The sequence below is a fragment of the Streptomyces sp. NPDC000075 genome (assembly GCF_040301925.1).
GTDB classification, from domain to species: domain Bacteria; phylum Actinomycetota; class Actinomycetes; order Streptomycetales; family Streptomycetaceae; genus Streptomyces; species Streptomyces polychromogenes.
Map to the genome: position 1 here is coordinate 53,398 of NZ_JBEPFL010000027.1, position 55,652 is coordinate 109,049.

Genomic DNA, 55,652 nt, shown 5'->3' on the forward strand with positions numbered 1-55,652 from the left:
CGACGTCGACGGCCTGGAGAAGATCATCCGCAAGCTCTCCGGCACCAAGGGCGTCTCCCGCACCCGCACCACGATCGTGCTCTCCACCAAGTGGGAGAACCGGGTCGGCGAGCTGCCCGAGGACGCCTGAGAGTACGGTGGGTGGCGGTTGCACACAGGCTGGGACAGGGACAGGAAGACAGGGAGACACCGGCATGGACGCTGGGCTCAAGCGCGAGCTGGAGGAGAAGGTCCGCTCCGGCGAGCGGCTGACGCGTGAGGACGGCATCGCCCTCTACGAGTCGGACGACCTGGCGTGGCTGGGCGGTCTCGCCCACGAGGTGCGCACCCGCAAGAACGGTGACGTGGTCCACTTCAACGTCAACCGCCACCTCAACATGACGAACGTGTGCACCGCCTCCTGCGCGTACTGCTCGTTCCAGCGCAAGCCGGGCGAGAAGGACGCGTACACGATGCGCATCGAGGAGGCCGTCCGCCTGGCCAAGGCCATGGAGAACGAGAACCTCACCGAGCTGCACATCGTCAACGGCCTGCACCCCTCCCTCCCCTGGCGCTACTACCCGCGCTCGCTGTCGGCCCTCAAGGAGGCGCTGCCGAACGTCTCGCTGAAGGCGTTCACGGCGACGGAGATCCACCACTTCGAGACCATCTCCGGCCTGTCGGCCTCGGAGATCCTCGACGAGCTGATCGACGCGGGGCTGGAGTCCCTGACCGGCGGCGGCGCGGAGATCTTCGACTGGGAGGTCCGTCAGCACATCGTCGACCACAGGACCCACTGGGAGGACTGGTCGCGCATCCACCGCCTGGCGCACGAGAAGGGGCTCAAGACCCCGAGCACCATGCTCTACGGGCACATCGAGGAGCCGCGCCACCGCGTGGACCACGTGCTGCGGCTGCGCGAGCTCCAGGACGAGACCGGCGGCTTCCAGGTCTTCATCCCGCTGCGCTACCAGCACGACTTCGTGGACATGAAGGACGGCAAGGTCCGCAACAAGCTCCAGGCGCGCACGACGATGGCGACGGGCGCCGAGGCGCTGAAGACCTTCGCGGTCTCCCGTCTCCTCTTCGACAACGTGCCGCACGTCAAGGTCTTCTGGGTGATGCACGGCGTGCAGACCGCCCAGCTCGCGCTCCAGCACGGCGCGGACGACATGGACGGCTCGGTGGTCGAGTACAAGATCACGCACGACGCGGACAACTACGGCACCCCGAACAAGCTGACCCGCGACGACCTCCTCGAACTGATCCGCGAGGCGGGCTTCCGCCCCGTCGAGCGCAACACGCGCTACGAGATCATCCGCGAGTACCCCGGCCCGGACGCCTCGCTGCGCGAGACCCCGCAGGCGATGCGCGTCTGACGCCCCGCGCCCGGCCCCGCGAAGGCCCCGGTCCCCGGTGGACCGGGGCCTCTCGTATGCCGAAAACCCGTTGCCCGGCGGGTAGGTAATGGATAGCTTTCCCCTGTGGCCCTTACTTTTACCTTCGATCCCGTCGTCGACCCCGCCCTCCGCGACGGCATCGCGGAGATGTGGACCGAGGTCTCCAACGCCGGCGGAGCGGTCGGCTTCGTCCCGCCCGTCACCCTCGACGACATCCGGCCCGCCCTGGTCAAGCACCTCGTCGCGATGGCCGAGGGCCGTCACCGGCTGCTGGTCGGGCGCGACGGGGACGGGGCCGTGGCCGCCGCGGCCTTCCTCGCCTTCAACCCGCACCACCTCATGAAGCACTGGGTGTACGCGTACACGGTCATGGTCAGCCCCGCCCACCAGGGCCGGGGCGCCGGCCGCGCCCTGATGGCCGCCCTCGCCGACGCCGCCCGCACGCTGGAGGGCATCGAGGCCGTCGTCCTGGAATGCCGCGGCGGCCTCGGGCTGGAGCAGTTCTACGCGGCCTGCGGCTACAAGGAGGTCGGCCGCATCCCCGGCGCCATCCGCGTGGCCCCCGGCGACGACCGCGACGGCATCACGATGCTGCTGCCCCTGTACTGAGGCCCCGGCGGCCGGGTGCGCGGGCCCGGCGTGCTTCACTGGACGGGTACGTCCCGACGTGTCCGACGTTTCCGATGAGAAAGAAGGGGTCATCGTGTCCCTCAAGCCGAGTGCGGCGATCCGCTACACCGCGATGCGCCTGGTCATCTTCGTCGGGTGCCTGGTCCTCGTCGCCCTGCTGGTCCACTTCGGTCTGGTGCCCGCCGGGCTCGGCGCCGCCAATCCCGCCTGGGTCGTGCTCCTCGCGCTCGTGCTCTCCGCGCCGCTCTCCTTCGTCCTGCTGCGCAAGCAGCGCGACGCGATGTCCGTGCAGATCTCCGGGCGCGTCGCGGATGCGAAGCAGAAGCTCGCCGCGAACCGCAGCCAGGAGGACGAGGCGGACGACGCCGCCCGCGCCTGACCCCACACGCGCACGCCGCGCACGCCCTTTCCGCGAGCCCCAGCGACGGGAACACCCCCCGCCACGCTGGGGCTTCGGCGTTCCCGGGTCATTGCTCAAAGCATCTCTTTGGGTTTCTCAAAGCGGAAGTGTTAGCGTGTGGGACATGTTGACCTCCGCAGCGCACTCGACGACCCCGGGCCTCCCGCTCGTGGCGCGCCTGCACGTCGACCTCTGCCGCCGCGTCTCAGCGGCCTGTTGCCGTTGCCGCTGAAGCGCCCGCAGCAGCGGTCGCCGGCCGGCCCGGCCCCTTTCCGGCTGCCGCCGTACCGCACCCCCGCAGAAACCTTCCGCCGTACGTCCGCGCGTCCCCCCGGAGATTGCCGTGTCCGCGTCCCCCCAGGCCCAGGCTCCCGCCAAGGCCTCCTTCACGTTCCCCTTCTGGGCCCAGATAGTCGCCGGCCTCGCGCTCGGCGTCCTCTTCGGCTGGATCGCCCGCAGCCAGGACGTCAGCTGGCTGAAGACCACGCTGGAGCAGGTCGGTGACATCTTCATCCAGCTGCTGAAGCTGGCCGTCGCCCCGCTGGTGTTCTTCGCGATCCTGGTGTCCATCACCAACCTGCGGAAGGTGAACAACGCCGCCCGCCTCGCCACCCGCACCCTGCTCTGGTTCATGATCACCTCGCTGATCGCGGTGGGCATCGGCCTCGCGATCGGCCTGCTGACCGACCCCGGCGCCGGCACCGGCCTCACCCCGGCCGACGGCAAGGAGCCCAAGCGGCACGGCTCCTGGATCGACTTCCTGACCGGCATCGTGCCCAAGGACATCGTCACCCCGTTCACCGAGCTGAACGTCCTCCAGATCGTCTTCCTCGCCGCCGTCGCCGGTATCGCCGCCCTCCAGCTCGGCGCCAAGGCCCAGCCCGTCCTGAACCTCGCCGAGTCGGTCCTGGAACTCCTCCAGAAGGCCCTGTGGTGGGTCATCCGCCTGGCGCCGATCGGCACCGTCGGCCTCATCGGCACCGCCATCGCCAGCTACGGCTGGGACCTGATCGGCAAGTACGCCACCTTCACCGCCGACATCTACATCGGCTCGGCGCTCGTCATGTTCGGCGTCTACCCGCTGCTCCTCGCCACGGTCGCCAAGGTCAACCCGGTCCAGTTCTTCAAGGGCGCCTGGCCCGCCATCCAGCTGGCCTTCGTCTCCCGCTCCTCGGTCGGCACCATGCCGGTCACCCAGAAGGTCACCGAGCGCCTCGGCGTCCCGAAGGAGTACGCCTCCTTCGCGGTCCCGTTCGGCGCCACCACCAAGATGGACGGCTGCGCCGCGATCTACCCGGCCCTCGCCGCGATCTTCATCGCGAACATCTTCGACGTGCAGCTGGGCATCAAGGAGTACCTGCTCATCGCGTTCGTCTCGGTGGTCGGCTCCGCCGCCACGGCCGGCCTGACCGGCGCGACGGTCATGCTCACCCTGACCCTCTCCACCCTCGGCCTGCCGCTGGCCGGCGTCGGCCTGCTGATGGCGATCGACCCGATCCTGGACATGATGCGGACGGCCACGAACGTCGCGGGCCAGGCGGTCGTCCCCGTCCTCGTCTCCGCCCGTGAGGGGATCCTCGACAAGGAGGCCTACGCCGCCGCCTCGTCCTCCCCGCTGGACGAGGCCCCCGCCGCCGCCCAGCCGGCCCCGGTCGCCGTCGCCGCCTGACGCGACACCGCCCGCGCACCGCACCACTCCGCGGCCCCCGCCCCCGTCCGGGCGGGGGCCGCCGCGCGTTCCTCCGCGTGCCGGGGCGGGGGGGTTCGCGCATCATGAGGGCTGTGCGCGACACCCCCGGGGAGGGGCCCGTCCTGTCGGTCGTGGTCCCCGTCTTCAACGAGGAGGAGGTGCTGCCCGCCTTGGCGGCGCGGCTCCGGCCGGTCCTCGACGGGTGCGCGCAGGCGTACGAGGTCCTCGCCGTCGACGACGGCTCCACCGACCGGACCCCCCTCCTGCTGGAGGAGCTGCGCACCGCCTGGCCGCAGCTGCGCGTGATCACCCTCCGCCGCAACAGCGGCCACCAGGCCGCCCTCACCGCCGGCCTGCGCCGGGCCGGGGGCGCCTGGGTGGTCAGCATCGACGCGGACCTCCAGGACCCGCCCGAGGTCATCCCCGAGATGCTCGCCCTCGCCCGCGCGGAAGGCCTGGACATCGTCTACGGCGTACGCGGCGACCGCTCCACGGACAGCGTCTTCAAACGCCGCACGGCCGGCGCCTACTACCGGCTGATGCGCCGCCTGGCCGGCGCCCACGTCCCCGCCCAGGCGGGCGACTTCCGGCTGCTGTCCCGCGCCGTCGTCGACACCCTCAAGTCCCTCCCCGACCAGCAGCAGATCTACCGCCTGCTCATCCCCTGGCTGGGCTTCCCCAGCGGGCAGGTCGCCTACCGGCGCGCCGAGCGGGCCGCCGGCACCTCCAAGTACCCCCTGCACAAGATGGTGCTGCTCGCCTTCGAGAGCGTCACCGGCTTCTCGGCCCTCCCGCTGCGCCTCGCCACCGCGATCGGCGCCCTGAGCTCCGTGGTCTGCCTCGCCTTCCTCGTCTGGGCCATCACCGTCTACGCCACGGGCAGCCCGCTGCCCGGCTGGAGCTCGCTGATCATCACCATGCTGTTCTTCGGCGCCGTCCAGCTCTTCTGCCTGGGCATGCTCGGCGAGTACGTGGCCCGCATCCACACGGCGGTCCAGGCCCGGCCGACGTATGTCGTCGCCCGCGACACGGCGGAGGAGGAGCCGTAGGGCCGCCCCTCAGACCAGCACCCCGGCGAAGAACATCGCCCCCAGGAGGGCGTACTGGACCGCGCAGGCGGCCAGCAGCGGGACCTGCACCCACGGGGACGTGCGGGCGACGAGGACCAGCCCGGCGAACATCTGGGCGTGATTGCGGTACCAGGACATCTGCGCCCCGGCGACGAACGGCACCAGGAACACCGCCACCGTCAGCACCAGCGCCGCCCACTCCGCGGCGGACAGCCGCCGCTCCCGGACCAGCAGGACGGCGGCCGCCGCCACCACCAGCACCACGAACGCGGTGTTCAGCCACAGCTCCGGCCGGTGCGCGGCGAGGGAATGCTCGACCAGCCACGGCAGACGTCCCTTCGGCGTGTACCAGTCGCGGAAGGGGACCGCGTAGGCACGGGCCATCTCCGCGAAGGGCTGACGCAGGTCCCCCTGCCCGTAACTGGACCGCTGGATGGTCTCGTACGCGTCCCAGCGCCCGGTCGCCTGCCACATCAGCCACTTGGCCCACAGCACCCCGCACCCGGCGACCGCCGCCGACGCCCCGGCCTTCGCCCACCGGCGCGGCCGGGTGTCCCCGGGCCAGGCGAAGAGGGCGCCGGCCAGCAGGACGACGACGGCGACGGCGCCGACCGGGTGACAGGCGACCGCCGCGAAGCCGCCCGCCGTGGCCGTCCACCAGGACCCGCGCCCCAGGCCGGCGACGCAGACGAGCAGGGCGAGGGTGGCGAGGGCGATCGGGAACAGCGCGTGGAGGTAGACCCCGCCGGGGAAGACGCAGCCGATGGCGAGGGTGAGGCCGGTGGCCGGGGTGAGGACGGCCCCGAGCAGCCACCACAGCACCGCGAACATGCCGAGCAGTGCCGCCTCGGTGACGACGAGGGCGGACAGCTCGTAGGACAGCCCGGTGCCGGACACCGCCCGTACGGCCATGGGGTAGCCGGGGAACCAGGCCACGTTCCCGCACATGACGTCGGGGAAGTTCGCGTAGCGGTCCCGGCAGCGGAACATCTCGTAGCCGCCCCGGGCGATGGACAGGTAGTGCTCGGAGTCCCAGCGCCGGCGGGCGGTCGTGGTCCAGTAGGCCACCCGTGAGCCGTCACCGGCGACGGAGGCGTGGGCCACCGCCCAGGTGACCAGGTTGGAGACCAGCCAAGCGACGGCCGGCGGCAGCGCGGCGCGGAGCCGGCCGGGCCGGGGGGATCGGATCATCTTCCCGTCAGTCTGGCCAGGGCCCCACCGGCCCGCACCCGGAGGTCCGCCGTACGGCTCAGCCGCTCAGCCGCTCAGCCGCTCAGCCGCTCAGGAGAGCTTCCACAGGCGGACCGTGCCGTCGCCGCTCGCGCTGGCGAGCAGCTTGCCGTCGGGGCTGAACGCCACCGACCACACGGGGGCGGTGTGTCCCTTGGTGCGGGAGGTGCGCTCCGTGCCGACGTCCCACAGGTGCACGGCGTTGTCCCAGCCGCCGCACGCGACGGTCTTGCCGTCCGGGCGGAAGACGAGGGAGCTGACGGTGGCGCTCTTGTTGGCGTGGAGGGCGGACTGGGTCCCCTGCGCGGTGTCCCACACGCGCAGGGCGCCCCAGGAGCCGGCGGACGGTTCCGCGGAGGCAGGGTCCGGGCCCACGCCGGGGTAGGTGCCGTTGGACATGCCGACGCTGCCGTAGGCCCCGATGACGGCGCCGGCGACGGTCTTGCCGTCGGGGCTGAACGCCACCGCCGCCACCTCGTTCTGCTGGTCGGTGAAGGCGCGGCCCGGGGCGGGGGCCGGACCGGCGAGGTTCCACAGCCGCAGGCTGCGGTCGCTGCCGCCGGAGGCGAGCGCGGAGCCGTCGGGGCTGAACGCGAGTGAGGTGACGGCGCCGCCGTGCCCGGTCAGCGTGGCCGCGGGGCGTCCGGTGCCGAGGTCCCAGAGGCGGATCCCGCCGTCGTCGCCCGCGCTGGCGAGCTTCTTCCCGTCGGGGCTGAACGCCACCGACCGGACGGGGCCGGTGTGGTCCGCGAGGCCGGTGCGGGTTCCCTTGGCGATGTCCCACAGCTGGACGACGGGGTCCTCGCCCCCGGTGGCGATGGTCTTGTCGTCGGGGGAGAAGGCCAGGGAACGCAGGGGGCTGTCGTGCTTGAGGGTGCCGGTGAGGGCCTTGGTGGACACGTTCCACAGCCAGACCCCCTTGCCGCGTCCGGCGGCGGCCAGGCTGGCACCGTCGTGGCTGAACGCCACGGACTCCACGGAACTGCTGGGCTGGGGGAGGACGGCCAGCGGTTCCAGCCCGGGCGCGGACTCGTCCGCTTCGGTGAGCCGCTGGACGAGGGACACGCCTCCCCATGCCCCGGCCACGAGACCGACGCCTCCGAGGAGCAGCTTCCGGCGGCTGGTACCCGGGCGGGCGTCGGCCGCGGGGACGGTCGGCGGGGGTGGGGGCGGGGCCGCGCGGTAGGCGGCGGGGACGTGGGCGTCGGGGTCGGCCGGCGGCGTGGGCGCGGCGGCGGGAGCCGTGCCCGTCTCCCGCGCGGGGGCGGTCGCGGGGGTGAGGGCCGGTGCGGGTGCGGGTGCGGGTGCCGGTTCCGGTGTGGGTGCCGGCGGCCGTACCGGGTCGGGCCACGGCGCGGGGGTCAGCGTGGGCTCGGGCCCCGGGACGCTCGCCCCTGCGGGGCTCGGCCCGGGTGCGGCCGCCGGGGCCTGCGCGGGTGCGGCCGCCTGGGCCTGCGCGGGGACGGCTGCCTGGGCTGGGGCCTGGGCCTGGGCGGGGGCGGCCGCCCCGGCGGTCGTCGTGGCGAGCAGGGTGCGGAGCCGGGTCGTGGTGGTCGGGGTGTCGGGGCGTTCGGCGGGGTCCTTGGACAGCAGGGAGGCCACCAGCTCGACCAGTTCCCCCGGCAGGCCCGGCCGTACGGAGTCCAGCGCGGGCGGGGTCTCGTCCAGGTGCTGCCGCATCAGCACCCACACCTGCTCGGCGGCCGGGAACGGCGGCGCCCCGGTCAGCAGGGCGAACAGCACGCACCCCAGGGCGTACAGATCACAGCGCGCGTCGACGTGCTCGCCGCGCCACTGCTCGGGCGCCATGTAGGCGGGCGTGCCGAAGACCCGGCCGGTGACGGTGAGTCCGCCGGTGCTGTCGGCGGTGCGGGCGATGCCGAAGTCGCAGATCTTCAGGCGGCCGCCGGTGGTGAGGAGGAAGAGGTTCGCGGGCTTGAGGTCCCGGTGCACCACCTGCCGCGCGTGCGCGGCGGCCAGGGCCTCCGACGCCTGGAGCGCCAGATCGAGGGCCTCGGGAAGCGGTAGCCCGCCGCCCGGGGTGCGGGCGAGCAGGTGGGCGAGGTCCTCGCCCTCCAGCAGCTCCATCACGATGAACAGCCGGTTCTCGTGCTGCCCGATGTCGTGCACGACGGTGATCCCGGGGTGCTGGAGCCGCGCCCCGATGGACGCCTCCCGCCGGAACCGGCCCAGCAGTTCGTCGGACGCGTCGAACTCCAGCAGCACCTTGACGGCCACGGGCCGTCCGAGGTCGACGTCGAACCCCCGCCAGACCTCAGCGATCCCGCCCTGCCCGAGCCGCACGTCCAGCCGGTACCGCCCGGCCAGCCGATCCCCCGCCCTCATGGTTTCCCCCCGGTTGTGCAATGGCCGCTGTGGCAGGGGCCATTGTTCAACACGCGGCCGTGACGCGGAGGACCGGGATCCGGGGGCGGGCGACGTCTACCAACCAAGGTTGGTCGGTGGGTGAAACCCACCGACCCACCCCCCTGACCCCCCGTTTCGGCGCCGCTCACTCACATGGGTGAACTGTGCCAACTGGGCTGGATTTGAGGGCGGTTGGCTGGCATATGCTCGCCGCGACAACCCCAGACATGAGACGGCCCCCGTCGGGACTGGCATCCCGGGCGAGGGCCTGACCAAGCAGGAAGCAGCAACCTTCCCCATGGCTCCTAGGCAGCCTAACGCGCCCACGCGCGCCGCGTCCCGTGTTCTCGCCGGGACCGTCCCTTCAGGTGTCATCCACGTCAACGTGGCGGACGCCGGTCCCTCCGTCGAGGTGGGCGACCACCTTTCGCGGCACCCCGGACTCTCGCTGCTGGCGATCGGGCTCGCGGTGCACATCCGGTCCCTCCCCGACGGCAGCCCGGTCGGCATCAAACCGCTGGCCGAGCGGTTCCCCGAGGGGGAGGTGAGGATCGCCGGCGGGCTGCGGGAGCTGGAGGCGGCCGGGTACCTGGAGCGCGAGCGGGTGCGGACCGAGGGCGGCCGCGTGGTCACCCGGACGGTGTTCTACAGCAGCCCGAAGCCCGACGGGCCGCCCCCGGCCCCGCCCACGCCCCCGGCGGACCGGGCACCCCTCCCCGAGCCGGAGTCCGTCCCGGAGCTGGTGTCCGTCCCGGAGCGGGGCCCCGCGCCCGGGCCCGGGCCGGCACCCGAACCGTTGGCCGCCCCGGCGGCACGGGCCGCGGCCCCCGCGCCGGAGCGCGGACCCGCGCCCGCCCTGCCGCCGGAGGCCCCGGCCCCCGTGCGGGACGTCGCGGTGCTCCCCGAACCGCCCCAACCGCCCGGGCGCGTACGGCGGGAGGCCGTGGAGCTGCTCGCCCGGCTGCGCGGGGACGACCCCCGGCTGCTGCTCGGCGAGCGGGACGTGCTCCGGCTCGCGCCGGGGGTGAGCGCCTGGCTGGAGCGGGGTGCCGAGCCGGAGGCCGTCCGGCGGGTGCTCGTCACCGGGCTGCCCGACGACATGCGCAGCCCGGCCGGGGTCATCGGCTACCGCCTGCGGGCCGGCCTCCCGCCGGAACTCCCCCGCGAGGCCCCCAAGGCGAAGCCCGTGCGCCCCGACCCCCTCCAGAACTGCGACGGCTGCGACCGCGCCTTCCGCGCCCCCACCCCCGGCCGCTGCCCCACCTGCCCACCCGAGGAACTGGACGCGGCGGCTTAGGGCCGGGGGGTTCGGCCGGTGGGGTGAAAAGCGGGGGTGCGGGCGTGGTCCGGGGCCGGGGGCCGGTGGGGCGGGGCTATGCGTGTGGTCCGTGACGATTCTTGTGCGGTCTGCGCAGAGAGAAGCCGAAGAGCCCGAGGGAACGGCATCGGGCGCCGTCGCGAGGGCGGGCGCCGTCGCGTGGGTCTGGCCCGCGCTGACCGCCCTGCTCCTGTCCCTCTTCGGGGCCGGCGGCACGCTCCTGGGAACCGACGAGCTGGTCACCTGGGAGGTGAGCAGGCGCAGTCCACGGGAGATCTGGGCGCTGCTGCACCACGTCGACGCGGTGCACGGCACCTACTACTTCCTGATGCACAGCTGGACGGCCGTGTTCGGGGACTCGCACCTGTCGCTGCGCATGCCCACGGTCCTGGCGGTGACCGCGACGGCGGCCCTCGTCACGGTGACCGGGCGCCGGCTCTTCGGGCCGAGGGCCGGGCTCTGCGCCGGGACGCTCTTCGCGGTGCTTCCCGCGACGAGCCGGTTCGCCCAGGAGGCGCGCAGCTACGCCCTGGTGATGCTGTTCGCGACCCTGGCCACGTTCCTGCTGATCAGGGCCATGGACGGGGCCCGTCGGCCGCTGGGGCGGGCGGCGCGGTGGGCGGCGTACGGGGGGTGTCTGGCCGTCTTGGGGCTGCTGCACCTGATCGCGCTCACGATCGTGCTGTGCCACGCTCCCGCGGTGGTTCTGCGGGCCCGCCGTGAGGGCCGGGGGCTGTGGCCCTTCCTCGTCGCGGGCTCCGCCGCCGCCGTGTGCGCCCTGCCGGTGGTCCTGCTCGGCAGGTCGCAGGCGTCCCGCCAGCTCTTCTGGGTGCCGGAGCCGGATGCCTGGGGCCTGGCCGAGATCTGGCCCCAGCTGTTCGCCTCCGCCCTGTGCGCCGGCCTGGTGATCGCGCTGGCCGCCCTGGCCCGGCGGGAGGGCCGCGAGGGCGTCCTGCTCTGCGCCGCCGTCGCCGTAGTGCCCCCGCTCGTGCTGTGGGCGGCGTCGCACGGCGCCGTCTCCTACTTCCGTTACCAGTACGCGCTGTTCACCGTGCCCGCCTGGGCGCTGCTGGCGGGGGCGGGGCTGGCCGGGGCGACGCGGTCCCGGCGGGCCGCGGTCGCGGTCCTGGCCCTGGTCGCGGTGCTGGTGCTGCCCGATCAGCGCCGGGTCAGGAGCCCGTTCGAGCACGACGTGCCGCACGCCGCGGACTACGCCGGCGCGGCGCGGACCATCGAGAAGTACTACCGCCCCGGGGACGGGGTGGTCTACGTCCGGGGCGCCCCCTGGATGCTGGACCAGGGGGTGCGCTACTACCTCAAGCCCGGGGTGGAGCCGAGGGAGGTCTTCCTCGCCCGGTCCGCCGCCGACAACGACGAGCTGTTCCCGCTCTACTGTCCCCGGCCGGTCCGGTGCCTGGCGGGGGAGAGCCGGATCTGGGTGGTGGTGCCCGGCGACGCCCCCGACGTGCTGGGGGCGGTTCCCAAGGAGCAGGCCGCCGCGCTGCGCCTGAGGTACACCGCCTACGGCACGGAATCCCTCAGCGGCCTGACGGTCGGACTGCTGGTGGACAAGAAGGGGCAGGGCCCGGGCCGGTAGGGCCCGGGCCCGTCCGCCTAGGCGTCCACCGGGTGCCAGGACGGGCCGTCGGGGGTCCGGTCGACCCGGCCGAAGACCACGTCCGCGAAGTGGACGCCGAAGCCGGTCGTGCCCGGTTCGGAGAGTTCCGCCAGCAGGCGGTGGCGGTGGGGGGCGGTGGCGGCGGGGTCGTGGTCGAAGCCCGAGGACCAGGAGGGGTGGGCGGCCTGGATCGGGGAGTGCATCGCGTCGCCGAAGGCGATCAGGCGGCGGCCGCCGCCCGTGATGACGTATTCGGTGTGGCCGACGGTGTGGCCCGGGGCGATGCGGACGCGGACGCCCGGGAAGACCTCCTCGTCGTGGGCGATCGTGCGGACGTTCTTCGAGAGGGCCGCCACCACGTGGTCCTCCAGCGTGTCGCGGCCCGCCCACTCCGGCTCGGAGACCAGGAACCCGGCGTGTCCCAGGAGGGGTTCGCAGGCCCAGCCGAGGTGGTCGGAGTGGAGGTGGGTGAAGGCCACCGCCTCGATGTCCTCGGGGCGCCGGCCCACTGCGGCCAGGCTGTCGGGGAGGGCGCCGCCGTGGCCCGAGTGCAGGGGGCCGTCCGGGATCGTGAAGGAGTGCGGGCCGATGCCCGCGTCGATCAGGAGGGCGCGGCCGCCGTGCTCGACGAGGAGGGCGCCGACGCTCGCCGCCAGGTTGCCCGTCTCGTCCAGGTACTCCGGGTGCGCGGCCCAGGTCGCCTCGGTGCTGTCGGGGAGCAGGGCGAGGGGGCGCAGGCGGGCGAAGCCGTCCGGGAGGTAGGTCACCTTCGTCTCGCCCAGGTGGAGGGAGCGGATGCCCGAGGGGCGGCTCAGGCGGGTGTCGTCCCGGTGGACGGATGCGGTCAGATCGGGCATGGCTTCTCCCTGTCGAGGTGCCGGTGGGCGGAGACGGTGATCACCATAAACATCAAGCTTGAATCATTCAAGCTGTAATTATTTCCGCTTGATGGGGTTGTTAGGGTGGGCGCCATGACGAAGTCCCCCGAGCCGCAGTCGCAGGCCGTCGCCGAACGGCAGCTCTGCGGGCTGGTCGACGGGCTCGCCCAGCGGATCTCCGAGCACGTGCGGGCGCGGGCCGCCACCCTCGGGATCACCGCCGCACAGGCGGTCGCGCTGCGGGAGATGACCGGGCCGATGACCATGCGGGAGCTCGCCGAGCGGATGAACTGCGAGCCCTCCAACGCCACCTTCGTCGTGGACAAGCTGGAGAAGAACGGGCTGGTCGAGCGCCGTCCGCACCCCACCGACCGGCGCGCCAGGCACCTCGTCCTGACCGGCGAGGGCGCGGCGCTGCGGACCCGGCTGCTCGACCTCCTGCACGTCGACTCGCCGGTGGCCTCCCTCGCGCCGGAGGAGCAGCGGCTGCTGCGCGACCTGCTGGAGCGGGCCGTCACCGCTTCCTGAGGACCGGGGGCCGGGACCGGAGCGTCAGAGCGTCTGGGCGCGCAGGAAGGCGAGCGAGGCCAGCACGAAGGGTGCCGCGTACCACCAGCGGCCCAGGGTGCGGTGGAAGAGCGGGACGGCGGTGAGCAGCAGCCCCGCGAAGCACAGGGCCACGCACGCCTGGGCGGTGAAGAGCGCGTCGTCGCGGACCGGGTCGTAGGGGCCGCCGTCGGGGTTCAGGTCGAACGAGACGAAGCAGAGCCAGGCGGCCGGCAGGTAGACGAAGGCGGCCAGGGGGGCGCCCAGGACCCACCGCAGACACCCCCGGTCCCCCGGCAGATCGATGCTCTCGCGGCGGGGCCGGCGGCGGCGCGGGCGGTGGTGCGTCATGCCCACATCATCACCGCCGGCCGGGCCGTCAGGGGAAGGGGCGCCGCCACACCCGGACGGTGGCGTCCTCGCTGCCGCTGGCCAGGTGCAGCCCGTCCGGGCTGAAGGCCACGGACGTGACGGCACCGGTGTGCCCGTTGAAGTTGGGGGCGGCCGAGCGGGTGACGACCTCCCACAGCCGCACGGTCCGGCCGCCGCCGCTCGCGAGGTAGTTCCCGTCCTGGCTGAACGCCACCGACCGGACGGGGCTGTTGCTGCCGGTGAGGGGGGCGGCGGCGGTGCGCCTGGCGACGTCCCACAGCCGGACGGTGGTGTCGCCGCTGCCGCTGGCGAGGGTCTTCCCGTCCGGGCTGAACGCCACCGAGGCCACGTGCGCGGTATGGCCGGTGAGGGTGGCGGCGGCGCTGCGGCCGGCGACGTCCCAGAGGCGGACGACGCCGTCCTCGCCGCCGCTGGCGAGCGTCCCTCCGTCGGGGCTGAAGGCCACCGAGCGCACGGCGGCGGTGTGGCCGCGCAGGACGGCGGCCGCCGTGCCGGCGGCCAGGTCCCAGAGGCGGACGACGCGGTCGTCGGCGTCGGCGAGGAGCGTCCCGTCCGGACTGAAGGCCACCGACATCACCCCGGCGGACGTCCACAACTGGGCCTTGGCGCTGCGGCGTCCGACGTCCGACAGGGTGATGGAGCGGTCCGGGCCGGCGCTCGCGAGGACCGTGCCGTCGTCGCTGAACGCCAGGCAGGTCACGGCCGCGCCGCGGGTGGGGAAGGAGGCGGAGCCGGAGTCGGCCGTCATGTCCCACATCCGGACCTCGCGGTCACCGCCGCCGCTCGCGAGGAACCTGCCGTCCGGGCTGAAGACCACCGACTGGACGGCGTCGGTGTGGCGGGCGACGACCGAGCGGTCGCCGGCCGGACCGCCCCGGTTCTCGTCCTTGGTCAGCAGCCGCACCGTGTACGTCCCGCCCGCCACCCCGGCCGCCGCCGCCAGACCCCCGAGGAGCAGGTTGCGGCGCGTCACCGCGGGCCGGCCGGCGGACGCGGGGCGGGGCCCGGCCCGCCGCCCGAGGAGGGCCGGGCGCCCGGGCCGGGGCGGCGGCAGGGGCGCTCCCGGATCCAGGAGGGCGCGCAGCCGTTCCGCGACGGCGGGGGCGTCCGGGCGGTCCCCGGGCTCCTTGGACAGCAGCTCGTCCACCAGTTCCGCCAGCGGGGCCGGCACGTCCGCCCGTACGGTGTCCGTCGCGGCCGGGGTCTCGTCCAGGTGCAGGCGCATCAGCACCCACGCGTTCTCGCCGAGCGGGAACGGCGGCGTGCCGGTCAGCAGTGCGTACAGGGTGCCGCCGAGCGCGTACATGTCGCAGCTCGCGTCGACCTGTTCGCCGCGCCACTGCTCGGGCGCCATGTACGCGGGCGTGCCGAAGACCCGGCCCGTGGCGGTCAGGGCGGCGGTGGCGTCGGCGGTGCGCGCGATGCCGAAGTCGCAGATCTTCAGGCGGCCTTCGGTGAGCAGGAAGAGGTTGGCGGGCTTCAGGTCCCGGTGCACCACCCCCTGCGCGTGCGCGGCGGCGAGGGCCTCTGCCGCCTGGAGCCCGAGGTCCAGCACCTCGGGCAGCGGCAGCCCGCCGGGGTGCGCGGCGATGCGCCGGGCGAGGTCCTCGCCCTCCAGCAGCTCCATCACGATGAACAGCCGCTTCTCGTGCCGTCCCGTGTCGTGGACGACGGTGAGGCCCGGATGCCGCAGCCGCGCCCCGATCTCGGCCTCCCGCCGGAACCGGCCCAGCAGTTCCTCGGAGGCGTCGAACTCCAGCAGGACCTTCACCGCGACGTCCCGCCCGAGCGCGGAGTCGTGGGCCCGCCACACCTCGCCGGTTCCGCCGTGCCCCAGCTCGGCTTCGAGCCGGTACCGCCCGGCCAGCTCCTCTCCCGCCCGCATGGCTGCCTCCGCCCCCTGCCCGCACTGCGGTCAACCGCCGCCGTGGCACGGGTCATTGTGCAACACGGGTCAGTCGGCGGGCCGGAGACGCCGTCCGGGTTCACGCTCCCGAGCGGCCCGGCCCCGCTCCTCCGCGAAACGGACACATGGGAGATGCTGGAACGTGTGCGCGCCCCGGTGACCGACGGGGTGTGGCAGGAGCGGGACCGTCGAGACGAGCAGGGGGATGATGTGAGGAACCGTGCGGTGTGGGGAGTCGCCGGGTGGGGGGCCGGGGTGCTGGCGCTGCTGGTGGGGCTGCCGCTCGCGGTCGCGGGGAGGCTGCCGGATCCGGTGGCCACGCACTGGAGCGGGGACTCCGGGGCGCCCGACGGGTCGATGGGGCTGTGGGCGGCCGCGCTGTTCCCGGCGGTGGTGTGGGTGGTCGTGGTGGCCGCCGTGGCGTTCGGGATCGGGCGGGCGCCCCTGCGCGGCTGGGCCCTGGGGGCCCTGGGCTTCGGCGGGGTGATGCTCGCGGGGACGCAGGCGTCGATCGTACGGGCCAACCTGGACGCCGCCGAGTGGCGACAGGCCGGGGCCGTGAACGGGTGGGGGGTCGCGGTGGTGGTCGCCGTGGCCCTGCTCGCCGGGTTCGGCGCGGCGGCGCTCGGGCGCCGGGGCGGGGCTTCGCGGTGAGTACGGGGCGGCGCCGCGCGGCGCCGCCCCCGCTCGGCCCGCTGACGGGGCGAAAGGTCAGCCGCGGGCGTAGGAGCCCAGGCCGACCAGGCAGTAGACGTACTCGTTGAGGACGCTGCCGTTGATCGTGTACCGGTACGAGAACCCGTACTCCGTATCGGAGTTCTGGTCGCAGCGGCTCATGTCCGAGGTGCCCGGGAACCGCTGGATCACCCGGTAGTGGGCGTCGTCGGCCTTGCAGGAGACCTCGTGCACGCCCGTGACGCGGGTCGCCGTCGTCGAGTCCGGCAGCTGCCCGTTGAGGCAGGTCCCCTCATCGAAGGGGCGGGGGGCCTCGGTGGTCGGGGAGGGGGAGGGGAGGGCGTACGTGGGGGCGGCGGCCGGATCCGTCGCCGGATCACGGGAGTACGTCGGGGTGCTGTACGTCGGCGGGCTGTACGTCGGCGGGGTGTACGGGCTGTACGGGCTGTACGTCGACGAGGGCGTGGCGGAGGCGGTGGGGCGGGAGTGGTCGTCGTCGCTGCTCGCCACCACGACGCCGATGATCACCGCGGCGGTGACGCCGAGTGCCAGCAGGCAGCCCAGGGCGCCCGACTTCCCGGAGGGCGGCGACGCGGGCTGCCCCACCGTGACGGGGCCGAAGGGGCCCGGCACCGTGGGCCCGTGCGCGGCGGGCTGCGACACCCGTATCCGCAGCCGTACCTCCTGGTCACCGACACGGGCCCGGACGAGGTCGCCGTCGCGGGCCGGCGGTATGCGCAGCCGCGCGGTTCCGGACGCGAGCGGGACGTCGACGGTCGCCCCGGCGGCGGCCTGGGCGGGGGTGAGCGTGAGCTGGATTTCCTCTGACGACACCGGCTGCTCCTCAAAGTGGCGGCGCCCTGGCGGACTTGGGGGATTCTTCCCCCTCCCCGCCTGCTGACGCAGCGGTTCCGCCGGGCCGGAACGGGTTCGTGAGGTGTGCGGAGTCGGGGTGGAGATCGTTCGCGGGGTGTGGAGCTGTGGAGGAGGGCTGGTCCGAGGGGTGTCCGAGCGGGGAGGCGCGTGCGTAGATTACCGGCGGTAACCCCCGATCGACCGAGGAGAACGAGCCGTGGACGCCGCAGAGCCGACGCTGGTCGAACCCGTCAAGACGATCGTCGCGGGCGTGGTCCGCGAGGTGGCGGTGCCCGCCCTCGCCGGAGTGCCGGCCGGCGGATCGCTCGGGGACCTGCCCTTCCTCAACGCCCGCGAGGCCCCGGACGAGCCGGTGCTCGCCCGCAAGGAACGCGACGGGACCTGGCGGGACGTCACCGCCGCCGAGTTCGCGGCCGAGGTGCTCGCCGTCGCCAAGGGGCTGATCGCCGAGGGGCTCGCGGAGGGCGACCGGCTCGCGATCATGGCCCGGACCACCTACGAGTGGACCCTGCTGGACTTCGCCGGCTGGGCCGCCGGGCTGGTCACCGTCCCCATCTACCCGACCTCCTCCGCCCTCCAGGCCCGCTGGATCATCCACGACTCGGGCGCCGTCGCCTGCGCCGTCGAGGACACCGTCCAGGCTCGGCTCATCAGCGCCGAACGCCCCCACCTGCCCGGCCTCGCGCACCTGTGGGAGATCGACACCGGGGCCATAGCCCGCCTCGTCAAGGCCGGGGAGCACCTCCCCGACGCGATCGTGCAGGCGCGCAGAGCCGCCCGTACGCCCGACTCCTACGCCACCCTCGTCTACACCTCCGGCACCACCGGCCAGCCCAAGGGCTGCACCCTGACCCACGGCAACTTCTTCGCCGAGGTCGACAACGCGGTGGCCCTCCTGCACCCGGTCTTCACGTCCGTCAGCGAGGACCCCGCCTCCACCCTGCTCTTCCTGCCGCTGTCGCACGTCTTCGGGCGGATGGTCGCCGTCGGCTGCATGCGCGCCCGCGTGAAGCTCGGCCACGCGCCGAGCATCGCGACCGAGGACCTCCTCGCCGACCTCGCCGGCTTCCGGCCCACCTTCCTGCTGGCCATCCCCTACGTCCTGGAGAAGGTCTACAACACCGCCCGCGCCACCGCCGAACGGATGGGCCGCGCCGCCTCCTTCGACCGGGCCGCCCGCATCGCCCAGCGCGTCGGGGAGGCCGTCGAGGGAGGCGACCCGCCCGGGCTGATGCTGCGGGCCGCCCACGCCGTGTACGACCCGCTGGTCTACCGGCGCATCCGCGCCGCCCTCGGCGGCCGGGTCCGCTACGTCCTCAGCGGCGGCTCCCCCCTGGGCCGGCGGCTCGCCGCCTTCTACACGGGCGCGGGCGTCGAGGTCTTCGAGGGGTACGGGCTCACCGAGACGACGGCCGCCGCCACCGTCACCCCGCCGCTGCGGCCCCGCCTGGGCACGGTCGGCTGGCCGCTGCCGGGTACGGCGGTGCGGATCGCCGACGACGGGGAGGTGCTGCTGCGCGGCGGGCACGTCTTCGCCGGGTACTGGAACGTCTCCGCGCAGCCGGCCGGCGGCTGGCTGGCCACCGGGGACATCGGCGAGCTCGACGCCGACGGCTACCTCACCATCACCGGCCGCAAGAAGGACCTGATCATCACCTCCGGCGGCAAGAACGTGGCCCCCGCACCGCTGGAGGACTGGCTGCGCGCCCACCCGCTGGTCGGCCAGTGCATGGTGATCGGCGACAACCGGCCCTACGTCGCCGCCCTCATCACCCTGGAACCGGAGGGGCTCGCGCACTGGCGGCAGATGCACAAGAAGCAGGACGTGCCCGTGCGGGAACTGGTCACGGACCCGGCGCTGCGGGAGGAGCTCCAGCGGGCGGTGGACGAGGCGAACAAGCTGGTGTCACGGGCGGAGTCGATACGCCGCTTCGCGGTGCTGCCGGGGGAGTTCAGCGAGGCCCGGGGACACCTCACGCCGTCGCTGAAGCTGAAGCGGGGCGCTGTCGCGCGGGACTACGCGGAGGAGATCGAAGCCCTGTACCGCACCCCGCGCGGGGCCTGAACGGCCCGGGCCGTTCCCTGGGGCTCCGCCCCAGACCCCGCGCCTCAATCGCCGGCGGGGCTGGAATCGCCCTGCGGGCGATCCAGCCCGCGCGGCGGCCCGCCCCGACGGGCGGGGGCGACGGCAGCCGCTTATCGTGGGCTGACCGGACGGGGGGCCACCCGAGGAGCGTCCCGTGCGCCGTGCCCGGATACGTACCGCAGCCTGCGCCACCGCCCTGGCCGCCGCCCTCACGGCCGCCGCCCCCGCCGCCGGCACGGCCCCCGCCCCCGCCACCGGCACGGCCCAGGGCATCCGGTGGGGTGACTGCCCCGAGAAGCCCGTCCCGGCGGGGATGCGGTGTGCCACCCTGGACGTCCCCCTCGACCACGAGCACCCCGCCGGGGGCACCACCCGCATCGCCCTCGCCAAGCTCCCCGCCAGTGCCCCAGCCCGCGGCCGCCTCGGGTCCCTGCTGCTGAACTACGGTGGCCCCGGCGCCCCCGGGATCGCCTATCTCGCCGCCGACCCCGCCCTCTTCGCCGAACTCAACGAACGCTACGACCTGATCGCCTTCGACCCGCGCGGGGTCGGCCTCAGCGACCCCGTCTCCTGCGGCGGCGTTCAGGCCGCCGGCTCCGGTCCGGCCCCCGGCGACCCCGCCGCTCAGCTGGCGGCCCTGCGCGCCGAGGTCCGCCGGTGCGAGCGGCACTCCGGGCGCGTCCTCCAGTACATCGGCACCGTCCACGTCGCCCGGGACATGGACGCCATCCGCCGGGCCCTCGGCGAGGAGAAGCTGAACTACCTGGGCTTCTCCTACGGCACCCGGCTCGGCGCCGTCTACGCCGCCCTGTACCCGAAGAACACCGGCAGGATGGTCCTCGACGGCGTCGACAGCCTCGCCGACTCCCTCACCGAGCAGGCCCTCGCCTCCGCCCGCGGACAGCAGCGCGCCCTCGACCACTTCCTGACCTGGTGCGCCCACCGGCAGGGCTGCGTCTACGGCACGAACACCCGTACGGCCAAGGAGAAGGTCAACGCCCTCGTCGCCCGTCTGGACGAGCACCCGATGACCGGTAGCGGAGGAACCCCCTTCACCGGCGATGAGGCGGTCCTCGCCATCGGCAGCGCCCTCTACTACACGGCGTACTGGCCGGATCTGGCCGCCGCCCTGGGGCAGGCCGAACGCGAGGACGACCCCGCCGGCCTCGAAGGGTTCCTGGCTCCCGCCGAACCTTCGGCCCCCGCGGGCACCCCCTCCAAGGTCCCCGCCGACAACGCCGAGGCCGCCCTCATCGCCGTGAACTGCGCCGACGACCCCGACCGCGGCGAGGAGAAGGCCGACCCGGTGAGCATCGCCAGGGAGATCGGCTCCCTGAGCGAGCGGTTCCGCGCGGTCTCGGAGATCTTCGGACCGCGCCAGCTGATGACCGTCCTGGCCTGCTACGGACGCCCCGCCGGCACCGACTTCATCCGCCGCATCGACCACCCCGGCGCCCCGCGCATGCTGCTCGTCGGCACCCGGGGCGACCCGGCGACCCCGTACGAGTGGACGGAGGAGACGGCCCGCCGCCTCGGCTCGGCGGTGATCGTGGACCACAAGGGCGACGGGCACACCGGCTACCCCTCGTCGGCCTGCGTGCGCGGCTACGTCGACGGCTTCCTGACCGACGGCCGGCTCCCCGCCGGAACGCGCGCCTGCCCCGCCGGCGAGTGAACCGGCGGGGCGGGGAGGGGGCTTCAGCAGTCGGGGTGGGTGGCCCGGCCGGCGAAGCGGTCGGCCAGCCAGTTCGCGGCCGCCGGGGCGTGCGTGATCACCCCGCTGACGTGCTCGCCGAGCAGGATCGTGTCGAACTGGAGGTCCGCGCCGCGCGCGCACCAGTCCGCCCGCAGCTGACGTCCCACCGCGTACGGGATGAGCTCGTCGCCGACCGCGTGGTACTGGAGCACCGGCGCGGCCGGGGCCGTCCGGCCGAGCCGGCTCTGGCCCAGGCGGGCCTGCCAGTCGGGCTGGGCGAGGGGGTCGCGGGTGGTCAGGTCGGAGATCCGCTTGAAGGAGCCGGCGATCGCGTCGATCGCCACGCAGCCCTCCTTCATGCCCCCGACCAGGGCCCGGCCCGCCGGGTTGAGGTAGGAGTCCAGCTTCAGCTCGGGGAAGGCCGCGTCCTGCCCGGCGGCCGCCATGAAGATCAGCCCAGAGCCGTAGGAGCCGTCGTTGAAGGCGGCCACCTTCATCAGGTCCGCCGGGACCCCGCCCGTCGCCGTGCCCTTGACCTTCAGTTCCGGCGCGTACGACCCCTGGAGCTCGGCCGCCCAGCCGCTGGCCTGCCCGCCCTGCGAGTACCCCATGATCCCGACCGGCGTGTCCGCCCCCAGCCCGGCCTCCGGCAGCCGGATCGCGGCCCGGGCGGCGTCCAGGACGGCGTGCCCGGCCGAGGGCCCGACGGTGTAGGTGTGCAGGCCCGGCGTGCCGAGGCCCTCGTAGTCGGTGACGACCACCGCCCAGCCGCGCTGGGTCAGTTGCTGGATCAGGTTGGCCTCGCCGGAGGTGCCGTACGGAAGGTTGTCGCTCGGCGCGCAGGAGTCGCCCAGCCCGACCGTGCCGACGGCGTAGGTGATCAGCGGGCGGGGGCCCGTGCGGCCGTCCTGCGGGACGATGACGGTCCCCGAGACCACGTTCGGCGCGCCGTCGGCGGTGGTCGAGCGGTAGTGGATCTTCCAGGCCCGGGTTCCGGTCGGCTGGCCGGGCAGGGGGTGGAAGGCGGAGGGGGCGCTGGCGACGACGTCACCGGGCCGGGCGGCGGCGGGGGCGTCCTCGGCGCCCTGGGCGGCGGCGGCCGGGGCCCAGGCCGCGAGGAGCAGGGCGGCGACGGCGGCGGCCAGGGAGGTGCTGCGGACACGCATGGGCGGAACTCCCAACGTCCGTGTGGGGGTAGGTAGCTCGAAGCTAGTGACCGACCGCTCGGCATGTCGCTGACCGCGCAGCTCACTTTCCCTGGCCGCACCCACCACCACCCGCCCGGCCCAGGCCCGCCCCGTCCCCCGGCCGCCCAGGCCCCGCCCGGCCCCGGGCCCGCCCCCCGTCAGCCGCCCGAGGCGATCCGGTACGCGCCCGGGGTCGTCCCCGTCCAGCGGCGGAACGCGCGGTGGAAGGCGGTGTCCTCCGAGAAGCCCAGCCGGGCGGCGAGTTCCGCGATCGGCTCACCGCTCTCGGCCAGCCCCGCGATCGCCGCGTCCCGCCGCACCTGGTCCTTCAGCCGCTGGAAGGAGGTCCCCTCCCGCTGGAGCCGCCTGCGCAGGGTCGCCGGGGACACCGCCAGCCGGGCCGCGACCTCCCCGAGCTCCGGCAGCCCCGGCGCCCCGCGCAGCCCCCGGGCCAGGGAACGGCGTACCTGCTCCGCGACCGTGGTCCCGTACTCGGGCCGCGACAGCAGGTCGAACGGGGCCCGCCGCAGCATCGCCTCCAGCGCGGGCTCGTCGCGCACCAGCGGCGCGGTCAGCCAGCGCGCGTCGAACACGGCGGCCGTCCGCTCCGCCCCGAACCGCACCGGGCAGTCGAACAGCACGTCGTACTCACCCCGGTGCGCCGGCGCCGGATACGCGAACGAGGCCCCGGCGAGGGGGATGCGACGGCCCACCATCCAGCTGCTGAGCCGGTGCCAGATCGCCAGCACGCACTCCGACAGGAACCGTTCCCCGTCCCGCCCCAGTTCCCCGCGCACCGTGAACCGCGCCTCGCCGCCCTCCACTTCGAGCGCCAGCTCCGGCCCGCCCGGGAACAGCCCGTAGAAGGCGGCCGCCCGCTCCACGGCCGCGCCCAGGTCCCGGCAGCCCACGCAGGCGTAGCACATCATCGCGAAGGTCCCCGGCCGGCTCGGTACGGCCGACAGCCCGAGGAACTCGTCCCGCGTGGTCCGGTACAGCGCCCGGAACAGCCGGGCGAACTGCGCCGGGGTGACCCGCGCCCGGTCGTCGCCCAGCAGCAGCGGCGGGATCTGCGCCTCCTGGAGCAGCGGTACGAGGTCCACGCCGCCGTGCCGCGCCCCCGCGAGCACGGCGCGCACGTGGTGCACGCTGACCGTCCGCCTCCCCATGCCCCGACGGTAGCCCGCGTGAGCGCCGGGGTCAGCGGTGCTGACGCTTCCGGTCATGCCGCCGGGGCGCCCGCCGCACCCACCATCGGGGGGTCACCTATCCGGGGAGGGCGTGCGATGGACGGTCGGCCGGGCACTCTGGCGGTGTTCACCCAGTGGACGGGGGAGCGGTACGGGCCGCTGACGGCCCTCAGGTTCCGCACCCCCGACGGCGGCTGGCAGACCCGCACCTACGCCGAACTCGCCGCCTCCGTCAGCGAGGCCGGACGGGGGCTGCTGGGGCTGGGCGTCGGTCCCGGCGAGCGGGTGGCGATCCTCGCGGAGACCCGGCCGGAGTGGACGTACACGCACTTCGGGGTGCTGGCGGCGGGCGCCGTACCGGTGCCGGTGTACCCGACGGCGGGCGAGGAGGAGCTGGCCTGGGTGCTGGCCGACTCCGGGGCGGTGGCGGCCGTCTGCGAGGACGCCGCGCAGGCCGCCCGGGTGGAGGCGCTGCGGCCGAAGCTGCCCGCGCTGAGGGCGGTCGTCCGCATGGACGAGGAGACGCGGACGAGGGCCCCCGAGTCCGAACTGGCCGCGCGCGCCGCCTCCGTGACCCCCGGTGCCGACGCCGCGATCGTCTACACCTCGGGCACCACGGGCCTGCCGAAGGGCTGCCGCCTCACCCACGGCAACCTCGGGGCCGTCCAGGACGCCACGCTCCCGCTCGTCGAGGGCGGGCCGGGCGACTCCACGTACCTGTACCTGCCGCTGGCCCATCTGCTGGCGCAGCTCATTCAGTTCACCACCCTGCTGGAGGGCGGGGAGCTGTGCTACTTCGGCGGCCGGGTCGAGGACGTGCTCGCCGAGCTGGCGCGGGCCCGGCCGACGCACCTGCCGTCGGTGCCCCGGCTGTTCGAGAAGGTCCACGCGGTGGCGCTGGCCCTGGCCGAGGGGAGCGAGGGCGGCCGGGAGCGGTTCGAGGAGGCCGTGCGGCTGGGCGTCCTCGCGGCCGAGGACCGGCTCCCGGAGCGGGACCGGCCGGCGTACGAGGAGGCGGAGCGCACCCTGTACGCGCCCGTCCGGGCGGCCTTCGGGGGCCGCCTGAAGTGGGCCCTGACCGGCGGCGCCCCCATCGCCCCGGCCACCCTGGACTTCCTGCGGGCCTGCGGGATCCGGGTGTTCGAGGGCTACGGGATGACGGAGTCGGGCGGGGTGATCAGCCTCAACCACCCCGGCGCGGCCCGCCCCGGCACGGTGGGCCGCCCGCTCTCCGGCTGCGAGGTGCGCATCGCCCCGGACGGGGAGGTGCTCGCCCGGGGCCCCATGGTCTTCCCCGGCTACCACGCGAACCCCGCCGCGACGGCGCAGGCCCTGGACGCGGACGGCTGGCTGCACACCGGGGATCTGGGCGCCCTCGACGCCGACGGCTTCCTCTCCCTCACCGGCCGCAAGAAGGAGCTGATCATCACCTCGGCGGGGAAGAACATCACCCCGACCGAGGTGGAGTTCGCCGTCCAGCAGGCCTCCCCGCTCGTCGCCCGGGCGGTGCTGATCGGCGACCGCCGCCCGTACCCGGTGGCCCTGCTCGCCCTGGACGCGGCGGAGGTGGCCGCCTGGGCGGCCCGCGCGGGCCTGGACCTCGGCCCTGCCCCGGCCACCCACCCGGAGCTGCGCGCCCACCTCGAACGCGCCGTCACCGCCGCCAACGCCACCGTCTCCCGCCCGGCGCGCATCCGCGCCTTCCACGTCCTGACGGAGGAACTCTCGGTCGGGGCGGGCACTTTGACCCCCACCCTCAAACTCCGCCGGACGGCGGTGGCGGACCGCTACGCGGCCGAGATAGAAGCCCTGTACGCCTAGCTCGCGCGTTCGAACGGGGTCCCGGAAACCTACGACACGGCGACCCGCCGGACGGTCGCGCCGCACGTCAAAAGACCAAAGAACCGGGGGAAAGAACCAGACCAACCCCTCCAGCCTCCCCGCCCGGACCGCGATCGCTCGGACGGGTGAACTATGCCAACTCGGCTGGATTCGGTGGTGGTTGCCGGGCATATGCTCGCGCCGACAACTCCAGACATGAGACGGCCCCCGGCGGGACGGCGAATCCCGGCCGAGGGCCTGATCCACGAGGAAGCAGAACCCTTCCGCATGGCTTTCCAGCACCCTAGCGCGGGCCCGCGCGCGCCGCGCCGTGTTCCCGCCCGAACCGCTCGATCCGGTGGCCTTTCCGGAGTCACGCACGCCAACGTCCCCCTTACGCGCGACTTCACGGTCGTTGCCAACCAGCTCGTCCAGCACGCGCACCTGTCGCTGCTGGCGATCGGGGTGGCGGTGCACATCCAGTCGCTCCCCGAGGGCACCCCGGTCGGCATCCGCGCCCTGGCCGACCGCTTCCCGGAGAGCGAGCACCGCATCGGCCGGGCGCTGAGGGAGTTGGAGCAGGCGGGCTACCTGCGCCGCAGCCGCCTGCGCCTCCCCGCCGGCCAGGTCGTCACCCGCACGGTGGCGTACAACGTCCCCCCGCCGGTCGCACCGCCGAGGCCCCCGGCCCCACCCGACCCGCCGCCCGGCCCGCCCCCGGCCCCCGACCCCGACCCGGCGGCCGACCCGTCCCCGCACCCCGACCCGACCCCGGACCCCCAGCCGGAGCCGGACCCGGAACCTGAGCCGGACCCGGCCCCGGACCCCCAGCCGGAGCCGGAGCCGGACCCCCAGCCGGACCCGGCCCCGGACCCCCAGCCGGAGCCGGAGCCGGAGCCGGCGCCGGATCCGGAACCTGAGCCGGACCCGGTCGATCCCTCCCCGCCCGAGCGCCCGCACCGGGCAGGCCTCCGCCGCGAAGCCGCCCAGCTCCTGGCGGGCCTGCGGGCCCGCGATCCGCGCCTCCTCCTCTCCGCGAGGGACGTCGAGCGCCTCGTCCCCGACACCGTCCGCTGGCTGGAGACCGCCCCGCCCGAGGCCGTACGCCGCACCCTCACCGCCGACGTCCCGGACGACCTCCGCAACCCGGCAGGCCTTCTGGCCTACCGCCTGAAGGCCGCCTTCCCCGTCCCGATCCCCGCCCCGAAACACCCGCCCCTGACCACCGGAGCGCCGCCCGGGGACCGTGTCATCCACCCCTGGCAGACCTGCGACGGCTGCGACCGCCCCTTCCGCGCCCCGACACCGCGTCCCTGTGGCGATTGCCGGTCCGACAACGGCAAGGCTGCCTAGCATGAAGGTGATGACTCGGCCCCCTGGGCACAGACGAGGAGCCACCGCCATGACCATCGCCCCGGACGCAGCGCGTTCAGAGTCCCCGCAGTACAGGGCCATGCGAGAGGCGCTGGAGTCCCTCGAAGACACCGTGCCCGGCAAGTTCGAGATCACCAAGACAGGAATGGTCCACGACATGATGGCGCCCAGCGCCCCGCACGAACTCACCGTGGCGCGCGTGCGCCGGCGATTCGAAAAGGTCATGCCGGAGGCGCTGGTGGCGCACAGCGGCGCGCCCGACGTCGAGGACCGGCCCGAAGGCATCCTGCGGCTGCCCGACATCATGCTGATCGCCGAAGCGGACATGGAAGGCCAGGGCTCGTTCGACCCCCGCACCCTCCTCGCCGCCGTCGAGGTCGTCTCCCGCTCCAACCCCGACAACGACTGGGTCGGCAAGATGCGGGACTACCCGCTCCTCGGGGTCCCCGTCTACGCCGTCTTCGACCCCCGCACCGGAACGGGGGCCGTCATGTCCGACATCCACGAGACGCCCGACGGCCCCCGCTACGCGACCCGCCGGGACTTCCTCTACGGCGAGGACGTCACGATCGCCCAGTGGACGATCTCCACGGACGGCCTGCCCCGCTACGAGGACCAGTAGCCGCCCCGGGCCCCTACCTCAGCGCCGCCCCCAGCCGGTCCAGGCCCACGCCGATCTCCTCGGGGGTGTGCGTCGTGAAGGACAGCCGCAGGGTGCGCGGGTCCGGGGTGCCGGTGAAGAAGGGGGCGCCGGGGACGTACGCCACGTCGTGGGCGACCGCCGACTTCAGCAGGGGCGTCGCGTCGTACCCCTCGGGGAGCCGGGCCCAGACGAACATGCCGCCCTGCGGGCGGTTCCACTCCGAGCCCTCCGGGAGGGCCGCGCCGAGGCCCGCGAGGAGGGCGTCGCGGCGCGCCCGGTAGGCCTCGCGGACCCGGCCGACGTGCGCGTCGAGGTCGTGGGCGGCGAGGTAGTGGGCGGCGGCCAGCTGGTCCACCGTCGAGGTGTGCAGGTCGGCCGCCTGCTTGGCGACCACCGCCGCCCGGCGCAGGGCGGCCGGGGCGCGCAGCCAGCCCAGGCGCAGCCCGGGGGCCATCACCTTGGAGAAGCTGCCGATCAGGGCGGTGCGGTCCTCGGCGCCCGGGTGGGCGGCGAGCCAGGCCTCGTGGGCGCCCTCGTAGCGCAGGTCACCGTACGGGTCGTCCTCCACCAGCCACAGCCCGAGGCGGGCGGCGGTCCGCGCCACCTCCGCGCGGCGCTCCCCGGGCAGGGTGCGGCCGGTGGGGTTCTGGAAGGTGGGGACGGTGTAGAGGAGCTTGGGGCGCTCGCGGGCGGTGATCTCGGCGAGGGCGTCGGGCAGCAGACCCCGCTCGTCGCAGGGGACGGGTATGACGCGGGCCCCGGCCATCCCGAAGCACTGGAGGGCCGCCAGGTAGGTGGGGTTCTCGACGAGGACGGTGTCGCCGGGCTCCACGAGGGTGGCGGTGACCAGGGTCAGGGCCTGCTGGGAGCCGGTGGTGATCAGGAGGTCGTCCGCGGTGGTCGCCAGCCCGCGCGCACCCGCCCGCGCGGCGACCGCCTCGCGGAGCTCGGGGGCGCCCTCGGTGGTGGAGTACTGGAGGGCGCGGGCGGCCGAGGAGGCCCCGGCGAGGGCGCTGTCGTAGGCGGCGCGGATCCCGGCCGTGTCGAAGAGCTCGGGGGCGGGCAGCCCGCCGGCGAAGGAGATCACCCCGGGGCGTTCGGTGAGCGCCAGGATCTCCCGTACGGGCGAACCGCCCACCGCGGCGGCGCGGGCGGCGAAGGCGGGCAGGGGAGCGGGACCGGCAGCGGGCATGGGGGCTCCTTCGGGTGGCGGGTGAACGCAGCCTAACCAGGAAGGATGCAGACGGCACCTACCATTTCGAGGGGTGAACGGCCCACGCCCTCTCGCGAACTGACGAAGCATCAGCTACACCGGTGCCATGACGAGCAGACACGAGCGGGAACCAGAGGACACCCGGGCCGGGGACTACGCCGCACTCGCGGCCGTCGGCCCGTACGGGGTCCGCCCCGGCCACGCCCTGATCACCATGGTCGAACCGCACCCGGGCCACGAGTACGCGTACAACCGCTGGTACGAGGACGACCACTACTACGCCGGCGCGATGGCCATGCCCTGGATGTACGCGGGCCGCCGCTGGGTGGCCACCCGCGACCTCCAGGAGCTGCGCTACCCGGAGAAGTCGGCGGTGGCCCGGCCGGTCACGGCCGGCTGCTACCTGTCGACGTACTGGGTCACCGAGGGCCGCTACGACGAGCACATGAAGTGGACCGTCGGCATCAACAAGCGGCTGAACCGGGACGGCCGGGTCTACCAGGACCGTACGCACGTCTTCACGGCCTTCCAGGACCACGAGGCCACCGTCTACCGCGACGGGGCCGCCGGCCCCCGTGACTTCCACGCCCTGGACCACCCGTACGCCGGGCTCGTCCTCCAGGTCGTCGACGCCGAGGGCCCCGAGCGGCGCGCGGAGCTGCTGGAGTGGCTGCGCTCCAGGGCCCTGCCGCGCCGGCTGCACGGCTCGCCCGCGGCGATGGTGACCGTCTTCCGGCCGACGCCGCTGCCGGGCGACCGGATGACCTACGTCAAGCAGGTCGAGGGGGTCGACGAGCGCCTCACCCTGCTGTGGTTCCTGGAGGCCGACCCGCGCACCTGCTGGGACCGCTTCCAGGGCCTGGACGCGGAGGTCGCGGAATCGGGGCTGGGGCGGGTGGAGCTGGTGGCGCCGTTCATCCCGACGGTGCCGGGGACCGACCGGTACGTGGACCGGCTGCGCTGACCACCCGGGCGGGGGAGGGGGCCGGCCGTCCGGGGGGCCGGCCGTCCGCCCGTACGCGGACATGGCCGAGCCCCCTCGGCCAGGACGGCGTGCCGGTCGAGAGGGCTCACGTCGGGGTCGTACGCCTGGGGTTCAGGCGCGGTGACCCTCGACCACGTCGGTCACGAAGGAGGTCCAGGAGCCGGGGGCGAAGGTGATCGACGGGCCGTCCTGCATCTTGGAGTCGCGGACCGCGATCGCCTCGGCGACGGGGGACTTGACCTCGACGCAGGCGCCGTTTCCGCCGGAGTAGGAGGACTTGGTCCAGTTCTCGGTGCCGCCCTGACGAATGCCCATGGTTCTTCTCCGGTTCAGAGAGTGGTTCCGGGAGTTCCCGGCTGCGCGCCGGCACCATTTCCCGGGCCGACGTGATCGACGCTACCGGCACCTTCCGATGGGGGAAGGGGGCATTCACTCGACCGGGTGGCATATTCCATTCAGGCCTTTTGTGGCCGGGGACCGACGGTGTACCGTGCCGGACCCCCTGCCACCTCCCTACTTCGCCAGCGCCGCGTAGTGGTCGATGACCTCGGAGATGAACTGCCGGGTCTGTTCCACATTGAGGGCCTGGGCGCGCAGATGCTCGTACATCACGCTGTATTTCTGGACGTCGTTCGCCTTCTCCAGGTACAGATCGCTCGTGACGCCCTCGATGTAGACCACCGTCGAGTCGGAGGCGTCCGGGAATTCCAGAATCGCGTACTGACCGTTCACACCGGGATGCGCGCCCATCGAGAACGGCATCACCTGCACGGTGACGTACGGCTGCTGTGACTGCTCTATCAGGTACTGCAACTGCCGGATCATCAACTGGGGATCGCCCACGTGCCGGCGCAGCACCGCCTCGTCGATCACCGCCCACAGCCGCAGCGGCCCGACCTCCGCGTTGTTGTTGTCCGTCTCGGACAGCCGTTTCTGGCGCTGCATCCGGACCTGGACGCGCTTCTCCACGTCGGCGGGCGCCGTCTCCGGCAGCGCGCCGCGGATCAGCGCCTGGGCGTACTCGGGGGTCTGGAGCAGCCCGGGGACCATCTGGGGCTCGTACGTGCGCAGGCTGGCCGCGTCGGTCTCCAGGCCGATGTAGACGCTGTACGGGATGTCGCCGAAGGCGTGCCACCAGCCCTGCTGGCGGGAGTCCTTGGCCATCTGCATGAGCGAGTCCACCAGCCGGGGGTCCTCCACCTCGTACACCTCGCACAGGTCGCGGACGTCGCGCTGGCTGATGGAACGGCGGCCGTTCTCCAGCCGGCTGATCTTCGACTGGGAGACGAGGAGGCGCTCGGCGACCTGCTCGGCCGTCATGCCCTTGTCCTCGCGCAGCTTGCGCAACTCCATGCCCAGTCGGCGGCGTCGGACGGTGGGATTGACATTGGACGCCACGGGATCGGCACCTCCGCCTTCTTCAGTAGCTGTCTCTGTGCGTGTCTGATGTTCAGCAGACTGCCACCGAAGGGTGCGACGGCGCTGGGGAACGGCGCGGAAAAGCAGACACGCGGGGTGGCGGAGCCGGTGTACGGCTCCACCACCCCGCGTGCGCGCGGCTCCCGGACCGGGTCTCTGGGGACTCCCGGCAGTGGAGGGTGGATCGGTGACCCGCTGGTGGACCAAGGGGTGTCGCGGGTCGGGGTGGTGCGGTGGTGCGTCATGCGTCGTGCGTCGTGCGTCGTGCGTCGTGCGTCAGCGCGTCGTGCGTCAGTGCGCGGCCGCCCGGGCCATCGCACCCGTCCGGCGCGGCTGGAGCGGCACGCCGCCCGCCGTGGCCCGGACGGCCGGCTGCGGTGCCGGTGCGCGGTCGCGGCGCGGCTGCGCCGCCACGCCGTTCTGGACGTCCATGACGGCGTGCGCCACGAGACCGCCCATCGGGTCGTGCCGGATCAGGTCCCGCAGCCGGGACCTGGACGAGCGCCCCTCGTTGCCGGGGTACAGGTGCTTGCCGAGTCCGACCGCGTGGGCCAGCGCGGCGAGCGCCGCGGTCCGCGGGTCCGGCGGTACGCCGGTGCGGATCGCACTGTCCAGCCGGGCACGGATCTCCCGGCTGATCGCCGTGTCGGTCGCCTGGTAGCGAGTCGTCGGCAGCACCCCGCACATCTGTCCCGCGACGGCATGGACCATGCCGCAGCGCTCCAGATGAGCGAGGTAAATCTGGCGGAGCCCCAGCCGGGGTCCGCCGATCCAGTGGACGGCCCGAACCGGGCTGCCGCGCCTGCGCAGCAGTTCCAGTGCGGAGTCCAAAGTCGGATCTCCTGTCGGCCGTGGCATCACCACGGCGATACGATCCCCGTCAGGGGCTATCCGTCCTGCCAGAGCCAGCTCCACTAGCTGTGCCCCGGCCAGGCCGAGGTCGAGCGACTGCGGCTGCGCCGTGGTACCCGTGGCCGGGTCCAGGGCGAGCAGCAGAAGCTCCTCTGGAATTGTTCTGCGGCTCCTGCCCATCCATGCCTCCCCGCGTGGATGAGTGACAGGGTGACGCCTCTCACATTCATCTGTCGAGAGCGCCTGGACGCTTTGTGGGGGAACCAGTAGCTATGTCGTTCTCGTCTAGCACGTGGGCGAGGACCCCGAGACGGGACACTGTTAGACGGTTCGGACAGTAGACCGGACGGCGATCGAGGAGGAACGGTGGCGGGCGAGTCCCCCGACAAGTCGGTAAGTGAAGGAGCGTCGGGGGCGGCGAAGTCCTCAGGGGCCGGGGAACAGGACCCGAGGATCTCGGTGTTCCAGCCGCGCGTCCCGCTGAAGGACGCCGTGCCGGCCCGGCCGGTTGCGGACACGCCGTCCGGCGCTGGTTCCGGCGACGGCCCGGCCACGGACTCCGAGGCACGCCCGGCCACGGACTCCGACCGCCGTTCCGGCACGGGTTCGGGCCGGGTGCCGGCCGCGGACTCCGAGACGGGCTACGGCACGGGCTCGGTCCGGGGTTCGGACGCGGGCTCGGTCCGGGGTTCGGACGCGGACTCCGAGACGGGCGCGGGCTCCGGCCGAGGGTCCGGCGCGGGCTCCGAGACGGGCTCCGGCCGACGGTCGGACAAGGCTTCCGGTGCGGCCTCTGACGCGGATTCCGACGCGGATTCCGGCGCGGGTTCCGACGCCGGCCCGGGCCGGGGCGCGGGCGCCGTCGCGGGTCGTGGTGCGCGGGACGAGGACGCCGCGGCGGGCGGCCGGCCGGGATCGGACGAGGGCGCGGACGGCGCCGAGCGGTCCCCCGGACGAGTGGACCCGGCGACGTCAGCGGCGCAGTCCGGGGTGGTCCGTCAGGGTTCCGTTTCCGAGCGCTCCGAGAAGGCCGACGAGACCTCCGGCGGCGGGAAGCCGTCCGGGGCGGCCTCGGCCGCATCCGAGCGCACCGCCGTCTTCCGCACCGTCAGGCCCGGCTCCACCGACCGGGACGCCGACGCGGACCGGTCCCCCGAAGCCAAGCCGGAGTCCGGTTCCGGGAAGTCCGCCGGAGGGACGCGGACCACCGCGTTCGGCGTCGTGACCTCGGACCCCGCCCCGCAGGACACGGAGCCGGCCTCCGGCCCGGACGCCGGTGAGACGGACGCCGAACGCGGCTCGGCGAAGTCCCCGGCCGCATCCGAGCGCACGGCCGTCTTCCGCACCGTCAAGCCGGGTTCCGCTCCGGCGGACTCCGTGAAGGGCGCCGACGAGGACCGCCCGGCGGACCCCGAGCCGGGTTCCGGTTCCGGGCGTGCGCGGGCCACCGCGTCCGGCCTCGCGACCTCGGACCCGGCCGCCGAGCCGGAGAAGCCCGCCGCGCGGGACCCGCGCGGCGCCGAACCGTCCGAGCGCACGGCCGTCTTCCGCACCGTCAAGCCCGGCTCCGCCCCCGCGGACTCCGGGAAGAAGGTTCCTGCCGAGTCCGAGCGGGGCTCCGCCACGCCCTCGGACGAGTCCGAGCGCACCGCCGTCTTCCGCGCGGTGAAGCCCGGCTCCGCCCCGGCCGACGCCCCCGCTCCCGCCGCCCGCGACCCGCGCGCGTCCGCCCCGTCCGCCTCCGGCTCGGCCTCGGCCTCCGGGTCCGGCTCTGCCTCCGGCTCCGGCTCCGCCTCGGCCTCCGACGCCGGGAAGAAGGCTCCGGCCGACTCCGGGCAGGGTTCCGCCCCGTCCGACGAGCGCACCGCCGTCTTCCGCAAGGTCAAGCCCGGTGCGGACGCGGCGGAGGGCGACGGGAAGCCGTCCGAGGACTCCGAGCGGACCGCAGTCTTCCGTGCCGTCAAGCCGGGCTCCGGCTCCGGCTCCGGTGCCGGTTCCGCCCCGGCCGCCCCCGGGAAGCCCGCGGACGCCGACGGCAAGCCCGGCGCGCCGAAGCCCGGCGCGCCGAAGCCCGCCCCCGAGGCCCGCGTCAGCACGTTCGTACCCCTGCGCGCCGACGACGCGCCGGCCCCGCCGAAGCCCGCCCCCAAGCCCGACCCGGCCACCGCCCCCACCGTGCGGCGGCTGGACCCCAGCGAGCGGACCACGCAGCAGCCGCTGCCCCCCAGGCCGCCGCTCGACATGCTGGCGGACCTCACCAACAACCCGCCCCCGCCGCCCAGCCCGATGCGGACGGTCGTACGGCGGTTCAAGATCTACGCGCCGATCGTGCTGCTGCTGGCCGTCGTCCTGGCCGTCGTGCAGCTGGTCCGCCCGCTGCCCGCGCCCAAGCTCGTGCTGACCGCGAAGTCCCAGTACACCTTCCCCGGCGGGGCGCCCGACCTGCCCTGGCCCTCCGAGGGCCAGGCCTCGATGGCCGCCGCCGGCCTCGGCACGATCGGCTCGTCCGGCGAGCAGAAGCCCGTGCCGATCGCCAGCGTCACCAAGTCGATGACGGCGTACATCATCATGCGCGACCACCCCTTCAAGAAGGGTGAGAAGGGCGCGATGATCGACATCGACAAGACCGCCGAGACCGAGGGCCAGAAGGACAAGTCGGACAACGAGTCCACCCTCAACACGGTCAGGGAGGGCGAGAAGATCTCCGAGTACGACGCGATCGCCGCCCTCATGATCCCCTCGGCCAACAACATCGCGCGGCTGCTGGCCCGCTGGGACTCCGGCTCGCAGGAGGCGTTCGTCAAGAAGATGAACGACACCGCCAAGCAGCTCGGCATGACGAACACGACCTACACCGACCCCTCGGGCCTGGACGCGACCACCGTCAGCACCGCCGAGGACCAGGTCAAGCTCGGTCTGAAGATCGTCGAGATCGACGCGCTGGTGGACATCACCCGCAAGCCCTCCTGGACCGACCAGACCGGCAAGCCCTGGGCGAACTGGAACCGCCTGGTCCCGTACAACGAGTCCCTCGGCATCAAGACCGGTACGACGACCAAGGCCGGCGGAAACCTCCTCTTCGCCGCCTACAAGAAGGTCGGCGACACCAACCAGCTGATCGTCGGAGCCGTCCTCGGCCAGCACAAGCCGCCGATCATCGACACGGTCATCGCCGCGAGCAAGAACCTGCTCGTCGCCACCCAGAAGTCCCTGGAGGGCGCGCCCGTCGTCAAGAAGGGCGACGTCGTCGGGTACGTGGACGACGGCGTCGGCGGCCGCACCAAGGTCGTCGCCACCGCCGACGTGCAGGCGGTCGGCTGGTCCTCGCTGACCGTGGACATCAAGCTCGGCGACGGCGGGACCAAGATCCCCGAGACGGCGAAGGCCGGTACCGCGGTCGGCGTGCTGACCGTCGGCGACGGGGCCAGTCAGGTGAAGGTGCCCGTGGCGCTCCAGTCGGAGCTGGCCGCGCCGGGCATCGGAAGCAAGCTGACCCGCATCAGCTGATACGGGTCGGCGGGCGCGCGACGGCGCCCCGGGCACAACCCCGGGGCGCCGTCGCGCGTCCAGGGAACCGGGACGGGACGGGACGCAGGTGTCGTGCCGGGAAGAGAGCATCGGTCGTGACCACAGCTGAACAGCACAAGCCCGGACGACGGGTACCCGCACAGAGACAGCATCCGCCCGCCGGGGACCCGGCGGGCGGGGGCGGCGCCCTGGGCTGGGCCCAGCGCCACCCCGTGCCGGTGGCCGCCGCCGTGGCGGCCGTCCTGCACGTCGTCTGGTTCTTCTGCTTCGCCAACAGCGGCGGGGACCTGGCCGCGCAGGACGCGTGGGCGGAGTTCGTCGGCCGGCACCCGGACACGGCGTACAACCTCGCCTGGTACGGGGGGATGCACCCGGTCTCGTACAGCGTCGTGTCCCCGTACGTCATGCACGTGCTCGGTGTCCGGACCACGATGATGATCGCCGGGACCTGCTCGGCGGCCCTCCTCGCCCTGATCCTGACCCGCTGCCGGGGCGCCGTCCGGCGTCCCCTGTGGCCCGCTCTGGCCGGGGTCTACGGGCTGTTCTGCAACGCCCTCTCGGGCCGCGTCACCTTCGGGCTCGGCACCCTCTTCGCGCTGGGGGCCGTCGCCGCCGTCTTCTGCTGGCCCCGCAAGTGGGCCCGGCGGCGCTGGGCCAAGGCCGCCGTCGCCGCGCCGCTGGCCGGGCTGGCGACCGCCGCGAGTCCGGTCGCGGGGCTGTTCCTCGGGGTGATCGCGGCCGCGCTGTTCCTGAGCGGGCGGCGCCCGGGCGCGTACGCCCTGGGGCTGGCCCCGGTGGCGGTGGTCGGGCTGTCGGCCTGGCTGTTCCCGTTCTCCGGGACCCAGCCGATGAAGATCGGTTCGGCCTGGCTGCCGTTCGTCTTCGGGCTGGCCATCGCCTTCCTGGTGCCCAAGCGGTGGAAGACGGTCCGGATCTCCGGCGCGGTGTACGCCCTCGGGGTGTTCCTGACCTGGGTGATCGACTCCCAGATCGGCTCGAACGCCACCCGCATGGTCATGCTCTTCGGCGGGGCGGTGCTCCTCGCGGCCGTCCCGCACACGGCCCCGCGCACCCGGCGCCGGTACGCCGTGCTGCTGGCGTTCGTCGGGCTCAACTTCTGGATCACGATGAACAGCATCACCGACATCGTCCGCACGACGCCGGTGGCCGCCTGGAACCGTGAGCTGGCCCCGCTGATCGACCAGCTCCAGAAGGCCGGCGCCGACCGGGGCCGGGTCGAGGTGGTCCCGGCCAGCAGCCACCGCGAGTCCTCGGCCTTCCCCACGTACGTCAACCTCGCACGCGGCTGGAACCGCCAGGCCGACCTGGAGCGCAACCCGCTCTTCTACGACGACACCCTCACCGCCGAGAACTACCGGGGCTGGCTGGAGCGCTGGGCCGTGCACTACGTCGTGCTGCCCGCCGACAAGCCCGACTCGGGCGGCGAGGCCGAGGCCGCGCTGCTGCGCGAGGGGCTCCCGTACCTGCGGCAGATCTGGGGCGACGAGAACTGGCGGCTCTTCCAGGTGGAGGCCCCCACGAGCCTGGTGACCGGGCCGGCGACGGTGGTCCGGGCGGGCGCGGACCAGCTGGTCCTCGACGTCTCGGCGCCCGGCCGGGTGCTGGTGCGGATCCCGCACTCGCCGTGGCTGGGGCTGGTGGACGGCGCGGGGAAGGCCGTGCAGCCGCCGCAGGAGACCCCGGCGTCGAAGGCGCGGGGCGCGGCGGGGTCCAAGGCGCCGAAGGAGTACGCGAACACCGCCGGGTGCCTGTTCAAGGCGGCCCTCGACGGCGAGGGGGACGTGTGGACGGAGCTCCTGGTCCCGGCGCCGGGTGAGTACCGGATCGCGGCGAAGTACCAGCTCCCGCGCGGCACGCCCTGCCCGGAGGAGCTGATCCGCGCCGGCACGGGAACGCCGCCGCGGTCCTGACGGTGGCCGCCCGCGGATCCTTTACGTCCGATCCAGGTGCATAGGTCCGGATATCTGCATACGATCCCAGTAGTTCGATCGGACGCTTCCCGAAGGAGTTGACGACGGGATGAGCAAAGAGCAGAAGCAGGACGTGCAGGCCGCGGTCGCGAAGGCGGTGGAGCGGCTGGGACTGCAGGCGCGGCGCGCGCAGGGCCACGGGCCCGGCCACGGGTTCGACGGCCCCCTCCACAGCAAGGTGAAGGGCGGCGCGCACACCAAGGCGGACCTCAAGCGGGCCGGTACCCCGCAGGGCGACCGCATCGGCGAACGCAGCCGCGGCCTCAGCTGACGCGGGCGGCCCTCCCACCCCCGGGAGGGCTCTTTACACCTCCGCCCGCCACTTTCCGGGCGACCGTTACGTTCCCGATGTAAACCCCTCATACCTCCCTCGTAACGTCGCTCCCATGCCCCGCACCCCCCTCATCCCCCTCACCGCCACGTCCCTGGTCCTCGCGGCCACCGCCACCGCCGCGCTCACGGCCTGCGGCACGGCGTCCGCGACGAAGCTCCCCCCGGCCCCCGGGATCACCGGCACGTCCGCCGCCCCGCCCCCGACGGCCGCCCCGCCGCTGGAGCGCTCCAGACCCACGGGCGTGCGCATCGCGTCGGCGGGGGTGGCGGCGACCCGCGTCCTGGACCTCACGACGGACCCCGCCACCGGCGAGCTGGAGGTCCCCGACCCCGACACGGAGGCGAACACCCCGGGCTGGTGGACCGGGGGCGCCGCGCCGGGCGAGAAGGGCGCCGCCGTCCTGGTGGCCCACTACGACACGAAGCACGGGCCGGCCCTGATGAAGGACGTCGCGAAGGTCGGCCTCGGCGACCTGGTCGAGGTCCCCCGCGAGGACGGCCGGACGGCGAAGTTCAAGATCCGCGAGATCGAGGACGTCCACAAGGACCGCTTCCCCACCCGGAAGGTCTACGGGCCCACGGACCGCCCGGAACTGCGCCTGCTGACCTGCGGCGGCGAGATCGAGAACGGCCACCGCACGCACAACGTGATCCTCTACGCGGACCTGGTCGCCTGACCCCGCACACGACGGAGGCCCCCAGCCGATCCCGGCTGAGGGCCTCCCGCCACTGTGCCCCCGGCAGGATTCGAACCTGCGACACCCGCTTTAGGAGAGCGGTGCTCTATCCCCTGAGCTACGAAGGCGGGGCCCCGTGCGGGGCCCGGGGTCGCCGTGAAGGCGGCCCAGGCACAGCGTAGCGGATCAGGTACCGGCTGCGCGGGTCGGTTTCCCGCCGGGGCGGGTGACGGGCGCGGGGCGGGCGGCGCCGGTCTCAGGAGGCCGAGGAGGGTCCGCCGGTGCTCGTCGTTTCCGCCCCTTCTGGCTCTACTGTGCGACGTGACGTTGCGTTTCGTTGTGGACGCGTTGTGGATGCCTTTGGGGGAGAGCATGACCGCCTGCCGACCTGAGACCCCGCCGACGGACGCGGGGCTGGCTCCCGCTCCCGGCCTGCCGGGCATCTGGACCGCCGGGGCCGCCGACGGGGACCCGCTGGTCCTCGTCCACGGGACCCGGCTCTCCGCGCTGATGTGGGACCCCCACGCCCGCCGGCTGGCCTCCCGGTTCCGGATCACCGCCCCCGACCTGCCCGGCCACGGGACCCTGCGGGCCGGCGGCCCCTTCCGCCTCGCGGAGGCCGTCACGCGGGTCGGGCTGGCCGTGGAGGAGGCCGCGCGGGCCACCGGCCGCCGCCCCCTGGTGGTGGGGGCCTCGCTCGGCGGGTACGTCGCCCTCGCCTACGGGGCCGCGCACCCGGACGCCGTCAGCGGCCTCCTCGTCCAGGGGGCCACGGCCCGCACCGACGGGGCCACCGGCCTGCTGTACCGCGGCGCCGCCCGGGTGTTCGGGGCGCTCGGCCCGGACCGGGCCGGGCGCCTCAACGACCGGGCGTTCAGGCGTCGGCTCCCGGCGGAGAGCCACGCGGCCGTCATGCGGGGCGGCCTGGCGATGCCCGCCTTCGGCCAGGTCGTCGGCGAACTCGCCCGGTACGACTTCCTCGCCGTCGCGCGCCGCTGCCGGCTGCCCGTGCTCTTCGTCAACGGCCTCGGCGACCGCCTCTTCCGCACCGGGGAGCGGGAGTTCGCCGCCGCGGTGCGTTCCGGCGGCGGGCACGCCCGCCTGTTCCACGTCCGCGGCCCGCACATCATGTCGCTCACCGACCCGGCGGCCTTCACGCGGATCCTGGAGCGCGGGCACGCGCTCCTCGGACCCGACGCCCAAGATCACGCCGGTGGGGGCGCTCCCGCATAATCGGCTCAGGGGCAGTGGGCCGTACGCGAGGGGGAACCGTGACCGAGGCCGTCGAAGTGTTCGGGGAGAGCTTCCGGGAGGACCCGTACGCCGTGTACGCGCGGCTGCGTGCCGAGGGGTCCGTGCACCGGGTCGCGCTGCCCGACGGGGCGCCGGTGTGGCTCGTGACGCACGAGGCCGATGTGCGCGCGGGGCTGGCCGATGCCAGGTTCTCCGTCGACAAGCGGCACTCCCGCGGCGGCTTCAAGGGGTTCTCGCTGCCCCCGGCGCTCGACGCGAACCTCCTGAACGTCGGGCCCGAGGACCACCTGCGGCTGCGGCGCCTGGTCGCCCAGGGGTTCACGCCCCGTCACGTCGAGGGGATGCGCACGGCGATCCAGTCGGCGGTCGACGCCCTCACGGACCGGTTCGTCGCCCGGGTGGAGGCCGACGGGGCCGCCGACGTGGTCGCCGGGTTCGCCGCGCCGCTGCCGCTCAAGGTCATCGGGGACCTGCTGGCCGTGCCGGAGGACGAGTACGAGCGGTTCGCCGGATGGATCGCCACCATGCTCCTGCCCGGCAGCCACGAGGAGCTCGCCGGCGCGGTGCGCGCCGTCCACGGGTACCTGGTGGAGCTCGTCGCGGCGCGGCGCGCGGCGCCCGGTGAGGACGTCCTGTCGGGGCTGATCGCCGCCCGTGACGCCGGCGACCGGCTCAGCGAGGACGAGCTGGTCTCCCTCGCCTTCCTGATCCTGATGGCCGGCAGCGAGACGGTCCAGCACCTGATCGGCGGCGGCCTGTTCACCCTCCTGACGCACGAGGAGGAGCTGGCCGCGCTCCGGGAGTCTCCCGAGCTGCTGCCGGAGGCCGTCGAGGAGCTCTTCCGGTACGCGGTCCCCAACCAGACGGCCATCCGCCGCTTCCCGACCGAGCCGGTCGAGATCGGGGGCGTACGGATCCCCGCCGGCGACACCGTGATGTTCTCGCTCGCCTCCGCCCACCGCGACCCGGCCCGCTACCCCGAGCCGGACCGCTTCGACATCCGCCGCGCGGACAAGTCCCACCTGGCCCTGGGACACGGGGTCCACTACTGCCTCGGGGCGCCGCTGGCCCGTACGCAGGTCACCCTCGCCCTCGGGACCCTGCTGCGGCGGCTTCCCGGGCTGCGGCTCGCGGTCCCCGCGGACGAGCTGCGGTGGAGCACCACCTTCCGGTTCCGCGCGCTGCGCGCGCTGCCCGTCACCGCTTGAGCCGCCGGCCGGTCCCGCCCGGACGCGTCACACCCCCATCGGGGTGTGCAGCTCGACCGTGAGTTCCACCTCCACCGGTGCGTCCAGGGGCAGCACCGCCACCCCGACCGCGCTGCGCGCGTGGATGCCGGCCTCGCCGAAGGCGGTGCCCAGGAGTTCGCTCGCGCCGTTGACCACGCCCGGCTGGCCGGTGAAGTCCGGGGCGGAGGCCACGAACCCGACCACCTTGACCACCCGTTTCACGGCGGACAGGTCCCCGGCCACCGAGGCCACGGCGGCGAGCGCGTTCAGCGCGCACTGCCGGGCCAGCTCGGCGCCCTGCTCCGGGGTGACCTCGCCGCCCACCTTGCCGGTGCGCGGCAGCGCGCCGTCCACCATGGGCAGCTGGCCCGAGGTGTGGACGTAGTGGCCGCTCACCACCGCCGGGACGTACACGGCGACGGGCGGCGCGACCGGCGGCAGCTTCAGCCCGGCGGCCGCCAGGCGCTCTTCGGGTGTGGCGTTCATGGGGTCGGCTCCTTGTCAGGGGTCGGGGTTCAGGGGCGGGTCACACGGACCCGGAAGCCGCCGCCCGGGAGGGCGTCCACCACCGAGATGCCGATGCCCGCCTTCTCGTCGGTGAAGCTCTCGCCCGGGCGGAACGGCGCGTCCGACAGTTCGGCGTGCACGTTGGGCCGGCGCGTGCATCCGCCGCTGCCGCCCGCGCTGTCCGAGACCGTCACCGGCCCGCGCCCGGTGTCCACGTCCGAGTCCACCTTGTAGATCAGCACCCCGGGCTTGCAGACGGCCTCGTCGTTGCCGGCGCGCGTGCGGACCTCGATCGCGTAGCCGGCGCTCTCCGAGAGGGGGACGAAGGCCAGCTTCACGCCGCCGCCCTCCGCGGCCAGCGGGGTCAGCAGGTGCTCGCTGACGCCCGGCTTGGAGGCGCAGCTGATCTGGGACCCGTCGAGCCAGCCCAGCTTCCACTTGTGCCAGCCGAGGAGGTCGTTGTTGGCGCCCCAGTCCTCGCTCATGATGTCCCAGTGCCCGACCGTGCCGCCCCCGTCGGAGGTGTAGAGGTCGGGCAGCCCGAAGACGTGCCCGTTCTCGTGCGGCAGCACCCGGTAGCCGGTCTCCCGGTAGGAGCCCGAGCCGTCGTCCTGCCGGCTGTAGACGAAGGACGTGTTCGCGAGCGGCACCCCGTCGGCCATGGGGGCCTCCCCGTTGCCGGAGAAGGTGACCGACAGGACGGTGTCCAGGGCGGACGGTCCGGCGTTGGGGGTGACCAGGATGTTGATCAGGTCGTAGCGGCTGAAGTCCACCTCGCCGTCGGCGGCCCGCGCGATGTGCTCGACGAGCTGCCGGTAGCCCGGCTCGTAGGCGGAGCCGCGCTCGATCCCGTACGCGGCGAAGGGCATCGGCATCCGCAGCCAGTTCCGTATCGGGGCCTCGGCCCGGTAGGTGAGCTTGCCGTAGGAGCTGGTGCGGAACCATTCGGAGGTCTGGGGGAAGAACTCCGCCAGCCGGTCCATCGCCGAGCCCTCGCCCTTGGCGTCGGGGAAGTCGATCATCAGGTTGAGGGCGCGGACCTCGCCCGTCGAGCGGGAGTACCCCGGCGCGGTGGGCAGCCCCTCCGAGAGCTGGACGCCCATGGTCGCGGAGATCCGGCAGGGGGCCAGGACGGATTCGGCGGTGGAGGCCTTGGGTCCGGAGGTGGCGTGGCCGCGGCCGTGGATCCCGCCGCTGGCGGTGGCGGTGACGCCCAGGGCCAGCGCGGTGAGGCCGATGAACGCGCCGGTGCGGCAGGGTCTGCGTATCCGGTGGCGGGTCTGCGGCATGGAGATCGCCTTCGGGTGCGCGGCAGCCGGCCGGGTCCTGGCTGCTCTCTGTGCGCTCACCCTCCGTCGGCTGCGACACGCCCGCGCGTCGAAAGCGGCCAAACGGGATGAAACCGCAGGATCCGGGTGTGATGCGGGTCACACGGGAGAGTGAAATAACCGGGGACCGGTTCCCCGTTTGCAAGAAGGTCCGCACAAGCGGGGAACAACTCCCCGCTTCCGGACCCGCCGCCGGCCCGCCGGCCCGCGCGTCCGTCCGTACGAGTTCCAGCCCAGGGAGGCCCGGAATGCAGAGCGCCACCGCCACCGCCACCCGGGTGCCCAAGCCGCGCGCCGACGCGGTGCGCAACCGGGAGCGGATCCTGGGGGCGGCCCGCGAGATCTTCGTGGAGTTCGGCGCCGACGCCCCCCTCGACGAGATCGCCCGCCGGGCCGGCATCGGCAACGCCACCCTCTACCGGCACTTCCCCGACCGGGCCGACCTCGTCCACCACGTGGTGCTCTACGTGATGGACCGGGTCACCGCCCAGGCCGAGGACGCCCTCGCCGAGGAGCCGGACGCCTTCGCGGCGCTCTGCCGCTTCACGCACGCCGCCGCCGACGAGCGGATCGGCGCCCTGTGCCCGATGCTCCAGGACGGCTTCGACCACGACCACCCCGAACTCCTCGCCGCGCGCGACGCGTTGGGGGCGGCCGTGGACGCGCTGGTCACCGCCGGACAGGGCGCGGGCCTGCTGCGCGCCGACATCGGCACCGGTGACCTGATGCTCGCCCTGTCCCAGCTCGCCCGCCCCCTCCCGGGGACGGAGTGCGCGGCGGTGGGCGGCTTCGTCCACCGTCACCTTCAGCTCTTCCTCGACGGGCTCCGGGCCCCGGCCCGCTCCCAACTCCCCGGTACCGCCGTCACGTTGCAGGACCTCAGCCGGAAAACCATGTGACGCGGCGCCCCTCCTTCAGTAGCCTCGAAAACCGCCACTTTTCCTTTTAATTCATCTCTTTTCAGTCATTCCGTACAGTGAAGTGGGTACCCCCATGTCCAAAACAGCCGCGACCGCCCCGCCGGCTGCCGCTGCCGCCGACCCCAGCCGCTGGAAGGCCCTCGTCTTCATCGCGCTGGCGCAGCTGATGGTCGTCCTCGACGCGACCATCGTGAACATCGCCCTGCCCTCCGCCCAGACCGACCTCGGCATCTCCGACGGCAACCGCCAGTGGGTCATCACCGCCTACGCGCTGGCCTTCGGCGGACTCCTCCTCTTCGGCGGCCGCATCGCCGACAAGTGGGGCCGCAAGAACGCCTTCATCACCGGCCTCGCCGGCTTCGCCCTGGCCTCCGCGCTCGGCGGCGCCGCGAACGGCGAGGCGATGATGCTGGGCGCCCGCGCCCTCCAGGGCGCCTTCGGCGCACTGCTCGCCCCGGCCGCGCTCTCGCTGCTGGCGGTCACCTTCACCGACGCCAAGGAGCGCGCCAAGGCCTTCGGCATCTACGGCGCGATCGCGGGCGGCGGCGGCGCCGTCGGCCTGATCCTCGGCGGCTTCCTCACCGAGTACCTCAACTGGCGCTGGACGTTCTTCGTCAACATCCCCTTCGCCGTCGTCGCGGCCGCGGGTGCCTGGATGGTCATCCGCGAGCCGGCCGGCTCGCGCAACAGCGCCCGCCTCGACATCCCCGGCGTCGTCCTCTCGACCCTGGGCCTGGTCTCGCTGGTGTACGGCTTCACCCGCGCCGAGTCGGCCGGCTGGACGGACGGCGTCACCCTGGCGCTGTTCGTCGGCTCCGCCGTGCTGCTCGCCGCCTTCGTCGGCGTCGAGTCCAGGGTGAAGTCCCCGCTGCTGCCGCTGCGCGTCCTGCTGGAGCGCAACCGGGGCGGTGTCTACCTCTCGCTCGGCCTCGCCGTCATCGCGATGTTCGGCCTGTTCCTCTTCCTCACGTACTACCTCCAGGTCGTGAAGGGCTTCTCGCCCGTCAAGACCGGCTTCGCCTTCCTGCCGATGATCGCGGGCATGATCACGGGCTCCACCCAGATCGGCGCCCGCCTCATGACCCGGGTCGCGCCGCGGCTGCTGATGGGCCCGGGCTTCCTGCTCGCCGGCGTGGGCATGCTGCTGCTGACCCAGCTGGAGGTCGGCTCCTCCTACCCGGCGCTGATCCTGCCCGCGCAGCTGCTGCTGGGCCTCGGCATGGGCACCGCCTTCATGCCGGCCATGTCGCTGGCCACGTACGGGGTGAACCCGGCCGACGCCGGCGTCGCCTCGGCCATGGTCAACACCTCGCAGCAGGTCGGCGGCGCGATCGGCACCGCCCTGCTGAACACCATCGCCGCCTCGGCGACCACCGCGTACCTGACCGACCACGCGGCCGAGGCCGCGGCGGGCGGCGTCGCGGGCAGGCTGGTCCAGGCCCAGGCCATGGTGGAGGGCTACTCCTCGGCGATCTGGTGGGCGGTGGGCATCCTCGCGGCCAGCGCGGCCATCGCGTTCACCCTGATCAACACGGGCCGTCCGGGCCAGGGCGGCCCGGTGGCCTCCGGCTCCGGAGCGCAGTCCGAGGACGCCGCGATCCAGGTGCCGGTGATCGCCCACTGACGGGGGCACCGGCGTAGGGAATGACTGAAGACCCCGCTTCGTTCAAATTTGAACGAAGCGGGGTTAGTCTTTTCGGGTGAACCCGTACGCCCTCCCCGCGGACGACGTACGCCGCAGACGGCCCGACGGCCCGAGGAGCGCCCGATGACCACGCCACCCGCCCCCGCACCCGCCCGCATGCCGGCGCTGTACCTCAGCCACGGCGCGCCGCCGCTCGCCGACGACCCGCTGTGGCCGTCCGAGCTCGCCGCCTGGTCGGCGGGGCTGCCCCGGCCGCGCGCGATCCTGATGGTCTCCGCCCACTGGGAGGAGGCCCCCCTGGCCCTCGGGGCCACCGGGCCCGCCCCGCTCGTCTACGACTTCTGGGGCTTCCCCGAGCACTACTACCGGGTCCGCTACGACGCCCCCGGCGCCCCGGAGCTCGCCGCCTCGGTCCGCGCCCTGCTCAAGGCCCCCGGCACCCCGGTCCAGGACATCCCCGACCGCGGCCTGGACCACGGGGCGTACGTCCCCCTCGTCGAGATGTACCCGGACGCCGACATACCGGTCCTCCAGATCTCCCTGCCCACCCTGGACCCCGCCCGCCTGATGGACCTCGGCCGCAGGCTCGCCCCGCTGCGCGACGAGGGCGTCCTGATCGTCGGCAGCGGCTTCTTCACCCACAACCTGGCCGCCCTGCGGCACACCGGCCCCGGGGTGCCCGGCTGGTCGGCGGAGTTCGACGCCTGGGGCCGCGAGGCCCTGGCCGCCCACGACGTCGACGCCCTGCTCGACTTCGAGGCCAAGTCCCCGGCGGGCCGCCTGGCCCACCCCCGCACGGAGCACTTCGCCCCGCTCTTCGTCACCCTCGGCGCCGCCGGTTCCGACCTGGGCGCGCAGAGCACGCCGGTGGACGGGTTCTGGATGGGGCTGTCGAAGCGGTCGGTGCAGTTCGGCTAGGCGCTGTCCCGCGAGGCCCCGGTGGACGGGCGACGGGCAGGCAACCAGAACCCGGCGCCGGCCGTCTTGAGGGGTGAGGATGCAGCCCGCGGACACCGCTGGGGCGGACGCGCCGCGTGTGACGGCGGTCTCACCGGCGGCCCGGCCGCGTGGATCGCCCGGGCGTCTCCGTAGCCGGTCTGACCTGCACCTCTTCGGGTTCTCGCGGCCCGCCGGAACCGCCCTGCCGGGGCGGCGGCGGGGCAGGATACTGCAAGATCCCCGAAAAGAGGGAGGCCTGTGGGAATTCTGTCCCGATTCCAGTCGTTGTTTCCCTCGGAAGCGGGCACTCGGGAGAGTGTCCGTGGACGCACCGCGACCGTTCATCGCATCGCAAGGGAGCACCGCATGGCAACCCGCGCCGTCGCCCGTCGTCAGTCCACGAGCAGCGCCCGCGCCGCGGGCGGCGAGATCGTCGACCGCGACCTGGTCGGCATGTACCTGGACGAGATCGCGCGCACCCCGCTGCTCGACGCCGCCCGGGAAGTGGAGCTCTCACAGATCATCGAGGCGGGCGTCTACGCCCGGCAGATCCTCGACGGAGAGGTCGAGCGGGACGGGGAGACCCCGGCGCGCGAGGAACTGGAGGCCCTGGCCGCCGAGGGGGAGCGGGCCAAGGAGGTCTTCATCCGGTCCAACCTCCGCCTCGTCGTGGCCGTCGCCCGCCGCTACCCGCGCAGCGGGCTGCCGCTCCTCGACCTGATCCAGGAGGGCAACGCGGGCCTGGTCCGCGCCGTGGAGAAGTTCGACTACACCAAGGGCTTCAAGTTCTCCACGTACGCGACCTGGTGGATCCGCCAGGCCATCACCCGCTCCATCGCCGACCAGTCCCGCACCATCCGCCTCCCCGTCCACCTGGTGGAGGAGCTCGGCCGCATCCGCCGGATCCAGCGCGAGTTCAACCGTGAGAACGGCCGCGACCCGGAGCACGCGGAGATCGCCGCCGAGCTGGACACCACGGAGAAGCGCGTGGGCGACGTCCTGGACTGGGCGCGCGACCCGGTCAGCCTGAACATGTCCGTGGACGACGAGGGCGACACCCAGTTCGGCGACCTGCTGGAGGACACCGCCGCGATCTCCCCCGAGCAGTCCGTGCTCGCACTGCTGCGCAGCGAGGAGCTGGAGGACCTCCTCGGCAAGCTCGACCAGCGCACGGCGTCGATCATCAAGATGCGCTACGGCATCGAGGACGGCCGCGAGCGGACCCTGACGGAGGTCGGCAAGCAGCACGGGCTGACCCGCGAGCGGATCCGCCAGATCGAGAAGCACGCGCTGCTGGAGCTGAAGCGGATGGCCCGCGACACCGGCTTCGACGCCGTGGCCTGACGGCCCGGCCGAAGCCCCCGAGACGAGCCCCGGCACCCACCCCCCCCGGTGCCGGGGCTCCCCCCTACGCCGCCCCGCCTTCCGGCGCGGACGCCGCGCCGGCCAGGCGTTGCGCGAGCGTGGCCGCCGCGCGGGCGAGGAACGCCGGACCCCGCACCGTGAACTCCAGCCCGGTCAACGCCATCCGGGCGGCCAGCCACTCCGGCGCGTCCCCGCTGTCGAACCGCACCCGCGACCCCGCCCCCTCCGCCACCGCCCACTCCCGCAGCCACCCCGGCAGCTCCTGCGGCGACGCCGCGAAGGACACGTCCGCCGCATAGGTCTCCCCGCCCCGCAGCCCGCGCCGGACGAACTCCGCCGCCTCCATCGGCAGCGGCCGCGGCGCGAACCGCGCCCCCGTCGCGAAGGGCTCGCTCACCCGGTCCACCCGGAACGTGCGCCAGTCCCCCCGCTCCAGGTCGAAGGCCACCAGGTACCAGCGGCTGCCCGTGCTGACGAGCCGGTACGGCTCCACCAGCCGCCGCGAGTCCACCCCGTCCCGCGCCCGGTACGCGAACCGCAGCCGCTCCGGCCCCGCCACCGCCGAGGCCATCACCGTCAGCGTCCGCGGGTCCACGCTCGGCCCGTCGCCCCGGGTCACCGCCACCGTCGCGGACTGCAGCGCCCCCACCCGGCGGCGCAGCCGGGCCGGCAGCACCTGCTCCAGCTTCGCCAGAGCCCGCACGGAGGCCTCCTCGACCCCCTCGATCGCATGCCCGGCCCCCGCCCGCAGCCCCACCGCGATGGCCACCGCCTCCTCGTCGTCGAGCAGCAGCGGCGGCATCGCCGCGCCCGCGACCAGCCGGTACCCGCCGACCGCGCCCAGCGTGGCCTCCACCGGGTACCCCAGCTCCCGCAGCCGCTCGATGTCCCGCCGGATCGTGCGCGCGCTCACCCCGAGCCGCTCCGCCAGCTCGCTGCCCGGCCACTCGCGCGGGGTCTGGAGCAGGGACAGCAAGGTGAGCAGCCGGGCGGGGGTGTCGTTCATCCTTCAAGATTGCCAGGGAAATAGGACACACTGTGGCCTAGATGCCGTCTACGTTTCTCCCCATGAGCACCGAGACGCCCACAGCATCGCCCGAAAGAGAGAACGGGCCCATACGAGAAGAAGAAGGGACCCCGGCCGCGGCAGTCGCACCGGAGGCCTCCGCGGGGGCCGCCGAGGCCGCCGGCTCCCCGGCCGACCGACGCCGCTGGCTGGCACTGGCCATCGTGATGACCGCGTCCTTCATGGACCTGGTCGACGTCACGATCGTCAACATCGCGATACCCAGCATGCGCCAGGACTTCGGCGCCTCCACCAGCGCCATCCAGTGGATCACCGCCGGGTACGCGCTGGCCTTCGCCGCCGGCCTGATCACCGGCGGCCGTCTCGGTGACATCTTCGGCCGCAAGCGCCTCTTCCTCGTCGGCGTCGCCGGCTTCACGGCCGCCTCGCTGCTCTGCGGCATCGCGCCCGACCCGTCGATGCTCGTCGCCTCCCGCCTCCTCCAGGGCGCCATGGCGGCCATGATGGTCCCGCAGGTCCTCGCGATCATCCACGTCACCTTCCCGCCCCACGAGCGCGGCAAGGTCTTCGGCATGTTCGGCGCCATCGTCGGCCTCGGCGCGGTCTCCGGGCCGCTGCTCGGCGCGCTGCTCACGGAATGGGACCTCTTCGGCCTCGAATGGCGCACGATCTTCCTGATCAACCTGCCCGTCGGCATCGCCGCCGTGATCCTGGGCCGCAAGTTCATCTCCGAGTCCAAGGCCCCCAAGGCCCTGCGCCTCGACCTGGTCGGCGTCGTCCTCGCCACCCTCGCGCTGGTCCTGCTGATCTACCCGCTCACCCAGGGCCGGGAGAACGACTGGCCGCTGTGGGGCTTCCTCTGCATGATCGCGTCGCCGGTCGTCTTCGCCGCGTTCATCGTCTACGAGAAGTACAAGATCAAGAAGGACGGCTCCCCGCTGGTCGAGCTCTCCCTCTTCCAGGTCAAGAGCTTCGCCGGCGGCATCACGGTCCAGCTGGCCTTCGGCCTGGCCACCGGCATCTTCTTCCTGGTCTGGACGCTCTACATGCAGATGGGCCTCGGCTGGACCCCGCTGCACGCCGGCAGCACCGGCATCCCCTTCTCCATCGCCGTCTCCGTCGCCGCCGGCCTCTCCGTCGAGAAGCTCGTCCCGCGCTTCGGCCGCAAGGTGCTCCAGGCCGGCGCGCTGGTCATGGCGGCGGGCCTGCTCCTCTACATCTGGGAGTCCCAGCGCTACGGGATGGAGATCGCCTCCTGGCAGATGGCCGCCCCGCTGATCGTCATGGGCGTCGGCATGGGCCTGATCGTCGCCCCGCTCAACGACACCATCCTGTCCCAGGTGCCGCGCGAGCACGCCGGTTCGGCCTCCGGCCTGATCAACACCACCGGCCAGATGGGCAACGCCCTCGGCCTCGCCCTGACCTCCGTCGTCTTCTTCGGGTCGATCGAGGACGACCGGGTCCTCGGCGCGCCCTACGTCGAGGCCTTCCGGGGCGCGCTGTGGTGGGTCGTGGCGGTGCTCGTCGCGATCTTCGCGGTGATGTTCGTCCTGCCCCGCAAGCAGGTCCCGCTGTCGGAACGCGAGGGCGCCGTCGAGCAGGCCTGATCCTTCGGACGCACCCTCACGGACATGTCCGCCCCGATGGGCGGGCATGTCCGTTTTTCTCGGTACTACCGGACGCGCGTGCGCAGTTCCATCGCCCCGCGCGCGGTGGCCTCGTCCTCGTAGACCTCGCACATGTGCCGCCCGTCCGGCGTGGCCGTGTGCTCGACCTCCCACAGGCTGAGCTCGGTCCCGTCCAGCAGGACGAAGGCGTGCTCGTACAGGCTGAACCCGGCGTCCCGCCCGTCGGCCAGGGACTGCCGGCCGCCGAAGGCCTGGGTGATCTGGTGGGCGTACGCCGAACGCAGCAGCGCGGCCACCCGCTCCCCGGGGCGGTCGGTGTTCTCCGCGCGCCGCAGCACCCGGCGGGCGTGGTCGGCGGAGTCCTCCCGCGCGTACTCGCGGTGGCGCTCCCCGAGCTCCGGGGCGGCGAACAGGGCGCTCAGCAGCGCCAGCTCCTCCTCCGTCCCGTCCACCCCCCAGCCCAGGTCCCCGTCCGCCTCCCCGGCGCCCGGCCCGGGCCCCGGGTACGGGGCCGGCTCCGCGACGGCCTCGCCGAACAGCCGGGAGCCGGCCAGCATGAGCTCGTCGCGCCCGGCGAACACCTCGTACCGGGGGCCTCGGTCGCCCTTCAGCCGGTACGCCAGCTCCCACAGCGAGACCGTCTCGCCGTCGGAGAGCAGGTAGGTGTGCCGGTGGGTCTCCCGCCACAGCCCCGCCGACGGGCTGTGGTGCGTGGTGTAGAGGGAGGAGCTGTGGGCGAGCGCGGTGGCGAGGCGCTCGACCAACGCGTCGGGAAGGTCGAAGGAGTTGAGGGCGCGGCCCAGGAGTCGCTCGAGGTGCGCCTCGGTTGTCTCGTACGGATCGCTCAAGGTGGGCTCCAGGCCGTCGCAGCTTGTCACTTCGCGGAAGCACAACGTAGCCCCTGGCTCTGGCATCACGTCCGGGATTCGGTAAAACGTCCGGGAAGCATCAGGGGTTCCCGCCACACCTTCAGGTCAACTTGCCCGGGAATAGCCAGGGTTCGTCAGGGTTCGCGGTGGTGCGCGGGAGTATGGGCGGCATGGCAACGAACACAGTGGACGTCCCGCGCCAGCGGCGGCGCTCCAGTACCCGCTCCGGGGACGGACCCGACGCCCCCAGGTCCCTCGCCTGGCTGCTGGTGGCCACCGGGGCCGCCGGACTGCTGGCCTCCTGGGTGATCACCCTCGACAAGTTCCTCCTGCTGGAGGACCCGGACTTCAAACCCGCGTGCAGCCTCAACCCGGTCGTGTCCTGCGGCAGCGTCATGAAGAGCGCCCAGGCGGCCGTCTTCGGCTTCCCCAACCCGATGCTCGGGCTGGCGGCCTACGGGGTCGTCGTCTGCGTGGGCGCGGGGGTTCTCGCCGGGGCCCGCCACCACCGCTGGTTCTGGCTGGGACTGAACGCCGGCACGGCCTTCGGCACCGGCTTCTGCGCCTGGCTGATGGCCCAGTCGCTCTACGTGATCAACGCCCTGTGCCTGTGGTGCTGCCTGGCCTGGGTGGCGACGCTGCTGATGTTCTGGGCGGTCACGGCCCACAACGTCCGTACCGGCCGGCTGCCCGTGCCCGGTCCGCTGCGGGAGTTCTTCACCGACTTCGCCTGGGCCCCGCCCGCCCTGCACCTCGGGGTGATCGGGATGCTGGTCCTGACCCGGTGGTGGGACTTCTGGACGGGGTAGGGGCGGGGGCCGTACGCGTACGAGGGCCCCGGCGGCTGGACGCCGCCGGGGCCCTCGTCACTTCGCTCCACGGGCTGACGCGGCCCTAGACCAAAAGGGGTGGAGCTCGGTCAGCTGCCGGAGGAGACGTTGCCGGAGAGGACCGGGATGTTGTCCAGGATGTGCGAGAGCGGCTCGTCGCCCTTGGCCTGGGTGGAGTTCTCGGTGCACTGCTGGTTCTGCGGGTTGGACAGGACGTTGATGTCCTGGACACCGACGTTGAGCAGGGCGACCAGCGACTGGGCGTTGACCTTGACCGGCAGGCCGATGCAGGGCTTGTTCAGGGTGCCCTGGACCAGGCCGAGCTGGGGGCTCTGGTCGCCGGTGGTCTTCTGGTTGCCGTAGATCTGCTGGGCACCGTTGCCGTTGACGGTGTTGATCCCGTTGTCGTTGCCGATGGCCATGGCCGGGGCGGCTGCGGCGGCGCCGGCGCCGACGGCAACGGCGGAGACCGCGGCGGCGGTCATGATCTTCTTGAGCATCATTGATCCTTTTGTCGCACGAGTGCCCGCTAGTGGAGCGCCCTGATCAACAGTCCGCCGACCGGCATGGTTGCGCTGCTTCACTCAAACGGCCCGTCCGCGCCCGGGTTTTCCCCAGCGTGGGTGAGGCCCCTGCGGACACCTGCGCGAAGGCCGTACGCAGCCCCAGGCGCGCGTGGGGGCGTCCAAGATCCTGTTGCGCTCCGTGCGGGGTGTTCGCACGGTGGGTGAGTAAGTGGACTACTCCGGTCCGCTTATGCGCGACCACCTCGAAGGATTCCTCATGCACTCCACCAAGGCGTCCCGTCTCCGCGTCCTCGTCCCGTCGGCCCTCGCCGTCGTCATACTGTCCGGCGCGGCCGCCCCCGCGGGCGCCGCGGACGGCCAGGGCGCCGCCGCCGTCGAGAGGAAGGCGGCGGCCGTGCAGCAGCAGATCGAAAGGCTGGAGGAGGCGGCGGAGTCCTCGGAGCGGGTCGCGGCCGGTCCGATCGACGACCTCATCGCGGGGCTCTCCAAGACCCTGTCCGACCTCCTGGGCTCCCTCACCGGCCTGCTCGGCGGGATCAAGCTCCCACCGATCGAGGTGCCGAAGCTCCCCGAGATCAAACTGCCCGAGATCAAGCTGCCGGACCTGCCGGTCACCATCCCCAAGGTGCCGGACCTCCCGGCCGCCGTCCCCGGCGTCCCGGCCGCCCCGGCCGTCCCCGCCGTTCCGGCGGTGCCGGCGGTCCCGCCGGCGACCGGTGCGGCTCCCGCCGTCCCGGGCCTCGACCTGGACATCCCCGACATCCCCATCAGCCACTAGAAGACGGCCGCGGCGGACTCCAACGGGCCGGATGGTTACGACTATTGGGCTGAACAGGTCAGATCTGGCCCGTGGCCGTGTCCGTCTGGGATGGTGGACCGTTTCGCTCGGTGTGAGCCCCGGGACCGGGGCAGGACATCGAACGAGAAGGTGCACTCCCCATGAACTCTGCTGCCAAGAAGGCCGCCGTGGCCCTGGCCTCCGCTGGTCTCGCCGTGGCCGGTGCCGCCGGTGCCGCTTCCGCCGACGCCCAGGCCGAGGGCGCGGCCGTGGGCTCCCCGGGTGTCCTCTCGGGCAACCTGGTCCAGGTTCCGGTCCACGTCCCGGTCAACGTCTGCGGCAACTCCGTGAACATCATCGGTGCCCTGAACCCGGCGTTCGGCAACGTCTGCGTCAACGACTGACGTTCCGCGCAGTCGGCACCACGTGACCGTGGGCGCCACCGGCCTCGCCGGTGGCGCCCACGGCCGTGTCGGGGGCCGGATCAACGCGCCCCCGAACGGCGTCACTCGGACCGGCGTCACTTGCCGCCGTTGAGCTCCACTCCGCCGAGCAGCGGCGAGGCCTTGGTCGCCCCGTTCGCGAGGCCGAGGGCCGTGCCCGGGACGTCGTTGCGGATCTTGTTGACGCCCTGCGCCGTGTGGACCACCTTGCCGACCGTGTCGCCCTGCTCGGCCAGCGCGTTGCCCGCCGTTCGGGGGAGCGCCTCGGAGACGGGGTTCACGGCGTCCAGCACCTCGGTCAGTCCACCTGTCGCGCTCATGGGGGGCATCGCGGGGGCGTCGGCCGCGAAGGCGGGGGCCGTGGCGCCGAGGGCGGCGACCGAGCCGACGACGACGGCGGCGACCTGGGAGAGCTTCATTGTCGAAATCCTCTTCTTTTTCGTGGACCGAGGCGTCAGCGGCGACCGGCTCGCCGCTTTCGTCCTGGGTAACGATTCCCGGCCGCTCCGGAAACGCCGGCCGGGCGGGCGCACGGCAGCGGCCGGAGAATCCACGGGTGGATTCTCCGGCCGATATTTCTTCCGATTACCGGTATTCCCGTCAGGCGGCGCTCGACCTCCGGTAGAGGATCGCGCCGCCGAGGACCAGGGCCGAGGCGAGGGCCGCCATGGCCCCCAGCTCACCGGCACCGGTGGCCGCCAGCTGCGGCCCGGCGTGGGCCGGCGCGGGGGCGGGCGCGGGGAGCGTCACCGGGGGCGCGGCGGCGGGGGCGGGCGCCGGAGCGGGGGCGGGCGCCGGGGGCAGGTGTACCGGGAGGTCGCCGGCCGGGGCGGCAGGAGGCTGGTCGGCCGGGCGGACGACGTCCGGTACGGGTACGGGCGCCGGTACGGGCCGCTCCGGCTGGCTGCCGTGCGGCGGCCGGGGCGCCGGGATCTCCTGCGCGGGCGGCGCCGGAGCGGGGACCGGCGCGGGGGCGGGCTGCGCCTCGGGCGCCGGGGCGGGTGCGGGCTGCGGGACGGGGGCGGGGAGGGTGTGCGGCTGCTCCTCGACCGGCGCGGGGAGCGTCTCGGCGTGCTCCTGCGGCGGTACGGGGGCCTCGGCGGGCGGCGCCTGCGGCGCGGGCGCGGGGGCCGGGGCGGGGAGCGGCGCCGGGTGTTCCGCCGCGGGCGGCGCGGGCGCGGGGGCGGGCGCGGGCCGGGGCTGCGGCTTGGGCCGGGGGTGGTGCGGCGCGGGGGGCGCCGGGTGCGGGGCCGGGTGCTCCGCGTGGGGGGCGGGCGGGTGGTCGTCGCACTCCTCCTTCCCGCCGCGCGGGCCCCGGTCGTCCTCGTCCGGGCCGCCGTAGGCGTCCTCGTGGCGGCCGCCGCCGTGACGGGGCGCCTCGTGGCGGGGGGCTTCGGGGCGGGCCTCCTCGTGGCGGGGCGCCGCGTGCCGGGGGGGCTGCGCGCGGGGCGTCTCGCCGCCGCGCTCCCCGTATCCGCCCTCGTCCTCCCGCTGCGCGGGCAGCGCGTGCCGGCCGCCGCCCTGGCGCTCCTCCAGGTAGCGCTCGAAGGCCTCGGCGTTCTCGGGGCTCAGGTAGCGCTCGTAGTCGTGGTGGCCGGCGTCGGAGCCGGTCGAGGTGGCGCAGTTGTTCCCCATCGAGGGGTTGAGCGCCGCGCCCGCGTCCACGCTGTTGCCGCAGACGTTCGGCGAAAAGGTGATCGGTACCGAGACGCTGTTGCCGGACAGCACGCCCGGCGAATGCGCGGCCTCGGCCATCGCCCCGGGATGCGCGTAGGCCGCGCCGGTCGCGATCGACAGCAGACTCGAGGCGGCCGCAGCCGTGAGCACCCCCTTGCCCAGTACCTGTCGGCTCAGTACCTGTCGCATGGGTCCTTCCCTGTCTACCGGCGCGGGGGCCGGTCCTGAATCGAAGGTGGCCTCGGAGTGCACCGCCGTGCACTCCGAGGCCACCCGAGGAGGTCTGCCCTTGCGGGCACAGGCTTCGTCAGTTGTTGACGCAGGTGTTGCCGAACGCGGGGTTCAGCAGCGCGATCACGTTGACGGTGTTGCCGCACACGTTCACGGGGATGTGCACGGGGACCTGGACGACGTTCCCGGAGAGGACGCCGGGGGAGCCGACGGCCTTGCCGTCGGCGGTCGCGTCGGCCATGGCGGGGGAGGCGGCACCGGCGGCGACGAGGACGCCGGCGGCCATCACCACTGCCTTCTTGTACTTCATCTGAATTCGATCCTTCCCGCAGAGGTCTGTCCGCTGCATAGACAACAACGAGTGGGCCGGGGAAAAGAAACCGCGGAATCCGGGTATTTACGCGGGGTGTCGGAGAATTCACTCCGATGGTCCGGCGGTGTGTTCGGAGAATTCCGTCCGTGCTTTACGGGGGCTCACCGCGAC

50 protein-coding genes and 1 tRNA gene (1 of these 51 running past the window's edge) are annotated in these 55,652 nt (G+C 73.7%); 30 read left to right on the top strand and 21 right to left on the bottom strand.

Annotated features, from left to right (window positions below; all coding sequences use genetic code 11):
- From ABT403_RS27390 to ABT403_RS27415, 6 genes are all read left to right on the top strand, one after another.
- Positions 1-130: the 3' portion of an Lrp/AsnC family transcriptional regulator gene (locus tag ABT403_RS27390; RefSeq protein WP_344151061.1), read on the top strand. 326 nt of this gene lie to the left of the window's left edge; 130 of the gene's 456 nt are visible here — the last part of the coding sequence; its start codon lies beyond the left edge, outside the window; the stop codon is at positions 128-130.
- 64 nt (positions 131-194) lie between these two features.
- Positions 195-1,358, top strand: a complete 1,164-nt coding sequence (gene mqnE / locus ABT403_RS27395; RefSeq protein ID WP_344151064.1) for an aminofutalosine synthase MqnE — start codon at positions 195-197, stop codon at positions 1,356-1,358.
- A 105-nt stretch (positions 1,359-1,463) separates the two neighbouring features.
- Entirely contained in the window at positions 1,464-1,988 is a 525-nt protein-coding gene (locus ABT403_RS27400; RefSeq protein ID WP_344151067.1) for a GNAT family N-acetyltransferase, read from the top strand.
- Positions 1,989-2,082: 94 nt separating this feature from the next.
- Positions 2,083-2,388: a DUF4229 domain-containing protein gene (locus ABT403_RS27405; RefSeq protein ID WP_344151070.1), complete on the top strand. Its 306-nt coding sequence runs from the start codon at positions 2,083-2,085 to the stop codon at positions 2,386-2,388.
- A gap of 364 nt (positions 2,389-2,752) precedes the next feature.
- A complete protein-coding gene (locus ABT403_RS27410) occupies positions 2,753-4,078 on the top strand; it encodes a dicarboxylate/amino acid:cation symporter (RefSeq protein ID WP_344151073.1) in 1,326 nt (441 codons plus the stop codon).
- Positions 4,079-4,182: 104 nt separating this feature from the next.
- Positions 4,183-5,148, top strand: a complete 966-nt coding sequence (locus tag ABT403_RS27415; RefSeq protein WP_344151076.1) for a glycosyltransferase family 2 protein — start codon at positions 4,183-4,185, stop codon at positions 5,146-5,148.
- A 9-nt stretch (positions 5,149-5,157) separates the two neighbouring features.
- Here ABT403_RS27415 and ABT403_RS27420 read toward each other — a convergent pair whose 3' ends face one another.
- Both ABT403_RS27420 and ABT403_RS27425 read right to left on the bottom strand, forming a co-directional pair.
- Complete coding sequence (locus ABT403_RS27420) at positions 5,158-6,360, bottom strand: hypothetical protein (RefSeq protein WP_344151079.1); 1,203 nt, start codon at positions 6,358-6,360, stop codon at positions 5,158-5,160.
- Between the two features lie 90 nt (positions 6,361-6,450).
- The gene (locus tag ABT403_RS27425) at positions 6,451-8,745 is read right to left on the bottom strand and encodes a WD40 repeat domain-containing serine/threonine protein kinase (protein WP_344151082.1); all 2,295 of its coding nucleotides are present in this window, start codon (positions 8,743-8,745) and stop codon (positions 6,451-6,453) included.
- Between the two features lie 406 nt (positions 8,746-9,151).
- Here ABT403_RS27425 and ABT403_RS27430 point away from each other — a divergent pair, with 406 nt between their 5' ends.
- Both ABT403_RS27430 and ABT403_RS27435 read left to right on the top strand, forming a co-directional pair.
- The gene (locus ABT403_RS27430) at positions 9,152-10,063 is read left to right on the top strand and encodes a helix-turn-helix domain-containing protein (RefSeq protein WP_344151085.1); all 912 of its coding nucleotides are present in this window, start codon (positions 9,152-9,154) and stop codon (positions 10,061-10,063) included.
- Between the two features lie 91 nt (positions 10,064-10,154).
- The gene (locus ABT403_RS27435; RefSeq protein WP_344151088.1) at positions 10,155-11,681 is read left to right on the top strand and encodes a glycosyltransferase family 39 protein; all 1,527 of its coding nucleotides are present in this window, start codon (positions 10,155-10,157) and stop codon (positions 11,679-11,681) included.
- 17 nt (positions 11,682-11,698) lie between these two features.
- Here ABT403_RS27435 and ABT403_RS27440 read toward each other — a convergent pair whose 3' ends face one another.
- On the bottom strand, positions 11,699-12,559 hold the full coding sequence (locus ABT403_RS27440; RefSeq protein WP_344151091.1) for an MBL fold metallo-hydrolase: 861 nt from the start codon (positions 12,557-12,559) through the stop codon (positions 11,699-11,701).
- A 114-nt stretch (positions 12,560-12,673) separates the two neighbouring features.
- Between ABT403_RS27440 and ABT403_RS27445 the strand changes: the two genes are divergently transcribed.
- Positions 12,674-13,108: a MarR family winged helix-turn-helix transcriptional regulator gene (locus ABT403_RS27445; RefSeq protein ID WP_344151094.1), complete on the top strand. Its 435-nt coding sequence runs from the start codon at positions 12,674-12,676 to the stop codon at positions 13,106-13,108.
- Positions 13,109-13,132: 24 nt separating this feature from the next.
- Here the strand turns inward: ABT403_RS27445 and ABT403_RS27450 are convergent, their stop codons facing one another.
- Both ABT403_RS27450 and ABT403_RS27455 read right to left on the bottom strand, forming a co-directional pair.
- A complete protein-coding gene (locus ABT403_RS27450) occupies positions 13,133-13,477 on the bottom strand; it encodes a hypothetical protein (RefSeq protein WP_344151097.1) in 345 nt (114 codons plus the stop codon).
- Positions 13,478-13,505: 28 nt separating this feature from the next.
- Positions 13,506-15,404 (bottom strand): WD40 repeat domain-containing serine/threonine protein kinase, encoded by a 1,899-nt coding sequence (locus ABT403_RS27455; protein WP_344151100.1) that lies wholly within the window; start codon positions 15,402-15,404, stop codon positions 13,506-13,508.
- Positions 15,405-15,557: 153 nt separating this feature from the next.
- On the opposite strand from ABT403_RS27455, the gene ABT403_RS27460 reads away from it, so the two are divergent.
- Positions 15,558-16,079: a DUF1648 domain-containing protein gene (locus tag ABT403_RS27460; protein WP_344151103.1), complete on the top strand. Its 522-nt coding sequence runs from the start codon at positions 15,558-15,560 to the stop codon at positions 16,077-16,079.
- A 57-nt stretch (positions 16,080-16,136) separates the two neighbouring features.
- Here ABT403_RS27460 and ABT403_RS27465 read toward each other — a convergent pair whose 3' ends face one another.
- Complete coding sequence (locus ABT403_RS27465) at positions 16,137-16,934, bottom strand: LppU/SCO3897 family protein (protein ID WP_344151106.1); 798 nt, start codon at positions 16,932-16,934, stop codon at positions 16,137-16,139.
- A gap of 238 nt (positions 16,935-17,172) precedes the next feature.
- Between ABT403_RS27465 and ABT403_RS27470 the strand changes: the two genes are divergently transcribed.
- Entirely contained in the window at positions 17,173-19,041 is a 1,869-nt protein-coding gene (locus tag ABT403_RS27470; protein WP_344151109.1) for an AMP-dependent synthetase/ligase, read from the top strand.
- Positions 19,042-19,216: 175 nt separating this feature from the next.
- Positions 19,217-20,737 (top strand): alpha/beta hydrolase, encoded by a 1,521-nt coding sequence (locus ABT403_RS27475; protein ID WP_344151112.1) that lies wholly within the window; start codon positions 19,217-19,219, stop codon positions 20,735-20,737.
- Positions 20,738-20,760: 23 nt separating this feature from the next.
- Here the strand turns inward: ABT403_RS27475 and ABT403_RS27480 are convergent, their stop codons facing one another.
- Entirely contained in the window at positions 20,761-21,924 is a 1,164-nt protein-coding gene (locus ABT403_RS27480; protein ID WP_344151115.1) for a lipase family protein, read from the bottom strand.
- Between the two features lie 179 nt (positions 21,925-22,103).
- On the bottom strand, positions 22,104-23,114 hold the full coding sequence (locus tag ABT403_RS27485; RefSeq protein WP_344151118.1) for an AraC family transcriptional regulator: 1,011 nt from the start codon (positions 23,112-23,114) through the stop codon (positions 22,104-22,106).
- Between the two features lie 117 nt (positions 23,115-23,231).
- Between ABT403_RS27485 and ABT403_RS27490 the strand changes: the two genes are divergently transcribed.
- From ABT403_RS27490 to ABT403_RS27500, 3 genes are all read left to right on the top strand, one after another.
- Positions 23,232-24,956: an AMP-dependent synthetase/ligase gene (locus ABT403_RS27490; protein WP_344151121.1), complete on the top strand. Its 1,725-nt coding sequence runs from the start codon at positions 23,232-23,234 to the stop codon at positions 24,954-24,956.
- A 288-nt stretch (positions 24,957-25,244) separates the two neighbouring features.
- Positions 25,245-26,309 (top strand): helix-turn-helix domain-containing protein, encoded by a 1,065-nt coding sequence (locus ABT403_RS27495; protein WP_344151124.1) that lies wholly within the window; start codon positions 25,245-25,247, stop codon positions 26,307-26,309.
- Positions 26,310-26,358: 49 nt separating this feature from the next.
- Positions 26,359-26,952, top strand: coding sequence for a Uma2 family endonuclease (locus ABT403_RS27500; RefSeq protein ID WP_344151127.1), 594 nt, complete (start codon positions 26,359-26,361; stop codon positions 26,950-26,952).
- Positions 26,953-26,965: 13 nt separating this feature from the next.
- Here the strand turns inward: ABT403_RS27500 and ABT403_RS27505 are convergent, their stop codons facing one another.
- Positions 26,966-28,165, bottom strand: a complete 1,200-nt coding sequence (locus ABT403_RS27505; RefSeq protein WP_344151130.1) for an aminotransferase-like domain-containing protein — start codon at positions 28,163-28,165, stop codon at positions 26,966-26,968.
- A 127-nt stretch (positions 28,166-28,292) separates the two neighbouring features.
- Here ABT403_RS27505 and ABT403_RS27510 point away from each other — a divergent pair, with 127 nt between their 5' ends.
- A complete protein-coding gene (locus ABT403_RS27510; RefSeq protein WP_344151133.1) occupies positions 28,293-29,150 on the top strand; it encodes a hypothetical protein in 858 nt (285 codons plus the stop codon).
- 132 nt (positions 29,151-29,282) lie between these two features.
- Here the strand turns inward: ABT403_RS27510 and ABT403_RS27515 are convergent, their stop codons facing one another.
- From ABT403_RS27515 to ABT403_RS27525, 3 genes are all read right to left on the bottom strand, one after another.
- On the bottom strand, positions 29,283-29,486 hold the full coding sequence (locus ABT403_RS27515) for a DUF397 domain-containing protein (protein ID WP_344151136.1): 204 nt from the start codon (positions 29,484-29,486) through the stop codon (positions 29,283-29,285).
- A 198-nt stretch (positions 29,487-29,684) separates the two neighbouring features.
- Positions 29,685-30,569, bottom strand: a complete 885-nt coding sequence (locus ABT403_RS27520; protein ID WP_344151139.1) for a helix-turn-helix domain-containing protein — start codon at positions 30,567-30,569, stop codon at positions 29,685-29,687.
- Positions 30,570-30,881: 312 nt separating this feature from the next.
- The gene (locus ABT403_RS27525) at positions 30,882-31,622 is read right to left on the bottom strand and encodes a GOLPH3/VPS74 family protein (RefSeq protein WP_344151142.1); all 741 of its coding nucleotides are present in this window, start codon (positions 31,620-31,622) and stop codon (positions 30,882-30,884) included.
- 186 nt (positions 31,623-31,808) lie between these two features.
- Between ABT403_RS27525 and ABT403_RS27530 the strand changes: the two genes are divergently transcribed.
- The 4 genes from ABT403_RS27530 (at position 31,809) to ABT403_RS27545 (ending at position 37,971) form a co-directional block, all read left to right on the top strand.
- Positions 31,809-34,949: a hypothetical protein gene (locus tag ABT403_RS27530; protein ID WP_344151145.1), complete on the top strand. Its 3,141-nt coding sequence runs from the start codon at positions 31,809-31,811 to the stop codon at positions 34,947-34,949.
- A gap of 116 nt (positions 34,950-35,065) precedes the next feature.
- Positions 35,066-36,901, top strand: coding sequence for a DUF8823 domain-containing protein (locus ABT403_RS27535; protein WP_425580100.1), 1,836 nt, complete (start codon positions 35,066-35,068; stop codon positions 36,899-36,901).
- 109 nt (positions 36,902-37,010) lie between these two features.
- Positions 37,011-37,232, top strand: a complete 222-nt coding sequence (locus ABT403_RS27540) for a hypothetical protein (RefSeq protein ID WP_344151148.1) — start codon at positions 37,011-37,013, stop codon at positions 37,230-37,232.
- Between the two features lie 115 nt (positions 37,233-37,347).
- Positions 37,348-37,971, top strand: coding sequence for a sortase domain-containing protein (locus ABT403_RS27545; protein ID WP_344151151.1), 624 nt, complete (start codon positions 37,348-37,350; stop codon positions 37,969-37,971).
- Positions 37,972-38,026: 55 nt separating this feature from the next.
- Here the strand turns inward: ABT403_RS27545 and ABT403_RS27550 are convergent.
- A tRNA-Arg gene (locus tag ABT403_RS27550) sits at positions 38,027-38,099 on the bottom strand.
- Between the two features lie 244 nt (positions 38,100-38,343).
- On the opposite strand from ABT403_RS27550, the gene ABT403_RS27555 reads away from it, so the two are divergent.
- Together ABT403_RS27555 and ABT403_RS27560 are read left to right on the top strand one after the other, a co-directional pair.
- Positions 38,344-39,204 (top strand): alpha/beta fold hydrolase, encoded by an 861-nt coding sequence (locus ABT403_RS27555; RefSeq protein WP_344151154.1) that lies wholly within the window; start codon positions 38,344-38,346, stop codon positions 39,202-39,204.
- Between the two features lie 38 nt (positions 39,205-39,242).
- On the top strand, positions 39,243-40,433 hold the full coding sequence (locus ABT403_RS27560; RefSeq protein WP_344151157.1) for a cytochrome P450 family protein: 1,191 nt from the start codon (positions 39,243-39,245) through the stop codon (positions 40,431-40,433).
- Between the two features lie 27 nt (positions 40,434-40,460).
- On the opposite strand, the gene ABT403_RS27565 is transcribed toward ABT403_RS27560, so the two are convergent.
- Positions 40,461-40,940: a RidA family protein gene (locus tag ABT403_RS27565; protein ID WP_344151160.1), complete on the bottom strand. Its 480-nt coding sequence runs from the start codon at positions 40,938-40,940 to the stop codon at positions 40,461-40,463.
- A 29-nt stretch (positions 40,941-40,969) separates the two neighbouring features.
- Positions 40,970-42,250, bottom strand: a complete 1,281-nt coding sequence (locus tag ABT403_RS27570) for a M6 family metalloprotease domain-containing protein (RefSeq protein WP_344151163.1) — start codon at positions 42,248-42,250, stop codon at positions 40,970-40,972.
- 287 nt (positions 42,251-42,537) lie between these two features.
- Between ABT403_RS27570 and ABT403_RS27575 the strand changes: the two genes are divergently transcribed.
- From ABT403_RS27575 to ABT403_RS27590, 4 genes are all read left to right on the top strand, one after another.
- Positions 42,538-43,188, top strand: coding sequence for a TetR/AcrR family transcriptional regulator (locus ABT403_RS27575; RefSeq protein WP_344151166.1), 651 nt, complete (start codon positions 42,538-42,540; stop codon positions 43,186-43,188).
- A 94-nt stretch (positions 43,189-43,282) separates the two neighbouring features.
- Complete coding sequence (locus ABT403_RS27580; RefSeq protein WP_344151169.1) at positions 43,283-44,833, top strand: MFS transporter; 1,551 nt, start codon at positions 43,283-43,285, stop codon at positions 44,831-44,833.
- Between the two features lie 144 nt (positions 44,834-44,977).
- Complete coding sequence (locus ABT403_RS27585; protein WP_344151172.1) at positions 44,978-45,772, top strand: dioxygenase family protein; 795 nt, start codon at positions 44,978-44,980, stop codon at positions 45,770-45,772.
- A gap of 387 nt (positions 45,773-46,159) precedes the next feature.
- Positions 46,160-47,137, top strand: coding sequence for a sigma-70 family RNA polymerase sigma factor (locus ABT403_RS27590; protein WP_344151175.1), 978 nt, complete (start codon positions 46,160-46,162; stop codon positions 47,135-47,137).
- Between the two features lie 64 nt (positions 47,138-47,201).
- Here ABT403_RS27590 and ABT403_RS27595 read toward each other — a convergent pair whose 3' ends face one another.
- Positions 47,202-48,164: a helix-turn-helix transcriptional regulator gene (locus ABT403_RS27595; protein WP_344151178.1), complete on the bottom strand. Its 963-nt coding sequence runs from the start codon at positions 48,162-48,164 to the stop codon at positions 47,202-47,204.
- A gap of 62 nt (positions 48,165-48,226) precedes the next feature.
- Between ABT403_RS27595 and ABT403_RS27600 the strand changes: the two genes are divergently transcribed.
- Entirely contained in the window at positions 48,227-49,792 is a 1,566-nt protein-coding gene (locus ABT403_RS27600) for an MFS transporter (RefSeq protein WP_344151181.1), read from the top strand.
- A 65-nt stretch (positions 49,793-49,857) separates the two neighbouring features.
- Here ABT403_RS27600 and ABT403_RS27605 read toward each other — a convergent pair whose 3' ends face one another.
- On the bottom strand, positions 49,858-50,661 hold the full coding sequence (locus ABT403_RS27605; protein ID WP_344151184.1) for a DUF6227 family protein: 804 nt from the start codon (positions 50,659-50,661) through the stop codon (positions 49,858-49,860).
- A 191-nt stretch (positions 50,662-50,852) separates the two neighbouring features.
- On the opposite strand from ABT403_RS27605, the gene ABT403_RS27610 reads away from it, so the two are divergent.
- Positions 50,853-51,491, top strand: a complete 639-nt coding sequence (locus ABT403_RS27610) for a vitamin K epoxide reductase family protein (RefSeq protein ID WP_344151187.1) — start codon at positions 50,853-50,855, stop codon at positions 51,489-51,491.
- A 110-nt stretch (positions 51,492-51,601) separates the two neighbouring features.
- On the opposite strand, the gene ABT403_RS27615 is transcribed toward ABT403_RS27610, so the two are convergent.
- On the bottom strand, positions 51,602-52,012 hold the full coding sequence (locus tag ABT403_RS27615) for a rodlin (RefSeq protein ID WP_344151190.1): 411 nt from the start codon (positions 52,010-52,012) through the stop codon (positions 51,602-51,604).
- A gap of 283 nt (positions 52,013-52,295) precedes the next feature.
- Here ABT403_RS27615 and ABT403_RS27620 point away from each other — a divergent pair, with 283 nt between their 5' ends.
- A complete protein-coding gene (locus ABT403_RS27620; protein WP_344151193.1) occupies positions 52,296-52,817 on the top strand; it encodes a hypothetical protein in 522 nt (173 codons plus the stop codon).
- A gap of 161 nt (positions 52,818-52,978) precedes the next feature.
- Positions 52,979-53,221, top strand: a complete 243-nt coding sequence (locus ABT403_RS27625; RefSeq protein WP_344151196.1) for a chaplin — start codon at positions 52,979-52,981, stop codon at positions 53,219-53,221.
- Positions 53,222-53,337: 116 nt separating this feature from the next.
- Here ABT403_RS27625 and ABT403_RS27630 read toward each other — a convergent pair whose 3' ends face one another.
- The 3 genes from ABT403_RS27630 to ABT403_RS27640 all read right to left on the bottom strand — a co-directional run bounded on the left by ABT403_RS27630 (position 53,338) and on the right by ABT403_RS27640 (position 55,478).
- Positions 53,338-53,679: a hypothetical protein gene (locus ABT403_RS27630; protein WP_344151199.1), complete on the bottom strand. Its 342-nt coding sequence runs from the start codon at positions 53,677-53,679 to the stop codon at positions 53,338-53,340.
- Between the two features lie 181 nt (positions 53,680-53,860).
- Positions 53,861-55,126, bottom strand: coding sequence for a chaplin (locus tag ABT403_RS27635; protein WP_344151202.1), 1,266 nt, complete (start codon positions 55,124-55,126; stop codon positions 53,861-53,863).
- Positions 55,127-55,244: 118 nt separating this feature from the next.
- Entirely contained in the window at positions 55,245-55,478 is a 234-nt protein-coding gene (locus ABT403_RS27640) for a chaplin (RefSeq protein WP_344151205.1), read from the bottom strand.
- Positions 55,479-55,652: the final 174 nt, after the last annotated feature.

What these genes read in the sequence shown, in the direction of transcription:
- mqnE (WP_344151064.1), top strand. Translation starts at nt 195, where the DNA reads ATGGACGCTGGGCTCAAGCGCGAGCTGGAGGAGAAGGTCCGCTCCGGC.
- ABT403_RS27415 (WP_344151076.1), top strand. Translation starts at nt 4,183, where the DNA reads ATGAGGGCTGTGCGCGACACCCCCGGGGAGGGGCCCGTCCTGTCGGTC.
- ABT403_RS27420 (WP_344151079.1), bottom strand. Translation starts at nt 6,360, where the DNA reads ATGATCCGATCCCCCCGGCCCGGCCGGCTCCGCGCCGCGCTGCCGCCG.
- ABT403_RS27425 (WP_344151082.1), bottom strand. Translation starts at nt 8,745, where the DNA reads ATGAGGGCGGGGGATCGGCTGGCCGGGCGGTACCGGCTGGACGTGCGG.
- ABT403_RS27440 (WP_344151091.1), bottom strand. Translation starts at nt 12,559, where the DNA reads ATGCCCGATCTGACCGCATCCGTCCACCGGGACGACACCCGCCTGAGC.
- ABT403_RS27445 (WP_344151094.1), top strand. Translation starts at nt 12,674, where the DNA reads ATGACGAAGTCCCCCGAGCCGCAGTCGCAGGCCGTCGCCGAACGGCAG.
- ABT403_RS27450 (WP_344151097.1), bottom strand. Translation starts at nt 13,477, where the DNA reads ATGACGCACCACCGCCCGCGCCGCCGCCGGCCCCGCCGCGAGAGCATC.
- ABT403_RS27455 (WP_344151100.1), bottom strand. Translation starts at nt 15,404, where the DNA reads ATGCGGGCGGGAGAGGAGCTGGCCGGGCGGTACCGGCTCGAAGCCGAG.
- ABT403_RS27460 (WP_344151103.1), top strand. Translation starts at nt 15,558, where the DNA reads ATGCTGGAACGTGTGCGCGCCCCGGTGACCGACGGGGTGTGGCAGGAG.
- ABT403_RS27480 (WP_344151115.1), bottom strand. Translation starts at nt 21,924, where the DNA reads ATGCGTGTCCGCAGCACCTCCCTGGCCGCCGCCGTCGCCGCCCTGCTC.
- ABT403_RS27485 (WP_344151118.1), bottom strand. Translation starts at nt 23,114, where the DNA reads ATGGGGAGGCGGACGGTCAGCGTGCACCACGTGCGCGCCGTGCTCGCG.
- ABT403_RS27490 (WP_344151121.1), top strand. Translation starts at nt 23,232, where the DNA reads ATGGACGGTCGGCCGGGCACTCTGGCGGTGTTCACCCAGTGGACGGGG.
- ABT403_RS27495 (WP_344151124.1), top strand. Translation starts at nt 25,245, where the DNA reads ATGGCTTTCCAGCACCCTAGCGCGGGCCCGCGCGCGCCGCGCCGTGTT.
- ABT403_RS27500 (WP_344151127.1), top strand. Translation starts at nt 26,359, where the DNA reads ATGACCATCGCCCCGGACGCAGCGCGTTCAGAGTCCCCGCAGTACAGG.
- ABT403_RS27505 (WP_344151130.1), bottom strand. Translation starts at nt 28,165, where the DNA reads ATGCCCGCTGCCGGTCCCGCTCCCCTGCCCGCCTTCGCCGCCCGCGCC.
- ABT403_RS27510 (WP_344151133.1), top strand. Translation starts at nt 28,293, where the DNA reads ATGACGAGCAGACACGAGCGGGAACCAGAGGACACCCGGGCCGGGGAC.
- ABT403_RS27515 (WP_344151136.1), bottom strand. Translation starts at nt 29,486, where the DNA reads ATGGGCATTCGTCAGGGCGGCACCGAGAACTGGACCAAGTCCTCCTAC.
- ABT403_RS27525 (WP_344151142.1), bottom strand. Translation starts at nt 31,622, where the DNA reads ATGGGCAGGAGCCGCAGAACAATTCCAGAGGAGCTTCTGCTGCTCGCC.
- ABT403_RS27540 (WP_344151148.1), top strand. Translation starts at nt 37,011, where the DNA reads ATGAGCAAAGAGCAGAAGCAGGACGTGCAGGCCGCGGTCGCGAAGGCG.
- ABT403_RS27545 (WP_344151151.1), top strand. Translation starts at nt 37,348, where the DNA reads ATGCCCCGCACCCCCCTCATCCCCCTCACCGCCACGTCCCTGGTCCTC.
- ABT403_RS27555 (WP_344151154.1), top strand. Translation starts at nt 38,344, where the DNA reads ATGACCGCCTGCCGACCTGAGACCCCGCCGACGGACGCGGGGCTGGCT.
- ABT403_RS27565 (WP_344151160.1), bottom strand. Translation starts at nt 40,940, where the DNA reads ATGAACGCCACACCCGAAGAGCGCCTGGCGGCCGCCGGGCTGAAGCTG.
- ABT403_RS27570 (WP_344151163.1), bottom strand. Translation starts at nt 42,250, where the DNA reads ATGCCGCAGACCCGCCACCGGATACGCAGACCCTGCCGCACCGGCGCG.
- ABT403_RS27575 (WP_344151166.1), top strand. Translation starts at nt 42,538, where the DNA reads ATGCAGAGCGCCACCGCCACCGCCACCCGGGTGCCCAAGCCGCGCGCC.
- ABT403_RS27580 (WP_344151169.1), top strand. Translation starts at nt 43,283, where the DNA reads ATGTCCAAAACAGCCGCGACCGCCCCGCCGGCTGCCGCTGCCGCCGAC.
- ABT403_RS27585 (WP_344151172.1), top strand. Translation starts at nt 44,978, where the DNA reads ATGACCACGCCACCCGCCCCCGCACCCGCCCGCATGCCGGCGCTGTAC.
- ABT403_RS27590 (WP_344151175.1), top strand. Translation starts at nt 46,160, where the DNA reads ATGGCAACCCGCGCCGTCGCCCGTCGTCAGTCCACGAGCAGCGCCCGC.
- ABT403_RS27595 (WP_344151178.1), bottom strand. Translation starts at nt 48,164, where the DNA reads ATGAACGACACCCCCGCCCGGCTGCTCACCTTGCTGTCCCTGCTCCAG.
- ABT403_RS27600 (WP_344151181.1), top strand. Translation starts at nt 48,227, where the DNA reads ATGAGCACCGAGACGCCCACAGCATCGCCCGAAAGAGAGAACGGGCCC.
- ABT403_RS27610 (WP_344151187.1), top strand. Translation starts at nt 50,853, where the DNA reads ATGGCAACGAACACAGTGGACGTCCCGCGCCAGCGGCGGCGCTCCAGT.
- ABT403_RS27615 (WP_344151190.1), bottom strand. Translation starts at nt 52,012, where the DNA reads ATGCTCAAGAAGATCATGACCGCCGCCGCGGTCTCCGCCGTTGCCGTC.
- ABT403_RS27620 (WP_344151193.1), top strand. Translation starts at nt 52,296, where the DNA reads ATGCACTCCACCAAGGCGTCCCGTCTCCGCGTCCTCGTCCCGTCGGCC.
- ABT403_RS27625 (WP_344151196.1), top strand. Translation starts at nt 52,979, where the DNA reads ATGAACTCTGCTGCCAAGAAGGCCGCCGTGGCCCTGGCCTCCGCTGGT.
- ABT403_RS27630 (WP_344151199.1), bottom strand. Translation starts at nt 53,679, where the DNA reads ATGAAGCTCTCCCAGGTCGCCGCCGTCGTCGTCGGCTCGGTCGCCGCC.
- ABT403_RS27635 (WP_344151202.1), bottom strand. Translation starts at nt 55,126, where the DNA reads ATGCGACAGGTACTGAGCCGACAGGTACTGGGCAAGGGGGTGCTCACG.
- ABT403_RS27640 (WP_344151205.1), bottom strand. Translation starts at nt 55,478, where the DNA reads ATGAAGTACAAGAAGGCAGTGGTGATGGCCGCCGGCGTCCTCGTCGCC.